The 56,483-nt window shown below is 67.2% G+C and carries 52 protein-coding genes, 1 tRNA gene and 1 riboswitch (2 of these 54 running past the window's edge); of the genes, 30 read left to right on the forward strand and 23 right to left on the reverse strand.

Annotated elements, in window-relative coordinates:
• A protein-coding gene (locus tag C7T96_RS06395; protein WP_106570339.1) for an MBL fold metallo-hydrolase crosses the window boundary here: on the forward strand, window positions 1-907 show its 3' portion. 152 nt of this gene lie to the left of the window's left edge; 907 of the gene's 1,059 nt are visible here — the last part of the coding sequence; the start codon falls outside the window, past its left edge; its stop codon occupies window positions 905-907.
• Window positions 908-1,267: 360 nt separating this feature from the next.
• Here C7T96_RS06395 and C7T96_RS06400 read toward each other — a convergent pair whose 3' ends face one another.
• The 6 genes from C7T96_RS06400 to hrpB form a co-directional block, all read right to left on the reverse strand.
• Window positions 1,268-2,566 (reverse strand): ImmA/IrrE family metallo-endopeptidase, encoded by a 1,299-nt coding sequence (locus C7T96_RS06400; RefSeq protein WP_106570340.1) that lies wholly within the window; start codon window positions 2,564-2,566, stop codon window positions 1,268-1,270.
• A gap of 466 nt (window positions 2,567-3,032) precedes the next feature.
• The gene (locus C7T96_RS06405) at window positions 3,033-5,480 is read right to left on the reverse strand and encodes a DNA gyrase subunit B (RefSeq protein WP_106570341.1); all 2,448 of its coding nucleotides are present in this window, start codon (window positions 5,478-5,480) and stop codon (window positions 3,033-3,035) included.
• A gap of 300 nt (window positions 5,481-5,780) precedes the next feature.
• Window positions 5,781-6,806, reverse strand: coding sequence for a PRC-barrel domain-containing protein (locus C7T96_RS06410; RefSeq protein ID WP_106570526.1), 1,026 nt, complete (start codon window positions 6,804-6,806; stop codon window positions 5,781-5,783).
• 233 nt (window positions 6,807-7,039) lie between these two features.
• Window positions 7,040-7,603: an ActR/PrrA/RegA family redox response regulator transcription factor gene (locus C7T96_RS06415; protein ID WP_275068992.1), complete on the reverse strand. Its 564-nt coding sequence runs from the start codon at window positions 7,601-7,603 to the stop codon at window positions 7,040-7,042.
• 59 nt (window positions 7,604-7,662) lie between these two features.
• The gene (locus C7T96_RS06420; RefSeq protein WP_106570343.1) at window positions 7,663-8,985 is read right to left on the reverse strand and encodes an ActS/PrrB/RegB family redox-sensitive histidine kinase; all 1,323 of its coding nucleotides are present in this window, start codon (window positions 8,983-8,985) and stop codon (window positions 7,663-7,665) included.
• Window positions 8,986-9,084: 99 nt separating this feature from the next.
• Entirely contained in the window at window positions 9,085-11,562 is a 2,478-nt protein-coding gene (gene hrpB, locus C7T96_RS06425) for an ATP-dependent helicase HrpB (protein ID WP_106570344.1), read from the reverse strand.
• Window positions 11,563-11,736: 174 nt separating this feature from the next.
• Window positions 11,737-11,888: riboswitch (FMN riboswitch) on the forward strand.
• 102 nt (window positions 11,889-11,990) lie between these two features.
• On the opposite strand from hrpB, the gene C7T96_RS06430 reads away from it, so the two are divergent.
• Both C7T96_RS06430 and C7T96_RS06435 read left to right on the forward strand, forming a co-directional pair.
• Window positions 11,991-12,881 (forward strand): DMT family transporter, encoded by an 891-nt coding sequence (locus C7T96_RS06430; RefSeq protein WP_245414075.1) that lies wholly within the window; start codon window positions 11,991-11,993, stop codon window positions 12,879-12,881.
• A 131-nt stretch (window positions 12,882-13,012) separates the two neighbouring features.
• Complete coding sequence (locus C7T96_RS06435; protein ID WP_106570345.1) at window positions 13,013-13,234, forward strand: hypothetical protein; 222 nt, start codon at window positions 13,013-13,015, stop codon at window positions 13,232-13,234.
• A gap of 13 nt (window positions 13,235-13,247) precedes the next feature.
• On the opposite strand, the gene phnF is transcribed toward C7T96_RS06435, so the two are convergent.
• Entirely contained in the window at window positions 13,248-13,988 is a 741-nt protein-coding gene (gene phnF, locus C7T96_RS06440; RefSeq protein ID WP_106570528.1) for a phosphonate metabolism transcriptional regulator PhnF, read from the reverse strand.
• A gap of 109 nt (window positions 13,989-14,097) precedes the next feature.
• On the opposite strand from phnF, the gene phnG reads away from it, so the two are divergent.
• The 8 genes from phnG (at window position 14,098) to C7T96_RS06480 (ending at window position 19,970) form a co-directional block, all read left to right on the forward strand.
• Window positions 14,098-14,568 (forward strand): phosphonate C-P lyase system protein PhnG, encoded by a 471-nt coding sequence (gene phnG, locus C7T96_RS06445; RefSeq protein ID WP_106570346.1) that lies wholly within the window; start codon window positions 14,098-14,100, stop codon window positions 14,566-14,568.
• The gene (phnH, locus tag C7T96_RS06450; protein ID WP_106570347.1) at window positions 14,568-15,179 is read left to right on the forward strand and encodes a phosphonate C-P lyase system protein PhnH; all 612 of its coding nucleotides are present in this window, start codon (window positions 14,568-14,570) and stop codon (window positions 15,177-15,179) included. Before phnG ends, phnH begins: the two co-directional genes overlap by 1 nt.
• A gap of 5 nt (window positions 15,180-15,184) precedes the next feature.
• Window positions 15,185-16,294: a carbon-phosphorus lyase complex subunit PhnI gene (locus C7T96_RS06455; protein WP_106570348.1), complete on the forward strand. Its 1,110-nt coding sequence runs from the start codon at window positions 15,185-15,187 to the stop codon at window positions 16,292-16,294.
• A 147-nt stretch (window positions 16,295-16,441) separates the two neighbouring features.
• Window positions 16,442-17,335: an alpha-D-ribose 1-methylphosphonate 5-phosphate C-P-lyase PhnJ gene (locus C7T96_RS06460; RefSeq protein ID WP_106570349.1), complete on the forward strand. Its 894-nt coding sequence runs from the start codon at window positions 16,442-16,444 to the stop codon at window positions 17,333-17,335.
• A gap of 46 nt (window positions 17,336-17,381) precedes the next feature.
• Window positions 17,382-18,158 (forward strand): phosphonate C-P lyase system protein PhnK, encoded by a 777-nt coding sequence (gene phnK / locus C7T96_RS06465; RefSeq protein ID WP_106570529.1) that lies wholly within the window; start codon window positions 17,382-17,384, stop codon window positions 18,156-18,158.
• Window positions 18,159-18,222: 64 nt separating this feature from the next.
• Entirely contained in the window at window positions 18,223-18,927 is a 705-nt protein-coding gene (phnL, locus tag C7T96_RS06470) for a phosphonate C-P lyase system protein PhnL (protein WP_106570350.1), read from the forward strand.
• Window positions 18,924-19,541, forward strand: coding sequence for a DapH/DapD/GlmU-related protein (locus tag C7T96_RS06475; protein WP_106570530.1), 618 nt, complete (start codon window positions 18,924-18,926; stop codon window positions 19,539-19,541). Before phnL ends, C7T96_RS06475 begins: the two co-directional genes overlap by 4 nt.
• A gap of 159 nt (window positions 19,542-19,700) precedes the next feature.
• Window positions 19,701-19,970, forward strand: coding sequence for a GyrI-like domain-containing protein (locus C7T96_RS06480; protein WP_199190421.1), 270 nt, complete (start codon window positions 19,701-19,703; stop codon window positions 19,968-19,970).
• An 86-nt stretch (window positions 19,971-20,056) separates the two neighbouring features.
• On the opposite strand, the gene C7T96_RS06485 is transcribed toward C7T96_RS06480, so the two are convergent.
• Window positions 20,057-21,115, reverse strand: coding sequence for a transporter substrate-binding domain-containing protein (locus C7T96_RS06485; protein ID WP_106570351.1), 1,059 nt, complete (start codon window positions 21,113-21,115; stop codon window positions 20,057-20,059).
• A gap of 320 nt (window positions 21,116-21,435) precedes the next feature.
• On the opposite strand from C7T96_RS06485, the gene phnC reads away from it, so the two are divergent.
• The 7 genes from phnC to phnN all read left to right on the forward strand — a co-directional run bounded on the left by phnC (window position 21,436) and on the right by phnN (window position 28,229).
• Window positions 21,436-22,257, forward strand: coding sequence for a phosphonate ABC transporter ATP-binding protein (gene phnC, locus C7T96_RS06490; protein WP_106570352.1), 822 nt, complete (start codon window positions 21,436-21,438; stop codon window positions 22,255-22,257).
• Between the two features lie 60 nt (window positions 22,258-22,317).
• Window positions 22,318-23,223 carry a phosphonate ABC transporter substrate-binding protein gene (phnD, locus tag C7T96_RS06495; RefSeq protein ID WP_106570353.1) on the forward strand — a complete coding sequence of 302 codons (906 nt, stop codon included), beginning with the start codon at window positions 22,318-22,320 and terminating at the stop codon, window positions 23,221-23,223.
• Window positions 23,224-23,285: 62 nt separating this feature from the next.
• Window positions 23,286-24,143 carry a phosphonate ABC transporter, permease protein PhnE gene (phnE, locus tag C7T96_RS06500; RefSeq protein WP_106570354.1) on the forward strand — a complete coding sequence of 286 codons (858 nt, stop codon included), beginning with the start codon at window positions 23,286-23,288 and terminating at the stop codon, window positions 24,141-24,143.
• Window positions 24,143-25,480 (forward strand): phosphonate ABC transporter, permease protein PhnE, encoded by a 1,338-nt coding sequence (gene phnE, locus C7T96_RS06505; protein ID WP_106570355.1) that lies wholly within the window; start codon window positions 24,143-24,145, stop codon window positions 25,478-25,480. Before phnE (C7T96_RS06500) ends, phnE (C7T96_RS06505) begins: the two co-directional genes overlap by 1 nt.
• 271 nt (window positions 25,481-25,751) lie before the next feature.
• On the forward strand, window positions 25,752-26,459 hold the full coding sequence (locus C7T96_RS06510) for a DUF1045 domain-containing protein (RefSeq protein ID WP_106570356.1): 708 nt from the start codon (window positions 25,752-25,754) through the stop codon (window positions 26,457-26,459).
• A gap of 1 nt (window position 26,460) precedes the next feature.
• Window positions 26,461-27,600 carry an alpha-D-ribose 1-methylphosphonate 5-triphosphate diphosphatase gene (locus C7T96_RS06515; RefSeq protein WP_106570357.1) on the forward strand — a complete coding sequence of 380 codons (1,140 nt, stop codon included), beginning with the start codon at window positions 26,461-26,463 and terminating at the stop codon, window positions 27,598-27,600.
• Window positions 27,597-28,229: a phosphonate metabolism protein/1,5-bisphosphokinase (PRPP-forming) PhnN gene (gene phnN, locus C7T96_RS06520; RefSeq protein ID WP_106570358.1), complete on the forward strand. Its 633-nt coding sequence runs from the start codon at window positions 27,597-27,599 to the stop codon at window positions 28,227-28,229. The genes C7T96_RS06515 and phnN overlap by 4 nt, the downstream gene beginning before the upstream one ends.
• A 43-nt stretch (window positions 28,230-28,272) precedes the next feature.
• Here phnN and C7T96_RS06525 read toward each other — a convergent pair whose 3' ends face one another.
• From C7T96_RS06525 to C7T96_RS06550, 6 genes are all read right to left on the reverse strand, one after another.
• Window positions 28,273-29,367: a DUF1513 domain-containing protein gene (locus tag C7T96_RS06525; protein ID WP_348627224.1), complete on the reverse strand. Its 1,095-nt coding sequence runs from the start codon at window positions 29,365-29,367 to the stop codon at window positions 28,273-28,275.
• Complete coding sequence (locus tag C7T96_RS06530; protein ID WP_245414076.1) at window positions 29,367-30,440, reverse strand: imelysin family protein; 1,074 nt, start codon at window positions 30,438-30,440, stop codon at window positions 29,367-29,369. Before C7T96_RS06530 ends, C7T96_RS06525 begins: the two co-directional genes overlap by 1 nt.
• Window positions 30,440-31,996, reverse strand: coding sequence for a di-heme oxidoredictase family protein (locus C7T96_RS06535; protein WP_106570361.1), 1,557 nt, complete (start codon window positions 31,994-31,996; stop codon window positions 30,440-30,442). Before C7T96_RS06535 ends, C7T96_RS06530 begins: the two co-directional genes overlap by 1 nt.
• Before the next feature lie 12 nt (window positions 31,997-32,008).
• Window positions 32,009-32,494: a bacterioferritin gene (gene bfr, locus C7T96_RS06540; RefSeq protein WP_106570362.1), complete on the reverse strand. Its 486-nt coding sequence runs from the start codon at window positions 32,492-32,494 to the stop codon at window positions 32,009-32,011.
• The gene (locus C7T96_RS06545; protein WP_106570363.1) at window positions 32,460-32,771 is read right to left on the reverse strand and encodes a (2Fe-2S)-binding protein; all 312 of its coding nucleotides are present in this window, start codon (window positions 32,769-32,771) and stop codon (window positions 32,460-32,462) included. The genes bfr and C7T96_RS06545 overlap by 35 nt, the downstream gene beginning before the upstream one ends.
• 69 nt (window positions 32,772-32,840) lie before the next feature.
• Entirely contained in the window at window positions 32,841-34,109 is a 1,269-nt protein-coding gene (locus tag C7T96_RS06550) for an imelysin family protein (protein WP_245414092.1), read from the reverse strand.
• On the opposite strand from C7T96_RS06550, the gene C7T96_RS24325 reads away from it, so the two are divergent.
• Entirely contained in the window at window positions 34,099-34,368 is a 270-nt protein-coding gene (locus C7T96_RS24325; RefSeq protein ID WP_245414077.1) for a hypothetical protein, read from the forward strand. The two genes, C7T96_RS06550 and C7T96_RS24325, sit on opposite strands and share 11 nt — an antisense overlap.
• Before the next feature lie 70 nt (window positions 34,369-34,438).
• On the opposite strand, the gene C7T96_RS06555 is transcribed toward C7T96_RS24325, so the two are convergent.
• From C7T96_RS06555 to C7T96_RS06570, 4 genes are all read right to left on the reverse strand, one after another.
• On the reverse strand, window positions 34,439-34,918 hold the full coding sequence (locus tag C7T96_RS06555) for a MaoC family dehydratase (RefSeq protein WP_106570365.1): 480 nt from the start codon (window positions 34,916-34,918) through the stop codon (window positions 34,439-34,441).
• A 13-nt stretch (window positions 34,919-34,931) separates the two neighbouring features.
• Complete coding sequence (locus tag C7T96_RS06560; RefSeq protein ID WP_199190422.1) at window positions 34,932-36,200, reverse strand: alpha-hydroxy-acid oxidizing protein; 1,269 nt, start codon at window positions 36,198-36,200, stop codon at window positions 34,932-34,934.
• Between the two features lie 73 nt (window positions 36,201-36,273).
• Window positions 36,274-36,705, reverse strand: coding sequence for a TIGR01841 family phasin (gene phaP / locus C7T96_RS06565; protein ID WP_106570367.1), 432 nt, complete (start codon window positions 36,703-36,705; stop codon window positions 36,274-36,276).
• A 72-nt stretch (window positions 36,706-36,777) separates the two neighbouring features.
• Complete coding sequence (locus C7T96_RS06570; RefSeq protein WP_106570531.1) at window positions 36,778-38,073, reverse strand: DUF445 family protein; 1,296 nt, start codon at window positions 38,071-38,073, stop codon at window positions 36,778-36,780.
• A 212-nt stretch (window positions 38,074-38,285) separates the two neighbouring features.
• Between C7T96_RS06570 and C7T96_RS06575 the strand changes: the two genes are divergently transcribed.
• Entirely contained in the window at window positions 38,286-38,756 is a 471-nt protein-coding gene (locus C7T96_RS06575; protein ID WP_158264314.1) for a phasin family protein, read from the forward strand.
• A gap of 359 nt (window positions 38,757-39,115) precedes the next feature.
• Window positions 39,116-39,200 (forward strand) — tRNA-Leu (locus tag C7T96_RS06580).
• A gap of 404 nt (window positions 39,201-39,604) precedes the next feature.
• Here C7T96_RS06580 and C7T96_RS24465 read toward each other — a convergent pair.
• Window positions 39,605-39,739 carry a hypothetical protein gene (locus C7T96_RS24465; protein WP_275068991.1) on the reverse strand — a complete coding sequence of 45 codons (135 nt, stop codon included), beginning with the start codon at window positions 39,737-39,739 and terminating at the stop codon, window positions 39,605-39,607.
• A gap of 732 nt (window positions 39,740-40,471) precedes the next feature.
• Between C7T96_RS24465 and C7T96_RS06585 the strand changes: the two genes are divergently transcribed.
• Entirely contained in the window at window positions 40,472-41,389 is a 918-nt protein-coding gene (locus C7T96_RS06585; RefSeq protein WP_106570369.1) for a mechanosensitive ion channel family protein, read from the forward strand.
• Between the two features lie 82 nt (window positions 41,390-41,471).
• The gene (locus C7T96_RS06590) at window positions 41,472-42,503 is read left to right on the forward strand and encodes a histone deacetylase family protein (RefSeq protein ID WP_106570370.1); all 1,032 of its coding nucleotides are present in this window, start codon (window positions 41,472-41,474) and stop codon (window positions 42,501-42,503) included.
• A 21-nt stretch (window positions 42,504-42,524) separates the two neighbouring features.
• Here the strand turns inward: C7T96_RS06590 and htpG are convergent, their stop codons facing one another.
• The 3 genes from htpG to C7T96_RS06605 all read right to left on the reverse strand — a co-directional run bounded on the left by htpG (window position 42,525) and on the right by C7T96_RS06605 (window position 46,826).
• Window positions 42,525-44,432 carry a molecular chaperone HtpG gene (htpG, locus tag C7T96_RS06595; RefSeq protein ID WP_106570371.1) on the reverse strand — a complete coding sequence of 636 codons (1,908 nt, stop codon included), beginning with the start codon at window positions 44,430-44,432 and terminating at the stop codon, window positions 42,525-42,527.
• Window positions 44,433-44,637: 205 nt separating this feature from the next.
• The gene (locus tag C7T96_RS06600; RefSeq protein ID WP_245414078.1) at window positions 44,638-45,501 is read right to left on the reverse strand and encodes a purine-nucleoside phosphorylase; all 864 of its coding nucleotides are present in this window, start codon (window positions 45,499-45,501) and stop codon (window positions 44,638-44,640) included.
• Window positions 45,498-46,826 carry an amidohydrolase gene (locus tag C7T96_RS06605; protein WP_106570373.1) on the reverse strand — a complete coding sequence of 443 codons (1,329 nt, stop codon included), beginning with the start codon at window positions 46,824-46,826 and terminating at the stop codon, window positions 45,498-45,500. Before C7T96_RS06605 ends, C7T96_RS06600 begins: the two co-directional genes overlap by 4 nt.
• A 249-nt stretch (window positions 46,827-47,075) precedes the next feature.
• Here C7T96_RS06605 and C7T96_RS06610 point away from each other — a divergent pair, with 249 nt between their 5' ends.
• From C7T96_RS06610 to maiA, 7 genes are all read left to right on the forward strand, one after another.
• A complete protein-coding gene (locus C7T96_RS06610; RefSeq protein WP_106570374.1) occupies window positions 47,076-47,456 on the forward strand; it encodes a cupin domain-containing protein in 381 nt (126 codons plus the stop codon).
• A gap of 92 nt (window positions 47,457-47,548) precedes the next feature.
• Window positions 47,549-49,603 carry a bifunctional aldolase/short-chain dehydrogenase gene (locus tag C7T96_RS06615; protein WP_106570375.1) on the forward strand — a complete coding sequence of 685 codons (2,055 nt, stop codon included), beginning with the start codon at window positions 47,549-47,551 and terminating at the stop codon, window positions 49,601-49,603.
• Window positions 49,604-49,774: 171 nt separating this feature from the next.
• Window positions 49,775-50,584 (forward strand): molybdate ABC transporter substrate-binding protein, encoded by an 810-nt coding sequence (gene modA, locus C7T96_RS06620; RefSeq protein WP_106570376.1) that lies wholly within the window; start codon window positions 49,775-49,777, stop codon window positions 50,582-50,584.
• Window positions 50,585-50,601: 17 nt separating this feature from the next.
• On the forward strand, window positions 50,602-51,303 hold the full coding sequence (modB, locus tag C7T96_RS06625; protein ID WP_106570377.1) for a molybdate ABC transporter permease subunit: 702 nt from the start codon (window positions 50,602-50,604) through the stop codon (window positions 51,301-51,303).
• Complete coding sequence (gene modC / locus C7T96_RS06630; protein ID WP_106570378.1) at window positions 51,300-52,400, forward strand: molybdenum ABC transporter ATP-binding protein; 1,101 nt, start codon at window positions 51,300-51,302, stop codon at window positions 52,398-52,400. Before modB ends, modC begins: the two co-directional genes overlap by 4 nt.
• 83 nt (window positions 52,401-52,483) lie before the next feature.
• Window positions 52,484-52,825, forward strand: a complete 342-nt coding sequence (locus C7T96_RS06635) for a LysR family transcriptional regulator (RefSeq protein ID WP_106570379.1) — start codon at window positions 52,484-52,486, stop codon at window positions 52,823-52,825.
• A gap of 95 nt (window positions 52,826-52,920) precedes the next feature.
• Window positions 52,921-53,565 carry a maleylacetoacetate isomerase gene (gene maiA / locus C7T96_RS06640; RefSeq protein ID WP_106570380.1) on the forward strand — a complete coding sequence of 215 codons (645 nt, stop codon included), beginning with the start codon at window positions 52,921-52,923 and terminating at the stop codon, window positions 53,563-53,565.
• A gap of 18 nt (window positions 53,566-53,583) precedes the next feature.
• Here maiA and C7T96_RS06645 read toward each other — a convergent pair whose 3' ends face one another.
• A protein-coding gene (locus C7T96_RS06645) for a caspase family protein (protein WP_158264315.1) crosses the window boundary here: on the reverse strand, window positions 53,584-56,483 show its 3' portion. The gene runs 508 nt beyond the window's last position; 2,900 of the gene's 3,408 nt are visible here — the last part of the coding sequence; its start codon lies off the right edge, out of view; the stop codon is at window positions 53,584-53,586.

Genomic DNA, 56,483 nt, shown 5'->3' on the forward strand with positions numbered 1-56,483 from the left:
CCTGATCGAGGACGGCGACGGCTGGGCCGTGCTCGACACCGGCATCGCCAACGACCAGACCCGTGAAATCTGGCGGGCGCTGGTGGCCGGGCCGCTGGCCGGCCGGCGCCTGACGCGGCTGATCGTCAGCCATTATCACCCCGACCATATCGGGCTGGCCGGCTGGCTGTGCGACCGGTTCGACCTGCCGCTTCTGACCAGCCATTCGGCCTATCTCGGCTGTCTCAACATCTCGCTCAGCCCGGGCGCGCTCGATGCCGAGCCCTATCGCGACCATTACCGCCGCCACGGCATGGCGGACGATGCCGCGCGCCTGGTCAGCACCCAGGGCCACAATTATCTGCGCATGGTGGCGCCGCTGCCGCCGGTTTTTTCGCGGCTGGTGGCCGGCGACACGCTGGCGCTCGGCGGGCGCGATTTCGAGGTGCTGGCCGGCGACGGCCACGCGCCGGAGCAACTGATGCTCTACTGGCGCGACGGCAACGTGTTCTTGGCCGCCGACCAGGTGCTGGCCCGGATCTCGCCCAATATCGGCGTGTGGGCGGTCGAACCGGAGGGCGACCCGCTCGGGCTCTACCTGCGCTCGCTCGCCGCGCTGCGCGCCACCATTCCGGCCGACGCGCTGGTGCTGCCCGGCCACCAGCTTCCCTTCGTCGGGCTGCACCAGCGCTGCCGCGAGCTGGCCGCCCATCACGACGAGCGCTGCGCGGCGATCGCCGAGGCCTGCGGCGCAAAGCCGCGCTCGGTGGCCGATCTGCTGCCCTTCGTGTTTCCCCGCGCGCTCGATCCGCACCAGATGGGTTTCGCCTTCAGCGAGGTCCACGCCCACGTCAACCGCATGAAGCGGCAGGGCACGCTGGTGCGCGACGCAAAAGACGAAGACGTGCACCGCTACCGGCTGGCCTGAGGCCGCAGCCAGCGCCGGACGCGGGCCCGTATCGCCACATATTTCCGAGCGGGACCGTGCCGCCGCGCCCGGCGCGGTCGGCCCGACACGCAGGAAGGCGGAAAGATCGGCGCCGAAGGCGCGATCACGCCCGGAAGGTCGTGGGGCGTTGGCCGGAAGCTGCCATGAAACGGGCCTTCTGGGGGTGGGTTCAGAAGGGCTTTAGGCTCTCTAGTGGCTAGAGGTGCAAGGGGGCATCGAGCCTGTTTCAAACGCGGAGGTCGGCATTGGGGTGGGAAGCGGACTGGCGGGTTTCGGGCTGCTACCATGCGGGAGCTTCCCTAAAGATCGCTGTGCGCGGTAGGTCTTTATCAATACAACTCAATTCTTGCGATTTGACACCATATCGTTGAGAGCATCAAATATCGGAAATGCCCTATTCCTCTTTCTCTGGTCCGTCAGCATTTTCGAGTTCCTCAGTTTCACCTCTATAGCTTGCCTTGAAACCTGAAAGTAGTTTGATAGGCGCGACAGCATTTCATTATAGATAAAAAAGTTGTATGGTTGGTCGTCAACGAAGATGTATCCGTGCCCTCTATCTTTGATACCTAGGTCTCGGCGAAATTGAATCACCTTTTGAAGGAAATGTACATCAGGCAAGATCAATTCAGCAGCAAAGATGTTCGCTTGATACTCCAGGCGATCATAGTTGAAGTCTTTTGATTTATCTTTTGTAACAAATAGGTCCCGCTCTACAATGCTCTCAGAGAGTAGGTATCGTTCATGATCCAAAGCGAAATGGCCAATCTCATGTGCAAGCGTAAAGCGCTCTCGTGTTTGGAGCGAATGTGAGTTTATCACGATCATTTTTTGACCGAAGATTGCGCTCCCCAAGATCGAAGTTCCGTCAATATCAACCACTTTACGATCAGAGAAATGCAAATCAATGGATAGAATTTGGCAAATCTTGATTAGATCTACCGCACCAGACGTGTATCCAGTTGAATTAAGGAGTTTTTCAGCCGTCAATTTTATTTGAGTTAATGATAAAAATGGAACCGCATGATCTACGCATTCTTGATCGAATCGAAGATCATTGGTTACCTCAGGATCAAGACTTGTCACCATATCGCCGATATTCGAATAATATTTTCCTTCGTAGAAACCGGAGAACTTTAGCGACTTCTTTATATTTTCGTTCCAAAACATTTGAGCGCTTAAGAATGCATTTTCTAAGAATTTACTTTTGCGATCCGCTACGATTTCCAAACCATGCTCATCGAATTTTACAATGCCCATCGCTCCATTTCTGGCGACCATCTCAGCCCCAGATTGCAGACGCGAAGTGACAACTATTACTCCTTTGGATGCATAAGGAAATATCCGCCCAATTTTCGATGAGAAGTCGTTGATATGCATCTCGGAAACGTTTGCTTTATGATTCTTGCATTCGAAAATGACGTATAGATGTGGGGTATCGCTGCCAGTTCGGTATATTTCCAAAACGACATCAAACTCAACGTCTGAATGACGTTGCCGACAGTAATACGATTTCCTCTTGTAAATCTTGCAGTTTTTCGCTGCATACACACCGAAAACGAGATCCCCGCGATCTTTTTGTTCAACAAGATAGCGATAGAACGCATCTTCCAGTTTGTCGCCCTTGCTAGTCGAGTTCATAATTTGCCTTGGCTCCAAGCGTTCTGAAAAGCCGCACACATTTTACGTGGTGAGCAGCATTTGGAAAGCAAATTGACTTCTAAAATTTTCGTGTGAATAGGATACTTGGTGATGATAGCAAACTTTATGATTAGAAGCGGTAACCTCTAGTACAAGCAGGCCGATACGAGGGCCGGCTGTGTTGTCGCAATCGCACACAATGAACTGCAGTTCCGGATGGCTAAGGTACTTCCTTGGAACGACCACGACGGAGCCGCAAGCGCCCAGCAAACCGAATACGCGCCTCCATCTCCCCAGCACAATCACGGCAAGCTGTGCCTGCGATCGGGCGTGCGCCCGGCATGAGACGTTTTGCCGGCTGGGCCCGATCGACGAGGCCCGGTCTTTCGCCGCGCGGCGTCGAACACGAGCACCGGCAGGGTCCAGCGAGGCGGCGCGGCTTTTGGCTCGCGCGCCTCAGCCCCCCTCAAATATCGAGGTTCGCCACCGAGAGCGCGTTGTCCTGGATGAATTCGCGCCGCGGCTCGACCTCGTCGCCCATCAGCCGGGCGAACAGCGCGTCGGCGTCGGTGGCGTCGGCGATCTTGACCTGCAGCAGCGAGCGCGCCGCCGGATCGAGCGTCGTTTCCCACAATTGTTCGGCGTTCATCTCGCCCAGCCCCTTGTAGCGCTGCATGGTCAGGCCCTTGCGGCCGACCGCGAACACGCCGTCGAGCAGCTTGAGCGGACCGGAGATGGTTTCGCCCACATCCTTGCGGCGCAGCACCGGCTGGGTGCCGTAGACCTCGTCGAGGCGGCCGGCATAGCGGTGCAGCGCCCGCGCGTCGGCCGAGCCGATCAGCGCCATGTCGAGATGGACGACATCCTTGACGCCGCGCACGGTGCGCTCGAAGATAAAGCCGCCCGGCCCCTCGTTCGAGGTCGCCATGCGCCCTTCCCAGCCGCGCTCGGTTTCTTCCGAGATCAGGTCGAGCCGCTCGGCGATGCGGGCCGCCGTTTCGTTGGCGCGGCCGAGATCGATCACGACTTCGGGATTGAGCGCGCCGGCGATCGCCGCTTGCTCGACCACGGCGCGGTCGTAGCGCGTATGCAGGCCGTTGATCAGCGTGCGCACCGCCAGCGCGTCGTCGATCGCCGCGCGCAGGTCCGGACCGGTGCGGACCTCGCCGCTGGCGAGCTCCAGCGCGCAATCCTCCAGGCCGCCCTCGATCAGATATTCCTCGAAGGCCTGCTCGTCCTTGAGATATTGCACGCTCTTGCCGCGGGTCACCTTGTAGAGCGGCGGCTGCGCGATATAGAGGTGGCCGCGCTCGATCAGCTCCGGCATCTGGCGGAAGAAGAAGGTCAACAGCAGGGTGCGGATATGGGCGCCGTCGACGTCGGCGTCCGTCATGATGATGATCTTGTGGTAGCGCAGCTTCTCGGGATTGAACTCGTCCTTGCCGATGCCGGTGCCGAGCGCGGTGATCAGCGTGCCGATCATATCCGACGACAACATGCGGTCGAAGCGCGCGCGTTCGACGTTGAGGATCTTGCCGCGCAGCGGCAGGATCGCCTGGTTCTGGCGCGAGCGGCCGCCCTTGGCCGAGCCGCCGGCCGAATCGCCCTCGACGATGAACAGTTCCGATTTCGCCGGATCGCGCTCCTGGCAGTCGGCGAGCTTGCCGGGCAGCGAGGTGATGTCGAGCGCGCCCTTGCGGCGCGTCAATTCGCGCGCCCGGCGCGCGGCCTCGCGCGCGGCGGCGGCCTCGACCACCTTGCTGATCAGGATCTTGGCTTCCGCCGGATGTTCCTCGAACCAGGTGCTCAGCGCCTCGTTGACGAGGCTCTCGACCACCGGCCGCACTTCCGAGGAGACCAGCTTGTCCTTGGTCTGTGAGGAAAATTTCGGATCGGGCACCTTGACCGACAGCACCGCCGTCAGCCCCTCGCGGCTGTCGTCGCCGGTGAGCGACACCTTCTCCTTCTTGGCGATGCCGGAGGCCTCGGCATAGCTCGTGACCTGGCGCGTGAGCGCGCCGCGGAAACCGGCCATATGCGTGCCGCCGTCGCGCTGGGGGATGTTGTTGGTGAAGCACAGCACGTTCTCGTGATAGCTGTCGTTCCACCACATCGCCACTTCGACGGTGATGTCGTCGCGCTCGGCGCGGATCGAGATCGGCGCGGGAATGAGCGATTTGCGCGCCCGGTCGAGATAGCGCACGAATTCCTCGAGCCCGCCATCGTAGAGCAGCTCGTTGGTGACTACGTCGGCATGGCGCCGGTCGGCCAGGACGATGCGCACGCCCGAGTTCAGGAAGGCGAGCTCGCGCAGCCGATGCTCGAGCGTGGCGTAGTCGAACTCGGTCATGGTGAAGGTTTCGGGCGAGGGCAGGAAGGTGACCTCGGTGCCCGTTTCGGCGCCGGCATCGCCGGTGACCGCCAGCGGCGCGTCGGCCACGCCGTGGGTGAAGCTCATCTCGTGGATCTTGCCGTTGCGGCGGATCTTGAGCTTCAGCGTGGTCGACAGCGCGTTGACGACCGAGACGCCGACCCCGTGCAGCCCGCCGGACACCTTGTAGGAATTCTGGTCGAACTTGCCGCCGGCGTGGAGCTGGGTCATGATCACTTCGGCGGCGGAAATGCCCTCGCCGTGGTGAATGTCGGTGGGGATGCCGCGGCCATTGTCGGTCACCGTGCACGAGCCGTCCGGGTTGAGCGTCACCGTCACCACGTCGGCATGGCCGGCCAATGCCTCGTCGATGGCGTTGTCGACCACCTCGTAGACCATGTGGTGCAGGCCGGACCCGTCATCGGTATCGCCGATATACATGCCCGGCCGCTTGCGCACGGCGTCGAGGCCCTTCAGGACCTTGATCGATTCCGCGCCGTATTCGGGCGTGCCGCCGGGCTCAATTTCGGACGAGTCGCTCATGAAATACCGCTGTTCTTTTGCCGCTGGAAAGACGCGCTTCCGCCACCCCGAATCACGCGCCGCTGGACAGGTGAGATATAGGGGTTTCGGGCCGAAAAACCAAATCCGGCGCCGGGCTTCGGGCCGCTGGACGGCGTCCCGGCCGGCGTGGGATTTCGCCCTGCGATCGCAGCGGACGAACGGCGGCGCCGCGTGTCCGCCCGCCCCGGCCCCGCCAGGCCGGAACCCGGCCGCCCCGGCACATGAAAAAGGCCCGCGCCGCATGGCGGCACGGGCCCTTTTTGCGAGGATCAAGCCCGATTACTGGGGCACGATCATGCGCATCTCGTCGCGACGCTCGGCATAGGCCGCTTCCTCATAGGCCGGCTGGGCTTCCAGCTCTTCCTGGGTGAAGGCGGTGTAGAGATAGCGGTTGCCGTCGCCGTCGCTCATGAACTCGAGATTGTCCATGCCGATGGCGACTTCCTTTTCGCCGATCCCGAGGAACCCGCCGACATCGACGATGATCGCGTCGACACCGCCATCCTGCGACAGCACGACGTCGCCGATCTCGCCGATATTTTCGTCATCGACGCCGTAGACCGTGGTGCCGATCAGTTCCTCGGCCCTGATCTGGTCGCTGGCGAGCGGCTGCAGGCTCGAGCGGTCGATCGCCGCGGTTTCGGTCCGGTCGGTCGCGTCGGCCGGAGCCTCGAGCGGCGAAGCGGCGGTGTTCTCGCCATCGGTGACCCGATCCTCGGTCTTGGCCGTCTCGTCCTTCGGCGCCATAGCCATGTCCTGGTCGGCCGGAGCCTCCGCGGCCTTGTCCTCGACGGGCATCGCCTCGGCGGGCTCGGCGGTGTCGGCCGTGGCCAGGTCGTCGGCGGTGGCGGGCTTGGTTTCCGCTACCTCGGCATCGGCCGGAACAGGCTGATAGGCCATGCGGTCGAATTCGGGCTGCGCCTTCAGCGCCTCGGCGGTCGTTTCGACCACGAGCCAGCGATCGCCATCGCGCTCGGCCCATTCCACCAGATCGTATTCGATCGCCACGTGTTTTTCGCCGAGGCCGAGAAAGCCGCCGACGCCGATCACCACGGCCTCGATATTGCCGTCGGCATCGAAGACGATGTCGTTCACGTCGCCGATATTTTCGGCCTCGTCGCCGGCGCCGTTATAGACCGACTCGCCGATAATGTTGCTGGCGAGCTGGCCGTCGGCCTTGACGACCATGGGAACCTCGGCGGTCTGCTGGGCCGGGTCCGCGGGGACGGTGGTGCTGGTCTGGGCGATCGCGCCGCTCGATACCAGCAAGGCAAGGGCGGATGTCGCCATAAGCTTGCGGATCATGATAAAACCTCCTTGTGCATCATTCGTATGCACGGCCGCGCCTTTTCCGATCGTGGCAGAGAGGCAGGGGCGCGGCCGCTCGACATGCACAAAACGCGGCATGTGCGCACTTGTTCCCGCACGCGGACGATCAAAGCCGATTTCGTTGGAGATTGCGCGCGATCCCGCCACCGGCCCGCCGCATGGCGCGGCCCGGCGTCTGCTGCGTTGGACGGCTGCGGAAGCGGGCGGCGCTAACGCGGCGCGCGCTTGGCCAGAATGCGCTGCAGGGTGCGGCGGTGCATGTTGAGCCGGCGCGCGGTTTCGGAGACATTGCGGTCGCACATCTCGTAGACCCGCTGGATATGTTCCCAACGCACCCGGTCGGCCGACATCGGATTTTCCGGCGGCGCGACCTTCTCCCCCGTCGTGCTCGTCAGCGCCGCGTAGACGTCGTCGGCGTCGGCGGGCTTGGCGAGATAGTCGATCGCGCCGAGCTTGACCGCGGTCACCGCGGTGGCGATGTTGCCGTAGCCGGTGAGAATGACGGCGCGCGCCTCCGCGCGTTTCTCGCGGATCGCCGACACCACGTCGAGGCCGTTGCCGTCGCCGAGCCGCATGTCGACCACCGCGTAGGCGGGCGGCGCACCCCTGGCCTTGGCCAGCGCTTCCTCCACGCTCTCCGCCGTCTCGACCACGAAGCCGCGCAATTCCATCGCCCGTGCCAGGCGGGTCAGGAACGGGCGGTCGTCGTCGACGATGAGCAGCGAGCGATCCTCGCCGAGCGTATCTTGATTTTCGGTGGTCATGAATTCGATTCCGAACGCTATCCGGCCCCTATTTATTCAAAAAAGCCGCCAAGTCCAATTTCGCCGGCTCAGCCGATCGCATGTTCGCTGACCGGATCGCGCAGGAACAGCTCGCGCGGCCAGCTCACCCGGGCGATCGCGCCCTGTCCGGGGGCGCTGGCATTGCCGAACGAAACCACCGCGCCGGAGCGCTCGAGCAGGGTCTTGGCGATGAACAGTCCGAGCCCCAACCCGCCGCCGCCCTCGGTCTGCCGGCCCGAGCGCGTGGTCATGTAGGGTTCGCCGATCCGGTCGATCACTTCCGGCGGAAACCCCGACCCGTCATCGGTGACCTGGATCGAGACATGGTCGGCGTCCCAGCTCCAGCGCACGGTGACGCTTTCGCGCGCGAAGTCGACGGCGTTTTCGACCAGATTGCCGAGCCCGTAAATGACGCCGGGATTGCGCCGTCCCGCCGGTTCGCGGCCTTCGAGCGTGCCCGGTTCGAGATGGATGTCGATGCCGAAATCGCGATGCGGCGCGATCACGTCCTCGATCATCGCCGTCAGCGTCATCCGCGCCATGTGCTCCTCGCCCTGCGAGGACAGGCTGGTCAGCCGCTGCAGGATCTCCTTGCAGCGCTCGCTCTGCGACCTGAGCAGCGTGACGTCCTCGCGAAAGCGCGGTTCGCCCTCCAGGGCCCGCTCCATCTCGCGCGCCACCAGGGCGATGGTGGCGAGCGGCGTGCCGAGTTCGTGGGCGGCCGCCGCCGCCAACCCGTCGAGGGCCGACAGATGTTGTTCGCGCTGTAAGACCAGCTCGGTGGCGGCGAGCGCGGTGGCGAGCTGGCGCGCTTCCTCGGCGACCCGCCAGGCGTAGATCGCGGTAAAGGCGGTGGTCGACAGGATCGCCATCCACATGCCGATGACGTAGAGGAACGGCATCGCCAGATTGCTGCCGCCATACCAGGGCAGCGGCAGGTGGAAACTCACCAGCAACGAGGCGGTGACGGCGACCACCAGGCCGAGCACGGCGGTCAGCGCCAGCGGCAGCGATGTCGCCGAGACCACCACCGGAACCGACATCAGGATCGCGAAGGGATTGGTCAGTCCGCCGGTCAGGTAAAGCAATCCGGCGAGTTGCAGGACGTCGAGGAACAAGACGCAGAAGGCGGCGCCCGGCGTCAGCCTGTGGGTGGCGGGGTAGCGGAAGGCCAGAAACAGGTTCACCCAGGCCGAACAGGCGATCAGCGCGAAGCAAAGCCCGACCGGCAGCGGAAACATGAACCAATAGGCCACGACCAGAACCGCCGCGCTCTGGCCGATGATGGCCAGCCAGCGCAGACGGATGAGCGTGTTGAGCCGCAATTGCCGGCTCTGTTGATGGTCGGGCGTGCGAAGGTCCTGCAGCATCGCCCTCCTATAGGCCGGACGGCCGATCGCGCCAAAGGGAATCTGTCGTCCGCTGCGCCGCTCTCCTGGCCATCGCGCGCGGCGCCGGCATGCGCCGGCTCAGTGGCCGCGCGGCTTGGCGCGCGCCGTCGGCGTGGCCCGCAGCGGCTCCTCCGGCCAGGGATGTTTGGGATAGCGCCCGCGCATGGCCGCGCGCACCTCGGCCCACGAGCCGCGCCAGAAGCCGGGCAGATCGCGCGTGGTCTGGATCGGGCGCTGCGCCGGCGACAGCAATTCGAGCGTCAGCGGCACGGTGCCCGCCGCGATGGCGGGATGACGGTCGAGGCCGAACAGTTCCTGCACGCGCACCGCCAGTACCGGCGCGTCGTCGCGATAGTCGATCGGGATGCGGTTGCCCGACGGCGCGTCGAAATGGGTCGGGGCCAGCGCCGCCACCCGCCTCTGGTCTTCGTGGCCGACCCGCGCCAGCAGGGCTTCGGCCAGCGTGGAGTCTGAAATATCGGCGATCGCCGCGCTGCCGGTCAGAAACGGTGCCAGCCAGTCCTGGACAGTATCGCGCAGCGCCGCATCGTCCATTTCGGGCCAAGGCTCGCCGAGCCCGCGCCGCAGCCAGGCGAGCCTGCGCCTGAGGCCGGCGGCCTTTTTGCCCCAGGGCAGGATCGCCACGCCATGGACGTGCACGGCCTCCAGGAGGGCGCGGTCGGCCTCGGCTCCGCTCGGCGCCGGCAGCGGACGCTCGGCGAGGGTGATCGCGCCCAGGCGGCTTCGTTCGCGTGCCCGCACCGTTCCGCTGTCGCGGTCGAACCCGGTTTCGGTGCCGGTCTCGATGCGGTCGGCGAGCACGGCGCGCAGATCGCTTTCCGCGACCGGCGCGGCAGCGACGATGCGGGCATTGCGCGCCTTGCCCTGCAGGTCGGCGACGACCAGAAAATCGTGCGCGGCCAGCGGATCGGCCGGATCGATCTCGCCGCCGCGCCCATTGGCCAGGACGTAGCGGCCCGGCCCGCCGCGCGCCATCGCCACCCGGTCGGGCCAGGCATGCAAAAGCAGCCGGCCCGCGCCGGTCGCCCCTGTTTCCGGTCGTGCCGCCGCTGCCCTGCGAAGGCCGGCGCCGGCGGCTGCGGCGAGCCGTTTGGCCAGCGCCCGTGCGTTGCCGGCCCGCGCACCGCGATCGCGGCGAAACCGCGCGAGCCGCGCGTCGAGGTCGATCTGCTGGCCGCCAAGGCCGCGCTCGGTCAAAAGCACGGCCAGGTCGGCGGCCTGCAGCGCGGCGCCGTCCTGCGCGGCCCTGGCGACCATATGAGCGAGGCGCGCCGGCAGGGCGAGACGGCGCATCGCCACGCCGTCGGCCGTCAGGCGCCCGGTTTCGTCGATCGCCTCGAGGTCGCGCAGCAGCGCGCGCGCCGCGGCGAGCGCGCCGGCAGGCGGCGGATCGAGGAAGGCGAGACGCGTCGGATCGACGACCCCGAAAGCGGCGCAGTCGAGCACCAGGCCGGCGAGGTCCGCTTCCACGATCTCCGGCGGCGTGAAGGCGGGCAAAGACGCAGTCTGTTCGGCGCGCCACAGCCGGATCGCCACGCCCGGCGCCGTGCGCCCGGCGCGTCCGGCGCGCTGCTCGGCCGAGGCGCGCGACACCCGCACGGTTTCGAGCCGGGTCAGCCCGGTCGCCGGCTCGAATTTCGGCAGGCGCTGATAGCCTGAATCGATCGCCACCCGAACGCCGTCGATGGTGATCGAGGTTTCCGCGATCGCGGTGGCCAGCACGATCTTGCGGCGGCCATCCGGCGCCGGGCGGATCGCCGCGTCCTGGGCCTTGCCGTCCATGGCGCCGAAAAGCGCGATCAGATCCGCATTCGCCGGCAGCCGGCCGGCAAGCCGTTCGGCCGTGCGCTCGATTTCGCGCTGGCCGGGCAGGAAGGCGAGGATGCCGCCGTCCTCCTCGGCAAGCGCGGCACGCACGGCGGCCGCCACGGCGTCCTCGAGCGTTTCGCCGCCGGTGCGTTCGCGGTGGCGGATGTCGACCGGAAAGCTTCGGCCATGGCTTTCGATCACCGGCGCGTCACCGAGCAGCCGGGCGACCCGCGCACCGTCCAGGGTTGCCGACATCACCACCAGCCGCAGATCGGGCCGCAGCCCCTGCTTGACGTCGAGCGCCAGCGCCAGGCCGAAATCGCCGTCGAGCGAGCGCTCGTGGAACTCGTCGAAAACGACACACGCAATGCCGGCAAGTTCCGGATCGTCGAGGATCATGCGCGCCAGCACGCCTTCGGTGACGACGAGAATGCGGGTTGCCGCCGAGACCTGCCTGTCCATGCGCATGGCGTAGCCGACCGTGGCGCCGACCTCTTCGCCGAGGAGGGCGGCCATGCGCCGCGCGGCGGCGCGCGCGGCCAGCCGGCGTGGTTCCAGAAGCAGGATCGTGCCGCCGCCGCGCCAGTCCTCGCCTAGAAGCGCGAGCGGCACCAGCGTGGTCTTGCCGGCGCCGGGGGGCGCGACCAGGACGGCGTGTCCCGGGCCGGCGAGCGCGGCGCGCAGGTCGGGCAGGATCCGGGTGACGGGAAGGTCGGGCAGGGTCATGACGGGCTAGCCGATACGTTTGGACCGGGCCGCGACGGCATATCAGCGCCGACGCCGCGCTGGCAATCCGCAAAGCCTCCGGCCGGCGACCGGCGTGCCGGAAAGGCGCGCCATTGCCGGCTTGATCCCACCGCCGCGGGTGCTAGGTTGCGTCCGGCGGCGTCAAAATGCCGTCGACGTTCTCAGGGCGGGGTGAAAGTCCCCACCGGCGGTAAGGGGATCTCCCCAAGCCCGCGAGCGCCGGGGCGGCGACAGGCCGGTCCGGGTCAGCAGATTCGGTGCGAATCCGAAGCCGACGGTTACAGTCCGGATGGAAGAGAACGGGTCAGATCGCCGAGCGTGTCCTTTGGCTCTTCGCCCGAGGCTGCGCGCGGTGTCCGATCCCGCATCCCTGAGGTCTCTGGGTCAATGCGAAAGGATCGGACCGAATGAGCCAGATAGCCTCGATCGAAACCACCCCGGCCGCGCTGCGCGGCGCCGCGATCATGGTGGCGGCCGGCCTCGCCTTTGCCGGCCTCAACGTCGCCGTGCAATGGGCGAGTGTCAATGCCGGCGCCTCCGCGCCCGCGATCGCATTCTGGCAATATGCCATCGCGCTGGCGCTCGCCGCGCCCCTGGTCTGGCGCGGCGGCATACACATCCTGCACACGCGGCATGTCTTCCTGCATCTGGCGCGGGTGCTTCTGGCCGCGGCCGGCATCCAGCTTTGGGTCTACGGCCTGTCGGTCGTACCGATCTGGCAGGCAATCGCGCTCGCTATGACCTCGCCGTTCTTCGTCATGGCGGGGGCGGGCCTGGTTCTGCGCGAGCGGGTCGATTTCGCCCGCATCGCGGCCACGGCGGGCGGTTTCGCCGGCGCCATGATCATCATCGCGCCCTGGTCGGAAAGCTTCACCTATCACGCTTTCCTGCCGGTGCTGGCGGCGGCGTGCTGGGCCGGCACGTCGCTGATCACCAAATATCTGACGCGGCTGGAGCCCACGGCCGGCATCACCGTCTATCTGCTTTTGCTACTGACCCCGATCAATGCCGCGATCTGGCTCGGCTCGGGTTTCGAGATCCCGCCGCAGGCCGCCTGGTGGGCGCTGTTTGCCGCCGGTGCCCTGACCGGGCTCGCGCAATATCTTTTGACCTGGGCCTATGCCAGCGCCGATGCCGCCTATCTGCAGCCGTTCGACGATCTGAAGCTGCCGTTCAACATCGTCGCCGGCTGGGTGGTGTTCGGTGCTGCGCCGACGCCGGGCTTCTGGCCGGGCGCGGCGCTGATCGTTGCGGCCTCGCTATATTTGATGCGGCGCGAACGAACCCTCCCGGCTTGAGCCTGGCATCGTGTCCGCAGCGCGCATCGCTGCTTGATCGCGGGCCGGGATGATGCATTTTCGGGGCGAAACGGGAGATCGGCAATGGGTCTGATTGCGCGGGATGTTTTCCTCCGGCCGGAGCGGGCGGCATGAGCGGACAGTCCGGTTCGGTGTTCGATCCCCTGTGGCGGCGGCTGGCGATCATCGCCGCATGCGCCGGCTGGGCGGCGCTGGAATGGCTGAACGGCCAGACCGGCTGGGCGCTGCTTGCCGCCGCGGCCACCGCTTACGGGGTCTGGAGCCTGCTCATCGCCTGGGCGCCGCCCCAAGGGCCCGCCGGCCCGGACGGACGGGACGGGGAGAGCGACTAGCCGCGCGGCCTCGTCAGGCCGTGACCGACAACTCGACCCTGTCGGCGGCGAAACGCGTTTCGGCGAATTGGATCGGCCGACCCTCAGTGTCGATATTGACGGCCACCGCCACCAGCACGATCGCGCCCGCCGACAGGCGCAGATCGTCGAGGTCGCCGTCGTCGGCATGGCGGGCCGACACCAGCGTCGACGCCCGGAAATAGTCGGCGACGCCGTAACGCTGGAACGCCAGCGTGATCGAACCGAGTTCGCGATAGGCCTCGGCGAAGCCGGCGAAACGGTCGGCATCGAACCAGCTCGTCGCGCGCGACACCGGGCGGCCGTCGGCTTCCGACACCGTGTCCATGCGAATCACCCGCGCATCGGGCGCCAGAGCGAGCGCCTCGGCCGTACGCTGGTCGGCGGCCTCCAGGCGATGGTCGAGCAGATGGCCGCGCCTGTCGCGGGCCTGGTCGCGCAGTCCCTCGGAAAACCGGGTGCGCACGCCGATCGGATAGGTCAGGCGCCGGCGCCGTTCGACAAAGGTGCCGCGCCCCTGCTCGGCGCGCAAGACGCCCTCCTCGACCAGCGCGGCGATCGCGCTGCGTAGGGTGTGGCGGTTGACGCCGAAATGCGCCGCGAGCGCGGTCTCGGGCGGCAGGCGCCCGTTCGCGCCCAACCGGTTCTGGCCGATATCGCGCCTGATCTGGTCGGCGATCTGGCGCCACAGCGATATGCCGCTGCGCCGTTCCATGGTCTTGTCGGTTTTTTTCATCGCCATTTCGCCCTGTCACGCGAACGTCATGGACACGCGCTAGAACAAGGTATAATTTGTATGCTTGTCTATATCAATAGACAAATAATCACAGCAACGGTCGAATCGGATGACAAAGCAAGACAGGCAGGACGAGGCAGGCCGGCCAGCGCGTCGGGACGCCATGGCCGTGGTCGCGCGGGCCGGCGGCGATACGCTGCGCCGGCTCTGGGCAGAGGCCAATTTCGACGAAGGCGCCGAACTGGTGCGCGGCCCCGAGACCGGGCTGGTGATGCTGCGGGGGCGCATGGGCGGCGGCGGCGCGGCCTTCAATCTCGGCGAGGCGACGGTGACGCGCGCCACGGTGCGGCTGGCGACCGGCGAGGTCGGTCATGCCTACGCGCTCGGTCGCGATCGCGACAAGGTGCGGATCGCGGCGACGGTCGACGCGCTGTGGCAGCGCCCGCAAAGCCGTGCATGGGTCGAGGACAGGATCGTCGCGCCGCTGCGCGCCGCCGGGGCGGCTGCCGACAGCGAGCGCCGACGCGAGACGGCGGCCACCAAGGTCGACTTTTTCACCATGGTGCGCGGAGAGGATTGATGGCGTTTTCCACCCGATCGATCGATGGCGGCTTCGCCGAACCGGTGATTGCCGCGCAAGGCGTCTTCCGCGCGCTGATGGAGGCCATGGCCCGGCCGGGCACCGCCCAGGCCCTGCCGCCGCTGGCTGCTCCGCCCGCGCCGCTGACCGCCGAGGCCGGTGCCGTGGCGCTGACCTTGTGCGACCACGACACGCCGGTCTGGCTCGATCCCGAGCTGCAGGGCTCCGGCGAAATCCGCGACTGGCTCGGCTTCCACACCGGCGCGCCGTTCGCCTTCACGCCGGCCGAGGCTCATTTCGCCCTGGTCTCGCGGCCGGGCGAGCTGATGGCGCTGGAAAATTTCGCCCAGGGCTCGCAGGACTACCCGGATCGTTCGGCCACCATCATCCTTCAGCTCGACACCCTGACGGCCGGTGAGACGCTGGTTCTGGAAGGGCCGGGCATCGAGAGCCGCGCGCGGCTGGCGCCGGCGCCGCTGCCGCGTCATCTGGCCGCGCAGTGGCGGCAGAACAACGGGCGTTTCCCGCGCGGCGTCGACCTCGTCCTGACGGCGCCCGGTGCGCTCGCCTGTCTGCCGCGCACCACCCGCATCGTCGAAACGGAGGGCTAGAAGCCATGTATGTTGCCGTGAAGGGCGGCGAGGCCGCCATCGACAACGCGCACCGCCTGCTCGCCGATCGGCGCCGCGGCGACCGCGACGTGCCGGCGCTCGGCCTCGACCAGATCGTCGAACAGCTCGCCCTCGCCGTCGACCGGGTGATGGCCGAAGGCTCGCTTTACGACCGGGAACTCGCCGCGCTCGCCATCCGCCAGGCGCGCGGCGACATGATCGAGGCGATCTTTCTGGTGCGCGCCTACCGCACCACCCTGCCGCGGTTCGGCTATGCGAGGCCGGCCGACACCGGCGCGATGCTGATCGAACGCCGGGTATCGGCCACCTACAAGGATCTGCCGGGCGGCCAGCTTCTGGGCCCGACCTTCGACTACACCCACCGGCTGCTCGATCCCGAACTGGCCGGCGATGCGCCCGTCGCCGCGCCGGCCACGCGCGACGCGGACACCGAGGCCATGCCGCGCGTTTCGCAGATCCTGGCCCGCGACGGGCTGATCGAGGGCGACGGGGCACTGCCCGACGACCGCGAACCCGGCGACATCACCCGCGAACCGCCGGAATTTCCGATGGAGCGCGACCTGCGCCTGCAGGCGCTGGCGCGCGGCGACGAGGGTTTTCTGCTTGCGCTCGCCTATTCGACCCAGCGCGGATACGCCCGCTCGCACCCCTTCGTCGGCGAGATCAGGATCGGCGAACTCGACATCGAGCTCGAGGTGCCCGAGCTCCCGTTTCCAGTGCCGCTCGGCCGCATCCAGGTCACCGAATGCCAGATGGTCAACCAGTTCCAGGGTTCGGCCAAGGCGCCGCCACAATTCACCCGCGGCTACGGCCTGGTCTTCGGCCAGTCCGAGCGCAAGGCGATGGCGATGGCGCTGTGCGACCGGGCATTGCGCGCCGGCGAGTTCGGGGAAGACGTCACCGCCCCGGCCCAGGACGAGGAATTCGTGATCGCGCATTCCGACAATGTCCAGGCGACCGGATTCGTCGAGCATCTGAAGCTGCCGCATTATGTCGACTTCCAGGCCGAGCTCGACCTGGTCCGCCGCCTGCGCGCGGAAGCCGAGGCGCGCATGAATGCCGCCGTCGAGGCGCCGGGAAAGGCTGCCGAATGAGCCGGCTAATTCTCCTGGTCGGGGGTTCGCCGGCCCCGGGCCCTCGCCCGGTAGCCGCGATGGATGAGATAGGCGGTCAGCACAAGCGCCAGAATGATCGGCAGGATGAGAAGGTCCATGTCGGTCTCCTTTCGAAGGAAACGCGTCATGTCCGATAGTGTTGCAGAAACGCTTCCCCAAGCGCCGTCCTACAATTTCGCCTATCTGGACGAGCAGACCAAGCGCATGATCCGGCGCGCGATCCTCAAGGGCATCGCCATTCCCGGCTACCAGGTGCCGTTCGCCAGCCGCGAGATGCCGATGCCGTATGGCTGGGGCACGGGCGGCGTGCAGGTGACGGCGTCGGTGATCGGTCCCGACGACGTCCTGAAGGTCATCGACCAGGGCGCCGACGACACCACCAATGCGGTGTCGATCCGCGCCTTCTTCCAGAAGGTGGCGCGCGTCGCTGTGACGACGGAAACGGCGCGCGCGACCATCATCCAGACCCGCCACCGCATTCCCGAGCACCCGCTGGCCGAGGGCCAGGTGCTGGTCTACCAGGTGCCGATCCCCGAGCCGTTGCGCTTTCTCGAGCCGCGCGAGACCGAGACCCGCAAGATGCATGCGCTCGAGGAATACGGCCTCATGCATGTCAAGCTCTACGAGGACATCGCCCGGCACGGCCATATCGCCACCACCTACGCCTATCCGGTCAAGGTCGAGGGACGCTATGTGATGGACCCCTCGCCGACGCCGAAATTCGACAATCCGAAGATGCACCGCTCGCCGGCCCTGCAATTGTTCGGCGCCGGGCGCGAGAAGCGCATCTACGCCATTCCGCCCTATTGCGACGTGGTCAGCCTCGATTTCGAGGATCACCCGTTCAAGGTGCAGGAATTCGACAAGCCGTGCGCGCTGTGCGGGGCCGAGAACGTCTATCTCGACGAGGTGATCCTGGACGATCGCGGCGGCCACATGTTCGTCTGCTCCGACACCGATTTCTGCGAAAAGCGGCGCGCGGCCGGCCATGTCGGCGAGATGGCGCAGGCCGCCGAATGACCCGCCGCGTTCCGTTACGAAAGGTGTCGCCATGACCAGCCAGACCATGTCCGCCGAGCCCCTGCTGCGTGTCGCGGGCCTGTCCAAATCCTATGGCGCGCGCATCGGCTGCGACGATGTCTCGTTCGATTTGTGGCCGGGCGAGGTGCTGGCCGTCGTCGGCGAGTCGGGCTCGGGCAAGACCACTTTGCTCAACTGCGTGTCGACCCGGCTGTTGCCGACCTCCGGTACGGTCAGCTACCGCATGCGCGACGACAGCTGGCGCGAGCTCTACCGCATGGGCGAGGCCGAGCGCCGTTTCCTGATGCGTACCGATTGGGGGTTCGTCCATCAGAACCCGGCCGACGGTCTCAGGATGACGGTCTCGGCCGGCGCCAATGTCGGGGAGCGCCTGATGGCGGTCGGTGATCGCCACTACGGCAATATTCGCGCCACCGCCGTCGACTGGCTGGGCCGCGTCGAGATCGCCGAGGACCGCGTCGACGACCAGCCGCGCGCCTTTTCGGGCGGCATGCGCCAACGCCTGCAGATCGCGCGCAACCTCGTCACCCATCCGCGGCTGATCTTCATGGACGAACCGACCGGCGGGCTCGACGTGTCGGTGCAGGCGCGCCTGCTCGATCTTGTGCGCGGCCTCGTCAGCGAGCTCGGCCTGGCCGCCATCGTCGTCACGCACGACCTCGCCGTCGCCCGGCTTCTGTCGCATCGCATGATGGTGATGAAGGACGGTCACGTCGTCGAGCACGGCCTGACCGACCGGGTGCTCGACGACCCGCAGGCGCCCTACACCCAGCTTCTCGTCTCCTCGATCCTGCAGGTGTGAGGACATGAGCGCGAACCCCGGGAGCCGAGGCTCGGACACGACCGTGCGAAAGGGAGAAAACCGAATGGCAACGCCGCTTGTCGTTTCCGAGCTCTGCAAGAGCTTCACCATGCATCTGCGCGACGGCATCCGCTTGCCGGTGGTCGACAATGCGCGCTTTGCGCTCCAGGCCGGCGAATGTGCCGTGCTCGGCGGGCCGTCCGGTGCCGGCAAGAGCTCGATCTTGAAGATGCTCTACGGCAACTACGCCGTCGATTCCGGCCAGATCATCATCGATCATCACGGCACGCTGACCGACATGGCCGCGGCCAGTCCCCGCGAGGTGCTGGCGATCCGCCGCGACACGCTCGGTTATGTCAGCCAGTTCCTGCGCGTCGTGCCGCGCGTGTCGGCGCTCGACATCGTCGCAGAGCCGCTTCTGGCGCGCGGCCGCGACAGAACCGAAGCCCTGGCGCGCAGCCGCGATCTGTTGAGCCGGCTTAATCTGCCTGAACGATTGTGGGATCTGCCGCCGGCGACCTTTTCCGGCGGCGAGCAGCAGCGCGTCAATATCGCGCGCGGCTTCATCACCCGCCATCCGATCCTCTTGCTCGACGAGCCGACCGCCTCGCTCGACGCCACCAATCGCGCCGTGGTGATCGACATGATCGCCGAGAAGAAGGCGGCCGGCGTCGCCCTGCTCGGCATTTTTCACGATCAGGACGTGCGCGAAGCGGTCGCCGACCAGATCATCGACGTGACCGATTTCGCTCCCGCAAAGGCCGCCTGATGCCGAAACTTTCCGAAACCCCGTTCATTCATCCGACCGCCGAGGCAAGCGGCTCGACGCTCGGCCGCTATACCGAAATCGCCGAGCGGACCCATTTCCAGGATTCGGTCCTGGGCGACTATTCCTACGTGATGCAGGATTGCGGCGTCTGGTGCGCCGAAATCGGCAAATTCGCCAATATCGCCGCCGCCGTGCGCATCAACGCCACCAACCACCCGACCTGGCGGCCGACGCTGCACCATTTCACCTATCGCGCGTCCGACTATTGGGAGGATGCCGAGCACGAGGAGGCGTTTTTCGACTGGCGCCGCCAGAACAAGGTCACGATCGGTCACGATACCTGGTTCGGCCACGGCTCGACCGTCCTGCCCGGGGTCAGCATCGGCGACGGCGCCGTCATCGGGGCCGGCGCGGTGGTGTCCAAGGATGTCGCGCCCTACACGATCGTCGGCGGCGTTCCGGCGAAACCGATCCGCGAGCGTTTCGATCGCGCGACCGCGGCGCGGTTTCAGGAACTGGCCTGGTGGGACTGGGATCACCGGCGCCTGCGCGGCGCGCTCGACGATTTCCGCACCCTCGACGCCGCCGCCTTCCTGGAAAAATACCAGGGCTGATCCGAAGCCTGCCCGGCGAAGCGCTGTGCCACGGTCACGAGCTCGGGCGGTCGATCGAGGAGCGGGGGTTGCGCGAGGGGACCGAAATCGGTTTCTCGTCGATCTACTGCCTGCTCGACAAGCTGCTAAAGTCCGGGCCGGTCGAGCCGCTTGCCGGACATGGCGCCGGACTTCGTCGACGAGGGCCTGTTCGACGGCGCGGTCGCCAAGGCGTCGCGAAAATTGGACGCGCCCCTCCAACACCTTAGTCTGGCGCCCTTGGAAGAGGGGCCTTGCCCGCAGACGATGCATATCGGCTCTCACGATGACGAAGGGCCGGCGCTGGCCTGGTTTGACGGCGAGCTGATGCCGTCGCGCGGCTACGAATTTTCCGGTCCGCACCACCAGATCTATCTCGGCGATCCGCGAAGGTCGAACCGTCGAAGTTGAAGACGATCCTACGTCAGCCGGTACGGCGGGCCTGACGCGTTCCCGCCGCCTGCTTTAGGAGAGTTCCCGGAACCGCTGCGGACCGACTATTGCGCCGCGCCGAAATATTGTTCGCGCAATGCCTCGACCCGACCGTTTTCATGCATGCCGAGAAGTTGGATGGTTACCGGGCGCGTCAACGCGCTGCCATGGGCGAGCCCGAAACCGTATTTGTCCGGTTCGAAGATTGGCCCCACCACCTCGAAAGTCTCCTTCGGGTGGCTATGCGTGAAATATTCAAGCACCGGTGCGTCGCCGACGATAGCGGCGACCCGGTCGCCTCGCAAAGCTTCCGCGGCGGCGTCCAAATCGTCGAACGAACTGTGAGCGATCGCGGTTTCGCGCACGAATTCCTCGGCCACGCTGCCGGTGAAAACACCGACGCGCTTGCCGGGAAGATCCTCAAGACTGTTGATCTGGCTGGTGAGTGAAAGCGTGGTCATCACGCTTGTCACCGAGGAGGTGACATAAGCAAGCACCGCAATGCCGCAGACCAGCCACAGCGCCTGCCACATGCGGCCGATCCAACCGAACAGGTTCTTGCGTGACGGCATTTTCCCCGACGTTGCCACCGACATGACCGAGTAGAAGCTTTCGGCCAGACCGTCGCGCCACCGGCGCGGAAAGTTCGCGTCGAAGCGCCGGTCGAAAAACGTCAGAAGGATGGTGGCCGCCACGATGACCAGCGCCAACCATCCATAGGCGCGCAGATGGCCCGAATTGTGCAGCCCGGCGACCACGTCGCCGAATCCGGCGCTTCGGTTTTCGGCGACCATGATCCGCAGTCCGGCGTCGAACCATGGATGGGTGAAGTCTATGCGCTCGGCGCGCTTGCGCGTGATGGTGAGGTTGGTGACCGCCACATCGACCGACCCGTCCGCGATCGCGTCGACGAGGGTACGAAGGGACGGGTAGGGTTTGTAGCTGAAGTCCAATTCGAGCTGTTCGGCGATCTCTTCCCACAGATCTATCGCCATGCCTTCGTAACCGTTCTCCGCGGCGATGACGAACGGCGGGCTGGCATAGACCCCGACACTGAGCCGGTCCGCCGGCGTGTTCCCCTCCTGCACGGACGCTGTCGTGACCGTGCCAAGCAGAAGCAGCATGGCAAGTGTGCCACGCGCGAGAAGTACGCGAAGGATCGTGGTTTTACGTCTCGCCGCGTATCTGCGGCAGGGTTGTGATGTCGACAGGAGAGCCATGGCGCGGTGCAATAAACGAACCGTATCGGCATCTCAACTCTTTCGTCATCGAACAGCCAGTCGGCGAAAATTTTCTCGGACCGACGATGGCAACAAGCAACGACGGGGAGCCGCCCATCCGTGTGCGGCGTTACAGAACTGTCATCATCCTGACATTCCACTTTCACGCGGCTTCGGTAGCGCAAGTCCCAAGACAGGCGAAAAACCGCCGTGGGAAAGCAAGCATGCTGAAAATCCAGAAGGTCACGCGACGTTTCGGCAACAAGACCGCTGTCGACGCTGTCGACGTGGAGATCGGCGACGGCCAGATGGTCGGCATCATCGGCCGCTCCGGGGCGGGGAAATCGACCCTGTTGCGCATGATCAACCGGCTGGTCGACCCCTCGGAAGGGGCGATCTCGTTCGCCGATCGCGAAGTCTCCGCCTTGCGCGGCGTCGCCCTGCGGGCCTGGCAGCGCGACTGCGCGATGATCTTCCAGCAGTTCAATCTCGTGCCCAGGCTCGACGTGGTTTCCAACGTGCTGCACGGCGTGCTCAATCGCCGCTCGACGCTGGCGACGGTGTTCAGTCTCTATCCGACCAAGGATATTCACACCGCGATCGACATTCTCGACCGGCTCGGCATCGCCGATCACGCGGCCAAGCGCGTCGAGGCGCTCTCAGGCGGCCAGCAGCAGCGCGTGGCGATCGCGCGGGCCCTGATGCAGGACCCGAAGGTCATCCTCGCCGACGAGCCGATCGCCTCGCTCGATCCGATGAACGCCCAGATCGTCATGGATACGCTGCGCCGGATCCACGACGAGGACGGCCGCATGATCGTGTGCAATCTGCACACGCTCGACACGGCCCGCCGCTATTGCGACCGGGTCATCGGCATGCGCGACGGAGCGGTGGTTTTCGACGGCGCTCCGGACGAGCTGACGACCTCGGTCGCGCGCCAGATCTACGGCGCGGATGAAAGCTTCTCGGAAGCGTCCACCTCGACGTCGATCGAAGCCCTCGAGCCGGAACGTCTGCCGGTCCGCGAGCCGGCTTACGCCGTCTGATCCGAATCGTCTGCGCGAAAACCCAGGCTGATTTCCACCCCACATCAAGGAGTAACGAGCATGAAAAAATTGATCGCAGCCCTGCTTACCTCGGCCGCGCTTGCAGCGCCGGCGCTTGCCCAGGACCAGGTCACCGAATTCCGCATCGGCATTCTCGGCGGTGAAAATGCCCAGGACCGCATGACGTCGAACGAATGCGTCCGTGCCTATGTCGAGGAACTCCTCGGCGTCGAGACCAAGCTGTTCACCCCGGCCGACTATGACGGCGTCATTCAGGGCCTGCTCGGCGGCACGATCGATATGGCCTGGCTCGGTGCGTCGGGCTACGCCAAGACCTATCTGACCGACCCCGAGGCGGTCGAGCCGGTGCTGGTGAAGACCAATCTCGACGGTTCGTTCTCCTATCACTCCGTGGGTTTTGCGCGGAAGGATTCCGGCATCACCTCGCTCGCCGACATGAAGGGCAAGAAGTTCGGCTTCGGCGATCCGAACTCGACCTCCGGCTATCTGATCCCGTCGATCGAAATTCCCGAAGAGATCGGCGCGACGATGGAAGACGGCGTCTATTTCGACGAGGTGGTGTTCACGGGCGGTCATGAGCAGACGATCGTCGCGGTCGTCAACGGCGACGTCGATGCGGGCGTGACCTGGGCCGACGGCCAGGGCGCCTGGGAAGACGGCTACAATTCGGGCGCTTTGCGCAAGGCTGCCGATTCCGGCATCGTCGACATGAACGACATCGTGGAAATCTGGAAGTCGAAGCCGATCCCGGAAGGCCCGATCGTGCTGCGCAAGGCCCTGCCGGCCGACGTCAAGGAGAAGGTGACGGCGTTCCTGAACGGCCTCCACGCCAAGGACGAACAATGCGCCTACAACATGGCTGCGGGCGAAACCGCCGGTTTCGAGCCCATCGGGCATGACGCCTACGAATCGATCATCGCCGTGCGCCGCGCCAAGACAAATTGATTATCCAAGGTTTGAGGGCGGGCCCTGTCGGGGCCCGTCCGCTTTTTTGAAAGATTGCAGTGATGACCGACATCGCGCTCCGCGGCGTTGACGGCCTCAAGGTGGACTATCTGGCGCTGGTGCGCCGCCGCCGCTTGTATTCCGCTCTTCTGCTCGTCTTATTCGTTGCGCTGCTTGCCGGCGGCTTCGATCTCGCCGACAGCCGCAACGCCGGCGGCTTCTGGAGCGGCCTGTCGCAGATTTTCGACTTTCCCGTCGAACTGGTGCGGGAGGCGATAAACAAGGGCGCCGCGCTGCCGGGCAATCTGTTGCGTTACCTGCCGGCGATGATCGAGACGATCAACATCGCCGCGGTTTCGACCCTGCTTGGCGCTGTTCTGGCGGTTTTTCTTTCCCTGCTTTCGACACGCGGCCTGGCGCGCTGGCCGCGGCTCATGCCGCTGTTCCGGCGGGTGATGGACACGATGCGCGCCATTCCCGAAATCGTGATTGCCCTGGTGCTGATCTTCGTTCTGGGCGGCGGCCCGGTGCCGGCCATGATCGCCATCGCCTTCCACACCGCCGGCGCGCTCGGCAAGCTGTTTTCGGAAGTCAACGAGAACGCCGACCTCAAGCCGATCGAAGGCCTGTCGTCGGTCGGCGCGTCGTGGTTTCAGCGCATGTGGCTCGGTGTTCTGCCGCAGGTCATGCCCAACTATCTCTCCTATGCGCTGTTGCGGTTCGAGATAAACGTGCGTGCTTCCGCCATTCTCGGCTTCGTCGGCGCCGGCGGCATCGGCGCCGAGCTGCGCGTGGCGATATCCTGGGGCACCGGCCGCTACGACGCGGCCGCGGCGATCTTCCTGCTCCTGTTTCTGACCATCGTCGCCATCGACCAGCTCTCGAGCCATGTCCGCAACCGTCTCGTCGGGGGGCACTGATGACCACGCTGGATGCCGGTTTCGATCTGGCTGCCGCCAAGCGCGACGCGGAGCGACGCGCCTTCCGCAAGCGCATGCTCACCTTCGGGATTCCCGCGGCGGTGCTCGCCTATCTCGTCTATGTCGCCATTGCCTTCGACATTGCCGGGCTGGCGGCGCGTGCGCGCATGGACAATGCCCGTATTCTGCTCGCCGACATGGTCAGTCACAAGGTCCACGTGACGCGCGACAATCGTTTCGACAAGACGACGGTGGCCATCGAGGGCGAGAACAAGGGAACCTATGCCGACGATCAATGGCCGGCCTGGGTCGTGCGCGAGGGGGCGTCGACCGTCGTCGCGCTGGAAGCCGGCAATGTGGTTCGTTTCGACCCGGACGCGGTCCGCTTCGACATCCCGGATTACGGCGTTCTGGAGATCGTCCAGAACCGGAGCGGCATCACGATGACGATGCCTGCGGGCGCGACCCCCGAATGGATCAACGCCTCGTCCTCGCGCGTGACCGTTACGCGACCCGAGGGGCGCCTGACCGTCACCAAGACGCGGGCGGAAGTGTTCCGCTATTTCGGCGGTTGGGAGCTGTTCTTCTTCACCTTGGACAGCCCGTTTCACGGCAAGGACTGGGCACAACTCGCCGCGCTCGCCGTGTCCGGTGAGCGGGTGCGCGCGGGCGAATCGAACCTTGCCGCGATGGCGTCCGACGTCTGGAACAACGCGATGTGGCGCCACAAGGACGTCGCCTGGGCGATTTTCGAGACCGTGCTTATGGCTTTTCTGGGCACGATGGGCGCGGCGATCCTGGCGGTACCGCTTGCCTTCGCCGCCGCGAAGAACTTTGCCCCCGCTTTTCCGGTTCGCTTCGGCATGCGGCGTGTTTTCGACTTTCTGCGAGGCGTCGACGGGTTGATCTGGACGATCATCCTGTCGCGCGCTTTCGGGCCCGGACCGCTGACGGGATCGCTGGCGATCCTGTTTACCGATACCGGAACGTTCGGAAAGCTTTTCTCCGAGGCGCTCGAAAACGTGGACAGAAAGCAGATCGACGGCTTGCGCTCGACGGGCGCCAACGTGGTGCAACGCAACCGGTTTGGCGTCATCCCGCAGCTTGCCCCGGTGATCGTCAGCCAGGTGCTCTATTATCTGGAGTCCAATATGCGCAGCGCCACGGTGATCGGGGCTATCGTTGGCGGCGGCATCGGATTGTTGTTGACCCAGGCGATCCAGACGCAGAAGGACTGGGAAGAGGTCACCTATTATATCGTGCTCACCCTTATGATGGTTTCGGCAACCGACATGCTGTCGGGCTGGCTTCGCTCGAAGCTGATCGGGGGACGTTGACGTATTTCCAGGCGAAGCGGGAGCCGGTTCGCCGGCCGGAACGCGGTGTCGGAGCCGATCCGCGATCCGGCGCCATGCAAAACCGCCGCAGAGCCGCGGGCTCGTCCGGTTGTCGGCCGATGCATTCGCGCATCGACACTTGATCGCGTCCGACGCGGCGGGCTAGGGTTCCGGCCGACGGCGGCCGCGTTCCCGCGTCGCGGACAAACCGGCCCTTCGTCAAACTGTCACGCAAATCACCTATTGGATCGCGCCTGGCAAGGATTCATGCATGCGTTACGCTGTTTATTTCACGCCCCCGCAGGACGCGGCGCTGACCCGCGCGGCGTCGTCCTGGCTCGGACGTGACGCCTTTTCCGGCGCGCCGGTCGCCCCGGCGCGTGCCGGCGCGCTGTCGGCGGCCGAACTCGCCTTTCACACCGCCTCGGCGCGGCGTTACGGTTTCCATGCAACGCTGAAGGCGCCGTTCGTGCTCGCTCCCGGCAAAACCGAGGCCGAACTTGTCGACGCCGCTGCCGCCTTTGCCGGCGAATGCGCGCCGGTGCGGTTGCCGCGTCTGGTCGCGCGCCAGTTCGACGGGTTCTTCGCCCTCGTGCCGGCCGAACGTCACCCGCCGCTCGACGCGCTGGCCGGCGCCGTCGTGCGCGCCTTCGAGCCGTTCCGCGCGCCCTTGGCCGACGGGGATATCGCCAGGCGCAATCCGGCCGCCATGACGCCGGCCCAGGTCAAGAACCTGCACCAGTGGGGGTATCCTTATGTGTTCGAGGAATTTCGCTTCCACATGACGCTGACCGGCCGGGCCACGGGACGCGAGGCCGAGCGCCTGGCATCGGCGATCGACGACCATTTTGCGCCGTTTTTGTCCGCGCCCCTCGAAATCGCCTCGATTGCGCTGTTTGTCGAGCCCGAGCCCGGCGCGCCCTTCACCGTGCGCGCCTTCCACCCCATAGGCCGCCACGACCAAAGAAAGACCGCCTGAGATGAGTGCCGAAACCATTCTGTCCAATGCCCGCATCGTTCTGGCCGACGAGATCGTCCACGGCGCAGTGGCGATTCGCGACGGCAAGATCGCCGACATCCGCACCGGCGGCACGGCGCACGGCGAGGATTTCGGCGGCGACTATCTCATCCCCGGGCTGGTCGAGCTGCACACCGACCATCTCGAGGGCCACTACGCGCCGCGGCCGAAAGTGCGCTGGAACCCGCTCGCCGCCGTGCTGGCGCACGACGCCCAGGTCGCGACCTCGGGCATCACCACGGTCTTCGACGCGTTGCGGATCGGGCTCGACGAGGATTCCGACATCGCCGCCAAGGACATGCGCAAGCTGGCCGACGCGATCGAGGACGGCGTGCGCGGCGACCGGCTGCGCGCCGACCATTTCATTCATCTGCGCTGCGAGGTCTCCTCGGACGATTGCGTCGACAGTTTCGGTCTTTATGACGGCGACGACCGCGTGCGGCTGGTGTCGCTGATGGACCACGCGCCGGGCCAGCGCCAGTTCGTCGACCTGGAGACCTATGCCAATTATTACAAACGCAAGCTCAATCTGTCCGATGAGGCGTTCCGCGAATTCTGCGAGAAACGCATGGAGCAGTCGCAGCGCAATTCGCGCCGTCAGCGCGAGGCGATCGCCGCCGCCTGCCGCGACCGCGGCATCGTGCTTGCCAGCCACGACGACGCCACCGAGGCCCATGTCGGCGAGGCCGTCGAGCAGGGCATCCGCGTCGCCGAGTTTCCGACCACGATGACGGCGGCCGCTGCGTCGAAAAAGGCCGGAATGGGTGTGTTGATGGGCGCGCCCAACGTCGTGCGCGGCGGCTCGCATTCGGGCAACGTATCGGCGCGCCAGCTGGCCGAGAACGACTGCCTCGACATCCTGTCGTCCGATTACATCCCGTTCAGCCTGATCCAGTCGGCCTTTTTCCTCGGCGAGGTCGTCGACGGCATCTCGCTGCCGCGCGCCGTCGCCATGGTGTCGAAAAATCCGGCCGATGCCACGGGTCTGACCGACCGCGGCGAGATCGCCGTCGGCAAACGCGCCGATCTGGTGCGCGTGCGCGTCGACGAGCACATTCCCGTCGTCCGCTCGGTGTGGCGCGAAGGCCGCCGCGTGGCATGACCGACGCCTCGACAGTACTTCGTGCCCGTCTCGATCCGCGCGCGCGTCAGGGTGCCTTCGTTGCCGTGGTCGGACCCAGCGGCGCCGGCAAGGACACGCTGATGTCTTATGCGCGCGGCCGTTTGTCCGGCGAGGACGGGCATGCGGTCCATTTCGTGCGCCGGGTGATCACCCGCGCGCCGGACGGCGGCACGGAGGACCACGACGTGCTGTCCGTAGAGGCCTTTGTGGAGGCCGAGGCCAACGGCGCCTTCGCCCTGTCCTGGAGCGCCCATGGCCTGCATTACGGCCTGCCGGCCGTCGTCGACGACAAGATCGCCGCCGGCGCCACGGTCGTCGCCAATCTGTCGCGCAACGCGATTCCGGCGCTCAGGGCGCGTTATCGCAACGTCAGCGTCGTTTTCGTCACCGCCGCGCCCGCGACCCGCGCCGCCAGGCTCGCCGCGCGGGGCCGCGAGACGCAGGAAGAAATCCTGGCGCGTCTGGCCCGCGCGGCGGCCGGCGAGGACGAAATCCCCGCGCCGGTGACCGTCATTCAAAACGACGACACGCTCGAGGCCGGCGGCGCGGCGCTTATGGCGGCGATCCGCATGGCCGGCGAGCTGGCGCGCGCGCCGCTGGATTTGTAGCCGCCATTTGCGGTCGCACGGCGGCGCCGGCCTTTGCGAAAACTCAGCCGTCGAGACGAAGGACGTGATTGTCCCAGACGAGATCGGCATGTTCCGGCTTGCCGTTTGCCGGGCGGATGGCGCCGGTGCCGGTGGTGGCGAAAAACCCGTCCGCCTGCGCGGCGAGCCCGCACACTTCCTCGAGGCGCTGCCGCCTCACGAGCCGGCCGCTGGCGGCATCGAATGTCGCCAGCAGATTGCCGCGCGGCGAGGTGACGGCGACGCGGTCGGCGGTCGGGTTGCAGGCGACCGAGCCGACATAATTGCCGAACCCCGCCCAGGCCTCGCCTGGAAGATCGAGCAGCCTGATCGCATCGCCCGGCCTGGCGAGGCCGACCAGCGGCGGCACGTCGCCGCGCGGGCCCTCATACTGGCAGCCGAACCAGCACCGCCCGCTACCGTCGACCGCCATGTGGCGGATTGAAAGCTGGTACAGATCGGCGGCAAGGCGATGGGTTTCGACCAGCGTGCCGTGAAGCCGGTCGAGGAAGACCAGCGAAGGCCGCATGGTCGCCAGATTGAGCTTGGCGCGGCCGAAATCGGGATGGGTCTCGATGCCGCCATTGGCGACCGCCAGCGTGCGCCCGTCCGGCATCAGGAGCAGTTCGTGCGGATCCATGCCGTGCGTGTCGAATTCGCCGACGCGACGGAAGCCGTCGGTCGCATCGTAGACGCCGATCAGACCGCGCGCGGCCTCGAAATCGTTCTCGGTCGCGTAAAGAAGCCTTCCGTCCGGGGAAAAGACGCCATGGCCGAAAAAATGTCGCCCGGGCGCGGCCTGGAGGGTCACCGCTTCGGCGCGGCGGTCGAGGTCGAACACGACGGCGAAGTACCCCGGCCGCCGCGCGAAGGCGACCGCGCGCCGCGCCGCCCTGTCGCAGGCGATGTCGTGGCCGCGATCGGGCAGGGCGATGCGCGCGTGAATCGCGCCGTCGCCGGCAATGAGCGCGATCCCGAACCGGCCGTCGCGGTCCTTGTAGGCCGCCGCGAAGGCGGCCTTTCGGCCCGGCCCGGCAAGCGCGCGCGGCGCGCCGATCCAGGCCAGGAGCCCGGTGCCGGCCGCCGCCAGCAGGGCGCGGCGGTTGAGCAGGGCCGCCATCAATCGCCGTCGAGCGAGGAAAACCCGGCCGTCAGCCCGTAGGCGGCGGCCAGATGCTCGCCAACGAGTTGCGACAGGCTGGAGGAAACGACGCGCACGAAGGCGAGCTTCTCGCGGGCTTGCGGATCGGCCAGCGTATCGGCGATGCGCGGCGGCAGGGCCGAGAGGGCGTCGTCGGCCTGCGCGAACTCGAACCGGATCGAGGCGGCGATCCAGCGATCCTCTTCCGCCAGATGATCGGCGAACCCGGCCTTGTCGAACAGATCTCGAAGCCCGTCGAGATTGGCCTTGATGGTGGCGACCGTCAGCCCGGCGCGCCACAGCAGCGCCCGCTTCGGCCGATCCTTGTCGGGCGTCTCGCCCAAAAACCCGTTCAGGCGCACCGCGCGCAGCTGTTCCAGGCCGTGGATCAGAATGTCGGTGACCTCGCCCAGCGCCTCGTCCTGGTCGCGAAACAGCGCGTTGTCGGGCCCGGGTCGGGCGAGTTGGCCGGCAATGCCGTCATCGCCGGCCCAGGCGGCAGCGATCCGGGCGGCGATTTTTGCCAGGTTCGTGCCGATCGCCGCGCCGTAGCGGCAGCGAAACGCGTCGGCCTCGGCAAGCGTTGCGGCGCCGGTTCCGAAAAGCACGTACTCGAGCGCGCCGAGCCCCTGCACGGCCACGCTCTTTTGCGCCAGCGTGGCGGTGTCGGTCGCCGTGTCGTCTTCGGTCGCCAGGATCGCCTGAACCTGTTTGAGGCCGATACCGCGCCGGTCGGGCCAGAACAGGATGCGCTCCAGCCGGTTTTGCGCCCGCACCGGACCGAAGCCGACGATTTCGATCGATGCCCAGGCGAGCGCGGTGTCGCGAAAGGCCGCGCGCGCCGTTTCCAGTTGCGCCGGACCGGGGGCCTCGCACAACGCGCGCACGTCTTTTTCCAGCGTTTCGGCCGCCGCCCGGAAGCGCGCGTAGCCCGGACGGATCACCGCGTCGATCGCCGCGCGGGTGATCGCGGCCGCCGGTGCGGGCTCGGCGTGGCCGCTGGCCGGCAGGGACAGGCCGAGACAGAGCGCGAGGGCGAGAAGGCGCATCATCACAGCGATTCCAGAAACCGCATCAACGCGGCGCGGTCGTCGGCGTCAAGGGCGGCGAAGCCGCCGCGGGCGGTTTCGCCCTCGCCGCCATGCCACAGGATCGCCTCGGTCAGGTTTCGGGCGCGCCCGTCATGCAAAAAGAAGGTGTGGCCGTTGACGGTTTCCGTCAGCCCGATCCCCCACAGCGGCGGGGTGCGCCATTCGCCGCCGCGCGCGTCGCCGACGACCTGCCAGTCCGCCATGCGCGGTCCCATGTCGTGCAGCAGGAAATCCGAATAGGGCCAGATCAGCTGGAAGGCGTGCGTCTTATTGGGTGCGTCGCGCCGGGTGACGAATTTCGGCCGGTGGCAGGAGGCGCAGCCGAGGTCGTAGAAGATCCGCTTGCCGTTCAGCACCTGCGGGTCGTCGACGTCGCGGCGGGCCGGCACGGCGAGGTTCTGCGAATAAAACGTCACCAGGTCGAGCACCGGATCGGGCGCCTCGCTGTCGCCGAGGCGCGGCTGAACGCCGGTCGCGGCCGCCAGGCAGTCGGCCTGGCTGGGGGTGCAGTCGCCCCAATGGTTGGGCAGGTCGGGCGAGGAAATGCCGATATCGCCGGCAAACGCTTCCGCCGACTGGCGGCGGATCGAGTGTGTCTGCGCCTTCCAGCCGAAGCGGCCGAGCACAAGCGCGCCGCTTGCCGGGTCGCGCACGATATTGGGTTTTCCCGAAATCCCGTCGCCGTCGGCATCGTCCGGATCGGCAAGGCCGAGAATGTCGGCCGGATGGATCTGCTCGATCAGGCCGAGGCCGATCATCGGCGGCGTCACCCGCGGCGACAAGGTGGTGCTGACATCCATCGGCCCGTAGGCGAGATCGCTGACCGCGTAGTCGGGCCGGCGCATCGCGACCTCGGTGCCGTCGCCAAGCGTGACGGTAAACTCCTCATAGGTGACGACCATGCGGCCCTCGCCTTTCAGGCCCGGTACGGCCAGGTCCTGGAGCTGGCCGCCATAGACCGGGTCGGGCAGGTTGAGCAGGGTTTTATCCTTCAAGAGCGCCTGCTCGTCGGGCGTGCGCGGCGCACGCGACAGGCGCAGGAACATCGAGGTCGCGTCGCGGTCGCCCTCCGGCGGATGGCCGCGCCCGTCCTTCAGATGACAGCTCTGGCAGGCGCGGGCGTTGAACAGCGGCCCGAGGCCGTCGGAGGCCTGGGTGGAGGAGGGCGAGGACACCCACAATTTGCGAAACAGCGCGTTGCCGAGCTTGAACGTGCCCTCTTCCTCGAAGCTGAGATTGGCCGAGGGGTGGGAAAACGCGTCCTGATTGACGCGCTTGCGCGAGGTCGCGGCCCCGCCGGGCAGCGCCTCGTATGTCTCGGCCGCGGAAAAATCCGTCGTCGGCCGGGTGACGGCCTCGACGCGCTCGCGGTCGGCTGCGGTGAGGTCGTCGCGGCTCGTGGCCGGGCCGGTCTCGTCGGCCGCGAGGCCCGGCAGAACCAGAGCGCCGAGCGCGGCAACAAGGAGCGCCGGTCGGATCGGACGCATGCGACGGGACAGAAGGGTCAGCGGTCGCATGCGTCCATGATCCTATTCCTCCTTGTCGGCGGACGCCGCGTTGAGCAGCCCGTAATTCTTCTCGCCGATCGTGTTCAGCAGTTCGAGCTGGGTTTCGAGGAAGTCGATATGGCCTTCCTCGTCGGCAAGCAGTTCCTCAAACAGCGCCATCGACACGTAGTCGCCGTGCTCGTGGCAGATGTCGCGCGACTTCTTGTAGGAGCTGCGCGCCTCGTGTTCGCCGGCCAGGTCGGCTTCCAGAACTTCCTTGACGTTCTGGCCGATCTTGAGCGGTGCCACCGACTGCAGGTTGGGATGGCCCTCGAGGAAAATGATGCGCTCGACCAGCTTGTCGGCGTGGTGCATTTCCTCGATCGATTCCTCGCGCTCCTTCTGCGCGAGCTTGGCGTAGCCCCAATCCTGGAGCAGCCGGTAGTGCAGCCAGTACTGGTTGACTGCGCCGAGTTCCAGAAACAGCGCCTCGTTAAGCCGCTCGATGACTTGTTTTTCGCCCTTCATGGCGCCTGCTCCCAAACTGACCACGCAGTCCGCGGACGCGGTCGAGATGTGAAAGGATATCCGGCTCGGCCGCGGCCGAACGGGCGTGATACGCCTCGGTGACCCGGATGATCGTTTCCACCACATTTGGGAAGCAGCCGCAACAGCGTCCGCGTTTGGCCATGGCGTGATAGACTTTCGCCGGCACGATGAGCTGCCAGGGATCGGCATCCAGCAGGCCGGCAATCGTGTCCTCGATTTCCCTCTGCGTGATCAAATTGCAGTGACAAACCAGCATCGTCGTTCTTCCAGGCTCGCGGCGCTGTGGCCGCTGGCTTACTCTAGCACATTCGGCGTCCCGTGCCGCTCACTGAAACACCGCCTCGGGATCGTCGAGACTGTCGGAGCCCTCGAACCCGATCGCGTCGAGTTCGAGCCCGGCGACGACCCGTTCGATGGATCGTGTCTGGTCGATCAGCGCATCGATCGCCGCCTGCACGAGGGCGTTGCCGGCGCTGTTGGCCTCGCCGATCATCTGGTCGTAGGCCTCGCCGGCCTGCGCCTTGTCCGCGATCGCCTGCATGGCGGCAACCGTGGCGTCGAGCTTGGCCGTCAGCTCCGCGTCCAGGGCCGCGTCGCTCTCGCGCACCAGCGCCGATAGCGATGGACCGTCCACCACCGAGCCGTCGATCCGCTCGTAGCGGCCGGCATAGACGTTGCGAATGCCGACGGCGTCGTAAAGATGCGAGATGTGGGTGTTGTCGGAAAAGCAGTCATGCTCCTCCTCGGGGTCGTGCAACAGCAGTCCGAGCTTCATGCGCTCGCCGGCCAGTTCGCCGTAGGATAGCGAGCCGATGCCGGTCAGCATCGCAGCCAGCCCGGCTTCCGCCGAGCCTTCGGCCAGCGCCCGGCGCGCCGCGCCGTTCTCGGCCCAGTTGGCGACCATTTCCTCCAGGTCGAGAACCAGCAGATCGGTGGCGGCGGCCAGATAAAGCGCCCGGCGCTCGCAATTGCCGCCGGTGCAGTTTTGCGGGTCGTAATCCGTGTGGGCGCGCGCGCCGGCGCCCGGCCCGGTGCCGTTCAGATCCTGCCCCCACAGCAGGAACTCGATCGCGTGATAGCCGGTGGCGACATTGGCCTCGATCTCGCCGGCCTCGTGCAGCGTGTCGGCCAGAAATCTTGGCGTGATCTCGGACGCGTCGACTTCGCTGCCATTGATCATCAGGGTCGTGTTGGCAACCACGTTGGCGGTGTAGAGCCCGTTATCGTCGGACTCCACGCCGTAGCGCGCGTCGACGTAATCGATCAGCCCCTCATCGAGCGGCCAGGCGTTCACCCGGCCCTCCCATTCATCGACGATCGGGTTGCCGAACCGGTAGGCTTCGCTTTGCTGGTAGGGAATGCGCGCGGCCAGCCAGGCCGCTTTCGCCGCCGCCATGGTTTCGGCCGAGGGCGCGGCAATCAGCGCGTCGACGGCCTCGTCGAGGCGCATGGCGGTCGACAGCGCGTCCTCGTAGGTGGCGTGCGCGATGTCGGCATAGGTGCTCAGCACGGCCCGCGTATCGGTCGAGGCAAGCGCCTGACCCGTCAGGGTCGTTGCGATCAGCGCCGTCGTGGCGGCTGCGGTGAAAAAAATCTTCGGCAAGGCTTTGTCCTTCGGCTCGAACTGCAGCGCAAAACCGCATGGGTCCGGTTGGAGCCTGGCTGTCGGAGACGGGCGCGGCCCGGTCGGCAAGGGCGCGCTGGCCATTGCGGCGGGTCCGATCCTCTCCAAACGGCCGGGTTCAAGGCCCGACAGTCGAAAGTCGCTTCAGCTTTCAGCCGAAGACATGACTCCCAGAAATCCGGATGTCAAACGGATTCACATTAAAAAGGATGAAAAATCAATAGTTTAGAATAATTCTAAACTGACTTGACAGTTATAGTCATGTTTTCCGTCACAGCGCGCCGGTCGATCCGCACGCATCACGCGGCGTCCGGCGCGGCCACCAGCAGCGCCAGCGTGTCGGCGACCAGCGCGGCCTGTTCCTCGCCCTCGATCTCGACCACGTTGTGGCATTTCATCAGATAGCGTCGTTCGCCCTTGTTTTCGAACGAGATCAGCTTGGAGCGCATGCGAATGTTCGCGCCGGCCCGTACCGGCGCCAGGAAGCGCACCCTGTCGAGCCCGTAATTGACCGCCGCCACCGTGCCGTCCGGCGCGGCACCGATCTCGTAGCTCATCGCGGCGACCAGCGAGAGCGTCAGGTAGCCATGCGCGACCGGCGCCTTGTACGGGCTTTCGCGCTGTGCCCGTTCGACATCGATATGGATCCATTGCCGGTCGCGCGTGGTCTCGGCGAACTGGTCGATCATGGATTGGTCGACGCAAATCCACGACGACACGCCGAGCTCGGTGCCGGCCATGCGCGTCAACTCGTCGAAGCTCGGCTTTCGTCCCGCCATCACGCCCCTGTCCTCATGCCTGATCCTCTCCTCCGTCATATCGGTTCGGGGCCGCCGTCGGCGCGTCCGCGGCAAGACAGCCGGGTCCGAGGGCCGCGATGTTGTCGAGGCCGCACAGCGCCAGCGTCAGGTCGAGCTCGGCCAGGATGTTGCCGATCACCTCGCGAACCCCGGTCTCGCCCGCAAGCGCCAGGCCGTAGACATAGGGCCGACCCAAAAGCACCGCCCGCGCGCCGAGCGCGAGCGCCTTGGCGACGTCGGCGCCGGTGCGGATGCCCGAATCGAGCAGCACCGGCAGGTCTCCCGCCGCCGCCGCCACCCCGGGCAGGGCGTCGAGCGTCGCCGTCTCGCCATCGACCTGCCGGCCGCCATGATTGGACACCACGATGCCGTCGACGCCGTGTTCGCGCGCCAGCCTGGCATCGTCGGCGTGGCGAACGCCTTTCAGGACGATCGGCAGGTTGGTCATGGCGCGCAGGCGCGCAATGTCGGCCCAGTTGAGGTCGGGCCTGGAATAGGTCGCGGTGAAATAGGCTGCTGCGGCGCGCATCCCGGTCATCGAAAGCCCGAACTGGCGTCCCTTGCGGTGCAGGCCGTAGGCGGTGGCGAGCAGTTTCGCACCGCGCGGCCTAATGCCGGTATCGGGCGGACTGGCGGGAATATTGGCGCGGAAGACGGGATCGGACAGATATTGCGCCAGCCCCATGCCGCGCAGAAACGGCAGGTAGCCGAGATCGAGATCCCGCGGCCGCCAGCCGAGAAGCGTGGTGTCGAGCGTGACCACGATCGCCTCGCAGCCGGCCTTTTCGGCGCGGGCCAGCAGCGAGCGCACGAACGCGTCGTCGCGCGACCAGTAAAGCTGGAACCATCGCGGCGCGGTCCCCATCGCGGCGGCACAGTCCTCCATGGCAACCGAGGCCTGGTTGGAAAACACCATGCCGATCTGCGTGGCAGCGGCCGCGCGCGCCACGGCGAGGTCGGCTTGGCGATGAACGAGCTCCAGAACGCCGATCGGCGCCAGAAGCAATGGCGCGCGGTGACGGCGCCCGAAAAGATCGACACCGAGATCGCGCACCGAGACGTCGCGCAGCACGCGGGGCACGAAACGATGGCGCCCGAAAGCGGCGCGATTGGCCGCCATCGAGGCCTCGAGCCCGGCGCCGCCGATCACGTAGGCGGCGGCCTGCCGCGTCATGGCCCGCGCGGCCCGCGCCTCCAGAAGCGTTGCGGAAACCGGAACGGTCGGGCGCGCGCCGCCGGCGCCGGTGACGTAAACCTCCATCTGGCGCCGACGCCCGGGAGCCGCAGCGCCGGTGTCTTGCGTCATGGGCGTTGGCGCGCCGGCGCCGCTGCGATCATGTCCGCGACCCGCTGTCGTTGCGCATGTCGGCCATCGCCTCGCGAATCCGCTCGCGCAGGATCTCGACCGACTCGCTGGAGGATTTGCGCATCACCTCGCCGATCTCGCTGGCATTGCGGACGGCGGCCTCGAAGGAGCGCCGGGCGAAATCGGCCTGTTTGGCGAGCAGGTCCTGCGGGTTTCCCGGCGCCTGGAAGCCGCGCGCCATCTCGCTGGCCTCGCGCAGGGTCTCCTCCAGGGCGGCGCGCTGCTTGCCGAAAACGTCACCGGCGCCGGCGGCTGCCGTTTTTGTCGCCTTCTCGAACGCCTCGAGGTTCTTGCGATGGTGCTCGATGATCCGTTCGATATCCATGTTCGGCATTTTCAGATCCTCGCCGAATTTCGCGAACAGGTCGATGATCGAATCCGAGTGCGGTTTCTTCGCCATGAATTCCTCCCATCTCCAACAGGGGCGACGGCGTTTCCGTCGGCTTTCAGATTAGGCGATGTGCTCGCGCCGTCAATTGCCGAACACCAGCACCTCGCCGAGATGCAGCGCCAGGCCGGCCAGGCCGCCGACGATCATGCCGTTGAAACGGATATATTGCAGGTCGCGGCCGATATTGAGTTCGACCAGCCGTGTGAGCTGGGCAAGGTCCCAGCGCTTGACCTGGTCGGCGATGAAGGCCGAAACGCCGCTCTTCTGCGTCTCGACGAATCCGGCCAGCATGGTCACGAACCCCTGGTTCATGTCGGCGCGGATGGCGTCGTCCTGGGCGAGCTGGCGCCCGATATCGGTCAAAAGCCGGGTCAAATGCCGGCGGGTGGCGGAATCGTCCGCGCCGGCATCCGCAAGCAGGAAGCGACGCAGGCCGGCCCACAGATCGGCGACAAGGTTGCGCAGCTCGGGTCGCGCCAGCACTTCGCGCTTCAGCCGCTCCGCCTGGGCGGCATAGGCCGGCGACGTGGCGAGCTGGGCGACGAAATCGGCGGCGAAACGGTCGAATTCGTGCCGCAGTCCGTGGTCGGGATCGGCGCGGACCTCATCGAGCAGCGTGCCGGCGGCGGCGACGATCTTGTGCAGCAGATAGGCGTCGGCGCGGAAATAGCGGGCCAGCGTCGGCAGTTCGGCGCGGATCTTGTCGCGCAGCGCGGCGAGCGCGGCCTCGTCGTTCAAGAACCGGCCGAGCGCGGCGATCAGTTCGTCGAAGAGTTTCTGATGGCGCCTGTCGGCGACGAAGGCCGACAGCAGCCCGGCCGCCAGCGGCGCGACCTCGACCGTTTCGATCCGTGCGCGCGCCCGGCTGGCGAGAAAGCGCGGCAGGCCGGATTCCTCCAGCGCGTCCAGCGTCTGCGGCACCATGCGGGTCATGAACCGTGCCAGCCCGTCCGCCCGCCTGCGGTCGGAGAGCCAGTCGGCCACATGCGCGGCGAAGTCGATCGCGCCGAGCTTGGCGCGCACCGGCGCCGGCGCCAAAAAATTCGCCTCGATGAAGCCGCCGAGATTGTCGGCGATGCGGGTCTGGTTGGCCGGAATGATCGCGGTGTGCGGGATCGGCAGGCCGAGCGGACGGCGAAACAGCGCCACCACCGCATACCAGTCGGCAATGCCGCCGATCGCGGCGGCTTCCGCGAAGGCGGCAAGCCAGACCAGACCCGGCGCGTGCGGCTCAAGCAGGCGCGCACCGACAAAAAGTGCGATGCACATCAACAAGGTAAGGGTTGCCGCGCGCTTGATGCGTTTCAGCGCGCGTTCCTTCTCGGCGTCCTGGTCCTGCGCTGCGGCGGCGGGCTGGGGGGAGCGGCTCTCGGCCATCGGCTGTCCTTCGGCGGCATGGGCGGCCCTCTCAATATCGGTTTTCGTCATGTGCATTGCCACCGCCGCCGGGACGGCTCCGGGCCGTCGAACGGACTATTGTGCAATGCACAAAATATGTTGCAATGCACAATATGCGGACCTATATGAAGACCACGCCCCGGGCCTGAGAGACGGGGCGCCCATGGCTTTTGCAAAGAATGGAGACGAAAATGACCCGCAAGACCAACACCGCCCACACCGAGACCGCCGCCTATTTCGATCAGTTCCGCCAGGCTTTCGAAGGCCTTTACGGCAAGATGGACGTTCCGGCCGCCGCGCGCGATTTCGCGCAGCGCGGCGCGGTTTCGGCCAGGGAGCGCGCCGAGCAGGCGCATCTCGGCGTCCGCGATGCCGTCGCCTCGGCCGAGAAGCTGACCGAGACCGTTGTCGGCCATTCCGTCAGTGCCGCCCGTGACGTCGTCGAAGCCGGCTTCGCCAATCTTCGGCACGCGCTGACCACGGCCGAGAAACTGGCCGGCGCCAACAGCGTCGGCGAAACGTTCGAAATCCAGGCCGAGTTCCTGCGCGAAAACGCCAAGGCCAATGTCGAGCGCGTCCGCGCCGCCGGTGAAGCGGCCGGCAAGGCGGCCGCCGACAGCGCCGCCGAGCTTCGCGCCGGCATGGCAAAATTTGCCGCCTGACGCCTGGCCTTCCGGTCCGCGGGCCGGAAGATGGCAGCGCCGTCCAGGCGGCTCGAAAACCGCCGACAAGCCCCGACAAGCCCCGCCGATCTCCGGCGGGGCTTTTGCGTTCGCGGGCGTGCGGCGGGTCATGTTGTGGCGCGGCCGGCCGGGCGGGAATAGCGGCCCCACGCACGCCACGCCCCTTCCCTGAGGCTCCCGCGTGCGGCCGCCTTCCGCTGCGCGGTTCCGGACGGGTTTTGCTCGCGCCGGGCCAGTGCGGGGTGCGGCGCCTTCCGGCCGCGACAAAAACCCCGCCATGACGCGCCGATATCCGATTGACACGGCACGGCGGCCCGCATAAACGGGGCCGCACACCTGCCCAGGTGGCGGAATTGGTAGACGCGCACGGTTCAGGTCCGTGTGCCGCAAGGCGTGGAGGTTCGAGTCCTCTCCTGGGCACCATGGCTCTCTTGAGCCGTGGTTTGATCGCCGCATCGGCGACGTCGCGAACCTGGCCGCCCCACCCTTCGTCGATCAAGTAAGCAATTCACCAGGATCCCCCGCCTGGACGGTGTTTTCGGCCGTCGTTCGGGCGACGGGACACACAATCGGCCCCCCTGATCGACATCCCGGCCGGCCCGGGCCGCCGTCGACCGTCCTTGGCGGGCAGCGCATTTCGGTTGTTCGAGCAGCGTCGGTCGCGGGGCGTGCGGCGGCAACGTGCCGGGAAAATTGTCATCCGCACCCTTTAGGAACCCATCGGCGGGATCGTACCGACGTCACACGAGCGGGCGCGTCGTGACGGTCGATGCGCGCAGGGTGATCCAGGCCCGCGTGGCGTGGGCGCGGGCCTGGAGCCGGCGCGGCTATTTGCCGGCCTGCCTCTTGCCGGGCTGACGCGCCCTGCCCAGTTCGGCCACCGAGGACGCGGCCTCCGGCGCCTGTTTGGGTTGTTTGGGTTTTCTGGCTTCCCGGTTGCCCTTGCGGTTCTTCTTCGACATGTGCGGTTCCTTTGCACGGCATGCCGTATCCGCCTGGCGCGGCGTGCAGCGCACGCCGAGGCCCGACGGACGGACAGGTCTGATTCGAGGTCGAGTGCCCGAGGCGCCGCCGTTGCGGTCTGGCCTGAGGGGCGCGAAGATCACCCTGGTTCGGTCGCGAAGGCTCCTGGCGAGCCTTGGACGCGTGGCGAACCAGGGCTAGCGGCGTGAGAGCCGGTAGGCGGTGCCGAAGACCCCGGCAGGAAGGACGATGCCAATCATGATCGGGCCAGCATCGGCCGCGCCGCCGGGAAAGTCAAACCGGACCGGCCGGCGGCGCGCGTCCTTGTATTTGCCCCAATTGGTAGCCATCTAGAAACCATGTGCACGCGAACCCGCCATCTCCAACCTAGGCCATTCCGCAAGACGCCTGTCTTTGCCCGGAATGGGGTCGCGGCGGCCTAACCAACATCGCGATCGCTCCCGTTCCGGGTCCTCCACGCTAACCTTCATGACCATGTTGGCGCGCGCAGGACGCGCGCATAGGAGTTCGACCGTGACCACGCGTTTCGGGACGTTGTTCTGCGATCATTGCAATCGTGCCGCGCCGCGTGCGGCCATTCGCTGCACCTGGTGTTTCAGACCCCTCAATACCCCTGCCGGCACCGATCGGGCGGGCGGGCAATCCGCATCTCTCAACCTTGGCGGCGCGGCCGCGCATGTGCGCCGCGGCAGCCGGCGCGCGGACCCGGCATGAGCGCTGTCGGCGGCGCGCGGCGTACGCTCTGGCCGACACTCGCCCTGATCGTCAGCGTGGCGGTCTATCTCGTGCATCGGCGCGTGATCGATGCCGCGCGGCTGGAGATCGACGCCACCGCGCTCGGCCTGATTGCCGGGGCCGCCAGCTATTTCGCGGCGGCCTGGCTTGGCGGCCGTCTGGTGGGCCTGGCGCTGGAACGTGTCGGCGCGCGCCGGCGCCGCGTACCCAAGCTGTTGGTCGAACTGGTTTCGGTCGCGCTTTTCATCGCGGCCACGGTCGCCACGATCATCCTGGTCTTCGGCCAGTCGTTGAGCGGGGCACTGGCGGGATCGGGCCTGGTTCTCGCGGTTCTCGGCTTCGCCATCCGCAACGTGCTGGCCGATGTCCTGTCGGGCATCGCGCTCGGCCTGGAAGCGCCGTACCGGATCGGCGACTGGGTCGAGATCGACAATGCCGTGCGCGGGCGCATCGTCGAGATCGGCTGGCGCACGACGCGGCTTCTGACCCGCGACGACACCTACACCATCCTGCCCAACAGCCGGATCGCGCGCCAGCGCGTGACCAATTACAGCGCCCCGCGCCGGCACTACCGGACACATGTGCAGATCCTGCTCGACCACGAGGTTCCGGTCGCGCTCGCCAGAACCATCCTCGCCCAGGCGGCGGCGAAGCCGACGATCATCCAGAGAACGCCCGAGCCCGATGTGCGCGTCGTCTCCTACGAAGCCGAGGGCATTCGCTATGCCGTGCGGTTCTGGGTGCCCAGTTTCGCCGAGGACATCGATTGTCGCGACGCGGTGCTTTCCACGATCGATGTCGCTGTCCGGGAATACGGCTTGCGTCCGCCGCAGACCCGCCTGCGGGTGAGCGCCGATAGCCGGCTCCCGAACGCTGCGCCCGCGCCGCACTGACGGGCCGGTCTTGCGCGGCCGCCGGCTTCCGTGATCAAGTCGGCGCAAACGGCGCCGATGCCGGCGCGTTTGCGGAGGGCTCATGAAAACCGTCTTTTCGCCGCGCCATGCCGGCCATGCCGGTCAGACCGAACTGGTCGGCGGCGCGATCGTGCCCGGCTTCGAAAACCCGATGCGCGCCAGGCATATCCGCGAGCGCATCGAGGCGGTCGCGCTCGGGCCGGTGCTTGAGCCCGCCCCGCACGACATCGAGGCCGCCAAGCGCGTGCACGCCGCCGCCTATGTCGATTTCCTGCCGCGGGTCTGGCCGATGTGGCGCGACGCCGGCCACGACACGCCGGCAATGCCGTTCGTGTGGCCGGTGCGCGGCCTGCGCGCCGACGTGCCGCCGAAGACGGTCGAGGCGCTGCTCGGTTATTATTCCTTCGACGGCGGTGCGAGTTTCGTGGCGGGAAGCTGGGAGGCGATCAAATCCTCCTTCGACACCGCGCTGACGGCGGCCGGTCTTGTCGCCGCCGGCGAGCGGGCCGCCTTCGCGCTTTGCCGCCCGCCCGGCCATCACGCCGGGACCGCCTTCATGGGCGGCTATTGCTATCTCAACAACGCCGCCATCGCCGCGCAATGGTTCCGCGACCGCGGCGCGGGGCGCGTCACCATCCTCGACATCGACTATCATCACGGCAACGGCACGCAGGAGATCTTTTATGCCCGCGCCGACGTGCAGGTGGTCAATCTGCACGGTGATCCGCTGACCGAATATCCGCATTTCCTGGGCCATCGCGACGAGCGCGGCGCGGGGCCGGGCGAGGGCTTCAACCTCAACTACCCGCTGCCGGCCGGCACCGACTGGGCCGGCTGGAGTGCCGCGCTCGACGACGCACTGGCCCGGATCGCCGCCTACGCGCCCGACATACTGGTCGTCTCGCTCGGCGTCGACACGTTCGAAAAGGACCCGATCAGCGCCTTCCGGCTGCGCTCGCACGACTATCCGCACATCGGCGCGCGCATCGCCGGGCTCGACCTGCCGACCTTGTTCGTGATGGAGGGCGGTTATGCGGTCGCCGAGATCGGCGTCAACGCCGTCGGCGTTCTGACCGGTTTCGAGGGCGCATAGGCGGCGGGCGCCCGGCCGCGCCTAGGCTCCGCCGAGCGCCTGGTGCAACACGCGCGCCAGCCGTTCGGAGAAGCCGCGCGCGTCGCCGACCCGTTCGCCGTCGAGGATCAGCGCCTCGTCGTAAAGCAGCCGGACGGCGTCCTCGCGCAGCGCCGCGTCGGCCGATGCGGCCGCAAGCGCCTTCACCAGGGCGTGGCGCGGATTGATTTCCAGCACCGGCTTGGCCGCCTCGCCGGCCTGGCCCGCACCCTTGAGGATACGCTCGAGCTGGCGGTCGGGACCGCCTTCCGGTGCGACCAGGCAGACCGCGCTTTCGGTCAGGCGCTCGGAGGCGCGCACGTCGCAGACCGCGTCCTCCAGCACCGTCTTGGCAAAGGCGATCAGCGTCGCGGTGGCGGGGTCCGCCTCCGGTGCCGCGTCTTGGTCCTTGTCGGCGTCGAGACGCGGGATGTCGGCCAGGTCCGCCGCGCCCTGGGTGACGGAGCGGAACGGCTTGCCCTCGAACCCCTGCGCGGTGGCGGCCCAGAAACTGTCGACCGGATCCGACAGCAACAGCACCTCCAGCCCGCGGGCGCGGAACCCTTCGAGCTGCGGCGAGGTCCTGAGCCGCTCCAGATCGTCGCCGGCGAGGAAATAGATCGCCTGCTGGGTGTCCTTCATGGCCGCGACATAGTCCTTCAGCGCGCGCCACTCGGCGCCCGTTTCGGTCGTGCGGAACCGCGCCAGGCCGAGCAATTGCTCCTGGCGTTCGAAATCCTCGTAGATGCCTTCCTTCAGGACGCCGCCGAAATCGCGCCACACGGCGGCGAATGTGTCCGGCTCGCTCTCGGCCAGCTTTTCCAGCGCGGTCAGGATGCGGTTGGTCAGGCCCTTGCGGATCGCGGCCAGGATCGGGCTTTCCTGGATCATCTCGCGCGAGACGTTGAGCGGCAGGTCGGCCGTGTCGACCAGCCCGCGCACGAAGCGCAGATAGCGCGGCAGGAGCTCGGCATCGTCGGTGATGAAGACGCGCTTGACGTAGAGCTTGACGCGGCCCTTGCGGTCGGGATCGAACAGGTCGAACGGGCGCGCGCCCGGCACGAAGGCGAGCGCCGAATATTCGTGCCGGCCCTCGGCGCGGAAATGCACCGTCAGTGCCGGCTCGTCATATTGGCCCGACAGACCGCGATAGAAATCGGCATAGTCCTCCGGCGTGATCTCCGTTTTCTGCTTCGCCCACAGCGCCGAGCCGTCGGTCACCGGTTCCGCCTCCGCGCCGGGCTTTTCGGCGATCAGGATCGGCACCGGCACGTGGCCGGACTGGGCCTTGACGATCCGTTCCACCGTGGCGCGCTCGGCGAAGCTTTTGGCGTCGTCCTTGAGAGTCAGCACGACACGCGTGCCGCGTGCGGGCGCGTCTTCGAGCGCGGCCGGCGCGATCTCGTAGCTGCCGCTGCCGTCCGACGACCAGCGCCAGGCCTCTTCGGAGCCGGCGCGACGCGAAAACACGTCGACCCTACCCGCGACCATGAAGGCGGAGTAGAAGCCGATGCCGAACTGGCCGATCAGCCGATCGCCGTCGAGGCCGTTGTCGCCGCCTTGCGCCGCGACGCGCTCCAGGAACGCCTTGGTGCCGGAGCGGGCGATGGTGCCGAGCGCCTCGGTCAGCTCGTTGCGGCTCATGCCGATGCCGTTATCGACAACGCTGAGCGTGCCGCCTTCGGGGTCGGCGATAAGCGTGATCTGCGCCTGCGGGTCGTCGCCGAGCAAGGCCGGCTCCGCAATCGCCTCGTAACGCAGCTTCTCGCAGGCATCGGCCGCGTTGGAAATCAGCTCGCGCAGGAACACGTCGCGCTCGGAATAGACCGAATGCACCATCAGCGTGAGCAGGCGCGCGACATCGGCCTCGAAGACATGGTTTTCGGCGGGTGCGGAAGAAGTGTCGGTCATGGGCTTGTCCGTCAGGTCGTATGGTTGAGGGCTGCGCGAACGCCACGCGGCGAGGGCGCGCCGCGCGCGGGCAGTCCGGCAGCGAACCGCTCTAGCATTGTCGTGGATCGCCGGCCAAAGGGTTTTTGCGGCCGCGCGAAGGGTGCCAGCCTGCAATGCGGGTATCACCAAGCCGGACGGACGCCCATGCCGCCATCGCCGGCGCTCAATCGCCAAGGCCGGGCAGCAGGACGGCAAGCAGCGCCGCGATCTTTTTGCCGGCTATCCGTGCATGGGCGAGCACGTCCTCGATCGTGTCCGGCTGCTGGTCGGGCCCTCCGGTCGCCTTGTTGGTGATCGCCGAAAGTCCGATCGTCTTCAGGCCGACATGAGCGGCGGCGATGACCTCGTGCACGGTCGACATGCCAACCGCGTCGGCGCCGGCCGAGCGCAAAAATCGTCGCTCGGCCGAGGTTTCCAGCGACGGCCCGGCAATGCCGGCATAGATGCCGGCATGGGCCGCGACCCCGGCGCGTGCGGCCGCGGCGAGCGCGGCGGCGGCAAGGTCGGGGTCGTAGGCGCGCGACAGGTCGGGAAAGCGCGGCCCGATCGTTTCGTCGTTCGGGCCCGTCAGCGGGTTGAGCCCGGTGAAGTTGAGATGGTCTTTGATCACCATCATGTCGCCTGGCCGATAGGCGGGGTCGAGCGCGCCGGCGGCGTTGGTGACGATCAGCCGGCGCGCCCCGAGCCGGTGCAGCAGATAGACGGCGAGCGCGATGTCGCGCGGTGCCCAGCCTTCGTAGAGGTGGAAGCGTCCTTGCATCAGCACCGCCTGTCGCCCGAACAGCGTGCCGAACACCAGCCGGCCGCGATGGCTCGGCGCCGTGGACACCGGAAACCCGTCGATACGCCGATAGGCGACGGCGACCGGATCGACCACCTTGTCGGCCAGCTCGCCGAGGCCGGAGCCGAGAATGATGGCCGTGTCGCAGGGCCGCCCGGTCAGCGCGCGCACGGCGGCAAGTGCCGCATCGAGCCTGTCGCGCTGGGCGGCAGCCATGCCGTCCCTGTCCTTTTGGCGGGCGCTCACGCGATGCTCGCCGCGATTGTCGGGGTCAGCGCCCGGACCGCAGCCAGCGTTTCGCCGAGATCGAGGCGGACAAGCCGCCCGTCGGCCACGACCTGCTCGCCGGCCAGGAAGACGTGGCGCACATCCGATTTGCCGGCGGAATAGACCAGATGGGTGACCGGGTCGAACATCGGCACGGCGTGTGGCCGGCTGGCGTCGAGCAAAACCATGTCGGCGAACTTGCCCGTTTCCAGACTTCCGATCTTTTCTCCCGCGCCGAGCGCGTCGGCGGCCTCGCGCGTCAGCATGTCGAGCGCCTGGTGCGTGGCGACGGCGTCGGCCTTTTCGTTGGCGCCCTTGTGCAGCATGGCCGCCAGCCGCAGCGCCAGCCACATGTCGAGATCGTTGCCGCTGATGGCGCCGTCGGTGCCCAGCGTGACCCGCACGCCGGCCGCCAGCATGTCGGGGATGCGGGCGATGCCCGAACCGAGCTTCAGGTTGGAGACTGGATTGTGGGAGACGACGGCGCGGGTTCGTGCCAGGATGGCGATCTCCTCGTCGTCGAGATGGACGCAATGCGCCAGCACGGTGCGCTCGTCGAGCAGCCCGTGCGCGTCGAGATGGCGGATGACGGAGCGCCCGTAGCGCGTCTGAATGTCGGCCTGCTCGGCCCGGGTTTCGGCCGCATGGATGGAATAGAGCCCGCCATGGCTGTCGGCGATCTGGCGCGCGCGCTTGAGACTTTCGGGCGAAACCGTGTAGGCGCCGTGCGGCATCGCCGCCGCGAACACGTCGTCGGCAGCGGAGAAATCGGCGAAGAACCGTTCGGCTTCCGCAATCCGCCTGTCCGGCGTGTGGCCGTTGACGCCGGGCGGGTCGAAGAAGATCCCGCCGGTCGACACCCGCATGCCGAGCGTGCGTGCCGCGCGCACCGTCTCGTGCGGAAACCAGAACATGTCCATCACCGTGGTCACGCCGGTCAAGAGCTGTTCGGCAAAGCCCAGCACCGTGCCCAGATAGGATGTCTCTGCATTGAGGATCGCGCCCTCGGCCTTCCACACCGTCTGCAGCCAGGCCTCCAGCGGCAGATCCTCGACCAGGCCGCGAAACAGGCTGTCGCCGGCATGGCAATGGGTGTTGATCAGGCCGGGCATCAAGATCATGCCGGAGGCGTCGATCACCCGCGCCGCACCGGCTTGCCATGGCGCCAGCTCGGCAGCGGTGCCCACGGCGACGATCCGGCCTTGCGATACCGCCACGCCGCCATCCGCAATCACGCGGCGATCCTGGTCTGCGGTGACCACGGTTGCGTTTCGGATCACCAGATCCGAGGCGTCCTTGTTCATCCGATCCCCCTTGATCCGTCTCGTCCTGTCGTAGCGGGCACTCGCGGCAATCGCTCCAATCAAGAGCCGGCTGCGGCCGGTCCTGTCAACCGCCGCCAAGAACGTGTCTGCGCCGGTTGCGGTTCGCCGGCATCCTGCGGCGCGGCTTTGATCCGTGCGGCGCGATTTCTGACAAAAAGCAATCAAATTGACAATTGTCAAAGACATGCTAGACAGCGGGCGGGAGCGGCAACGGTGCGAGGATACGGCATGCGGCCGGAATGGTTCATCGCGGGCGAGACGGGATCGGAAATCTTCACCGGCGAGCGTTGCTTCATCACCGAATTGCTGAACTCGGAAAAATCGCCCGAAGTCTCGCTGGCGCTCGCCCGCGTGGCGCCGGGCGTGACGACGCAGCTTCACCGGCTCGACGGGGTGGCGGAGCGCTATGTCGTGCGCAAGGGACGGGCCACGGTCGAGATCGACGGCCGCCGCCAGCCGCTCGGCCCGGGCGACCAGGTGCTGATCGCCGCCGGCGCCGCGCAACGCATCGCCAATGACGGGCCCGACGACCTGGAATTTTATTGCCTGTGCACGCCGCGCTTCACGCCGGCCTGCTATGTCGATCTGGAAGACGGCGGTGAAGGCTGACACGATGGCCGCATCGACCGCGCCGTACTCGACCCACTCCTTTCCGAATGGTGCCCGCCGTGCCGCGCGCGCCGAGCAGACCGAGGTTAGTCATGCATAGCCGCTGGAACGACGCCGACGCCGCCAAGATCGTCGCCGACTATGCCGCCAAAGGGGTGGAGGAGGAGATGGCGCTGCGCGTCTACACCACCCGGCTGCTGGGCAACGATCCCAGCCTTGTGCTGCATGGCGGCGGCAACACGTCCTACAAGACCCGCCGCACCGACCTGATCGGCGACACGCACGAGGTGCTGTGCGTGAAGGGCTCGGGCTGGGACATGGCGGTGATCGAGCCAGCCGGCCTGCCGGCGGTGAAACTCGCGCCGCTTCTGCGCGCCCGCGCCCTCGACGCGCTCGCCGACGAGGACATGGTGGCGCTGCAGCGCCTCAACCTGCTCGACCCGAAATCGCCCAATCCCTCCGTCGAGACGCTGCTGCATGCTTTTCTGCCGCATCGTTTCGTCGACCACACCCATTCAACCGCTATCCTGGCGCTGGTCGACCAGGACCAGAGCCGCGCGATCTGCGACACCGTGTTCGGCAAAAAGCTCGGCTTCGTGCCCTATATCATGCCGGGGTTCGATCTCGCCAAGGTCGCGGCGGAGGTCTACGAGGCCGATCCGTCGGTCGAGGGCCTGATCCTCGACAAGCACGGCATCTTCACCTTCGGCGACACGGCCAGGCAGGCCTATGAGCGCATGATCCACTTCGTCAGCCTCGCCGAGGCGCATGTCGAGGCAAACGCAAAAGAGGTTTTTGCGCCGGCTAAACTGCCGAGCGAAATCGCCGGGGTCGAGGAGATCGCCCCGATCCTGCGCGGCGCGGTCGCCCAGGCGCTGGGCGAAGGCCGCTTCACCCGCTTCGTCGCCGATTTCCGGGGCTCGCATGCCGTGCGCGCCTTCGTCGACGGCGCCGATCTGGAAGATTACGGCACGCGCGGCGTCTCGACGCCCGATCTCACCATCCGCATCAAGAACCGGCCCGTGATCCTGCCGGCCCCGGATCCTGCCGATCTCGACGGTTGGGCGCGCAGGGCTCGTGAACGCGTCGCCGATTTCGTCGGGTATTATTCGGCCTATTTCGCCCGGTGCGACGCGCTCGACGACGTCGCGCGCACCATGCTCGACCCGATGCCGCGTCTGGCGCTGGTGCCGGGTCTCGGCCTGTTCGGCTTCGGCCGCACCGCCAAGGACGCGCGCATTTCGGCCGATGTCGGCGAAATCTGGATCGAGGCCGTCACCGGGGCCGAGCGGCTCGGCCGTTTTACCCCGCTGCCGGAGGACGAGTTGTTTCGGCTCGAATATTGGTCGCTGGAGCAGGCCAAGCTCGCTGGCGCGACATATTTGCCGCTGACCGGCCAGGTGGCGGTCATCACAGGGGGCGGCGGTGCCATCGGCGCGGCGACCGCCAGGCTCTTCGCCGAAAACGGCGCCCATGTCGTGGTCGCCGATCTCGATCCGGCCCGCGCCGGGAGCGCGGCCAAGGCGGCCGGCAACGCCGCGATCGGCCATGCCTGCGACGTGACCGACGCCGACAGCGTGGCGGCGCTGTTCAGGACGGCGGTGGAACGTTTCGGCGGCATCGACATTCTCGTTTCAAATGCCGGGGCGGCAACGGAGGGCGAGATCGGCACGGTGTCGGAAAAGGCGCTGCGCGACAGTTTCGAACTCAATTTCTTCGCCCATCAACGCGTCGCCCAACAGGCGGTCCGGGTGATGAAACAGCAGCAGACCGGCGGCGTGCTTTTGTTCAACGTGTCCAAACAGGCGGTGAATCCGGGCGCCAGATTCGGCGCCTACGGCCTGCCGAAGGCGGCGACGCTGTTTTTGTCGCGCCAATACGCGCTCGAATGTGGCGCGATCGGCATCCGTTCCAACGCGGTCAATGCCGACCGCATCCGCTCCGGCCTGCTGACCGACCAGATGATCGCCAGTCGCGCGCAGGCGCGCCAGCTTTCGGAAAAGGATTATCTGTCGGGCAATCTGCTCGGCCAGGAGGTCACCGCCCGCGACGTCGCCCGGGCCTTTCTCGACCAGGCGCTCGCCGACCGCACCACCGCCGGCGTAACCACGGTCGATGGCGGCAACATCGCCGCCGCGCTGCGTTAGCGCTTGTCGGCGGTCGGGGCGGGACACCGGCCCGTCGCGCTCCGGCCATCGCTCGAGCCCCGCGCGATCACAAAATCCTTGACGGGCCATTCGTTATATTCAATGAAATATATCGAATGGCGGGCGCCGGACGGTCGTTCCGCGCGTCCCGGTGATCGCTGGAGGGAATTCATGTCGCATCCGTCTCGCTTTTATGTTGCCGTCAGTGCCGTGCTCCTTCTGGCATTTGCGAGCCTGTCGGCGCTTCCGGCGCCGGCCCGGGCTGCCGACAGGGTGCTGGTCTTCGCCGCTGCCAGCCTGCGTGACGCCCTCGACGAAATCGGCGCGGCCTGGGCTGACAAGACCGGCGCGACGGTGGCGGTCTCCTATGCCGGCAGCTCGGCGCTGGCGCGCCAGATCGAGCAGGGCGCGCCGGCCGACCTGTTCGTGTCGGCCAATCTCGACTGGATGGATTATCTGTCAGAGCGTGGGTTGACCGACGCGGCGAGCGAACGACGGCTCCTGTCGAACCGGCTGGTGCTGATCGCGCCGAAGGGCAGCACGGCCGAGCTTGCCATCGAACCGGGCCTCGACCTTCGCACAGCCCTTGGCGAGGACGGCCGCCTTGCCATGGCCAATACCGACGCGGTTCCGGCCGGCCGCTACGGCAAGGCGGCGCTGCGGTCGCTCGGAGCCTGGGACGCCGCTGCGCCGCGCGTCGCGCAGGCCGAAAACGTGCGCGCCGCGCTGGCCCTTGTCTCGACCGGCGAGGCGCCGCTCGGCATCGTCTACCAGACCGACGCCGCCGCCGATGCCGACGTGCGCGTGGTTGGTCTTTTCCCGGAAGAGACCCACCCGCCGATCGTCTACGCCGCCGCGTTGATGGCCGGGATCGACAAGGACGCGGCGCGCGCCTTCCTGGCCTTCCTGGAATCGCCAGCGGCCGCGGCGATCTTTGCCGAGCAGGGCTTCGTGCCGCTCGCCGGCACGACGACCAACTGAACGCCGCCGCGACGATAATGGACTGGCTCGGCCTCGGCCCGCAGGAATGGACGGCGGTGCGCCTCTCGCTCAAGGTGGCGCTGTGGGCCGTGGCGGTCAGCCTGCCGTTCGGCGTCGCGGTGGCGCTGCTTCTGGCGCGCGGCCGCTTCTGGGGCAAGGCGCTGCTCAACGGCGCGGTGCATCTGCCGCTGATCCTGCCGCCGGTCGTCACCGGCTACGCGCTTCTGCTGGGTTTCGGCCGACAGGGTCCGCTCGGCTCCTTTCTCGCCGAGCAGTTCGGCATCGTCTTCGCGTTTCGCTGGACGGGCGCGGCGCTGGCCGCTGCGGTGATGGGGTTTCCGTTGATGGTCAGGGCCATCCGCCTGTCGATCGAGGCCGTCGACCGACGGCTCGAGCAGGCGGCCGGGACGCTGGGCGCCAACCCGCTGCAGGTGTTTTTGACCGTGACCCTGCCGCTGATTTTGCCGGGCATCCTTGCCGGCACGGTGCTCGCCTTCGCCAAGGCAATGGGCGAATTCGGCGCCACCATCACCTTCGTCTCCAACATTCCCGGCGAGACCCAGACGCTGCCGTCGGCGATCTACACCTTCCTGCAGGTGCCGGGCGGCGAGGGCGGCGCGCTGCGGCTCACCGCGGTGTCGGTGGCGATCGCCATGGCGGCGCTGGTCGTCTCCGAATTCCTGGCCCGGCGGGCCGGGCGAGGCGCGGGTGCGGGGTGATGTTCTCGCTCGACGTCACCCATCGCCAGGGCGCCTTCACGCTCGATTGCCGCTTCGAGAGCGCCGGGCGCCTGACGGCGCTGTTCGGCCCGTCCGGATCCGGCAAGACGACGCTGGTCAACATCGTCGCCGGGCTGGTCCGTCCCGATCGCGGCCGCGTCGCGGTCGGCGAGCGCGTGCTTGTCGATACTGCGCGCCGCCTCGCCCTGCCCGTTCACCGCCGCCGCATCGGCTACGTGTTCCAGGACGCGCGATTGTTTCCGCATATGAGCGTCGCCCAGAATCTGCGTTACGGCGAGCGCCACATCCCGCATGCCGAACGCTATGCGCGGTTCGACCACGTCGTCGAGCTGCTGGGCATCGGCGCGCTTTTGGCGCGGCAGCCGGACGCGTTGTCGGGCGGCGAAAGACAGCGCGTGGCGATCGGCCGGGCGCTGCTGGCCAGCCCCCGGCTGTTGCTGATGGACGAACCGCTGGCCGCGCTCGACGAGGCGCGCAAGGCCGAGATCCTGCCCTATGTCGAGCGGCTGCGCGACGAGGCGGCGGTGCCGATCCTCTATGTCAGCCACGCGCTGGCGGAAGTGTCGCGCCTGGCGACCGACATGGTGGTGCTGGCCGGCGGCGCGGTGCGCGCGGCCGGTCCCACCGACGCCATCATGCAGCGCCTCGACCTGTTGCCGGAAGACGAGCAGGGCGAAGGCGGCGCCGTGCTCGACGGCGTGGTGGCCAGCCATGACGAGACGTTCGAATTGACGGTCATCGACACGGGCGCCGGCGCGCTGCGCCTGCCGCGCCTCGATGCCGAGCCGGGCAAGCGCGTCAGGATCCGCATTCGCGCCCGCGACGTGATGGTGGCGACCGAACGGCCGCGCGGTCTGTCGGCGCTCAACGTGATCGAGGGCACGATCAGGACGCTGGAGCCGCGCGCCGGCGCCGCCGTCGACGCCTTTATAGATTGCGGCGGCCACACGCTGGTGGCGCGCATCACGCGCCAGTCCGAACGCCTGCTCGCACTGTCGCCCGGCCGTCCGGTCTTCGCCGTCGTCAAGTCGGTCAGCTTCGATCGCGGCGGCCTGGCGACGTTTCGCACGACCTGAGAGGCCTCGGCGCAAGACGCATGGATTGCCCCGCCCGGCTCCATGGATTAGGACCGGGGCAACGCCGGTTTCGCGAGGCCCCCATGCCGACCCTGAGTTTGCGGATCGACCTCGACCCCGACGGCCGCATCGGCCCGGGCAAGATCGCGCTCCTGGAACACATCGCCGCTTCCGGCTCGATCTCGGCCGCCGCGCGCGACATGGCGATGTCCTACAAGCGCGCCTGGGATCTGGTCGAGGAGATGAACCGCATCTTCGGCAAGCCCCTGGTCGCCGCCCGCACCGGCGGCAAGCGCGGCGGCGGCGCCGAGCTGACCCCGGTCGGACTGGCGGTGGTCAAACGGTTTCGCGCCATCGAAGAAGCCGCCAGCAGCGCCGCCGCCGGCCATATCAGCGCGTTGCAGGCCGAAATCGACGCGGCGTGACGCCGTCCGGCCCGCCGGGCGGTTTCGAAGGCTTGACCTCGGCGCGGAAATGACCGACCCAGATCGCAGCGTCGTGCCTCGGGGATCGTCCGGCCGTGAAACTCTACACCTATTTCCGTTCCTCCGCCGCCTACCGGGTGCGGATCGCGCTCGCGCTGAAGGGGCTGGCGTTCGAGCCGGCCTATGTCCATCTCGCCAGGAATGGCGGCGAACACCGTTCCTCGGCCTATCGCGCCGTCAATCCGCAGGGCCTGGTGCCCGCGCTCGAGGACGACGGCAGCGTCATCACCCAATCGATCGCGATCTGCGAATATCTCGAGGAAAAATATCCCGAACCGGCCCTGCTGCCCGAAGCGCCCGTGCATCGTGCCTATGTGCGCGCGCTGATGGCGGCGGTCGCCTGCGACATCCATCCGCTCAACAATCTGCGTGTCCTCAACCACCTGACCGGCGCGCTGCAGCTTGGCGACGACGTCCGGCTCGACTGGTATCGGCACTGGATCGCCGTCGGCTTCGAGGCGCTCGAAGCCCAACTGGTCGCCTCGGGGCTGGCCGGACGCTTCGCCTTCGCCGACACGCCGACACTGGCCGACGCCTTCCTCGTGCCGCAGGTCTACAATGCCAGTCGTTTCGAGTGCCCGCTCGACGCCTATCCCACCATCACGCGCATCGCCGATGCCTGCGATGCGCTCGACGCCTTCCGTGCCGCCCGCCCGGAGGCGCAGGGCGACGCCGGCTGACGGTCTCTCCGCCAAAGCTCACAAAAGCGGCGCCTTGCCGACGCTTTGCGAACGGGCGATCCACGGCGTCTGGCGTCCGCCCGTGGCCTCGACCACGCGGCGCTTGAGCGCGAGATAAAGCTCGTCGAGTTCCAGTTCGCCCGAGCCGTCGCGGTCAATCCCGGGATCGCCGCGCGCCGCCATCACCGCCGCCAGCGCCTGGGTGTAATAGCCGCCGCCGGCGGCGGGGCTCTCGATGCTGAACTGCCGGCCCTTCGACGCGGCGATCACCGTGATCGAGCTCCCGCCCGCCTCCAGCAGGGCGTCGGCGGCGCCGTCATTGGTGGCCTGGCTGGCGCTACCCGAATGGCAGGCGTCGAGAAACACGAAAACGCGCGAGCGGATCGCGGCGAGCCGGTCGGCGATTTGCGACCAGGCCAGTCCGGTTTCGGCGAGCGCGTCGACCCGCGTCGCCGGCCCGGCCAGATAGAACCGTCCCTGTGCATCGCGCAGTCCGTGGCCGGCAAAGAACACAAAGACCGTATCGCCGGCGCTGGCGCGTGTGGCCAGATCGGCCAGCGCCGCATCCAGCGTGCGCGGCAATGTGGCGTCGTCGAGCAGCGGACCGACGATCTCGACCGTCTCGTAGCGGCTGCCGGCCGCCTGTCGTGCCGCTTCCGTAAAGCGCCGGGCGTCGGCGACGGCGTAGCCGAGCTGGGACAGGCCGCGCGTGTCTTCGTAACGGTCCGTTCCCACCGCGAGCACGAACAGGCGGCCGCGTGCGGCTTGGTCGACCGCGGGCAGTGAGATCGAGCGCGGCGCGCTTTCGAACCCGCGCGCATCGACGGCGACGACGCTGATCCAGCGCGTTTCGGGCGCTGTCGGCACCGCGACGCGACCGTCGTAGGCGGTGCCCTCGAGCGGCAGGGTCTCGATCAGCGCGCCGTCGCGGTAGATGCGCAGCGCCTTCAGACCGGTGGCCGAACGCGCGTCGACCGCCACATTGACCGTGCCCGCCTGCGCCGGCTCATCGGCGACGGCGGCGCCAAGACGCGGCGGCGCGGCGAGGTCGAGAGCAGCCGCCGACCCGGCCTCGGCGCGAAGCGCCTGACGCACCGCGTCCGGCTGCTCCAGCACCGCTGCCATCTGCGACAGGCTGTAGAGCGCGGGGCGGCCGACGAAGCGCATCTGGACGTAGCGTCCTCCTTCCGGTGTCGCGGTATAGCGGCCCTGGGCATCCCAGATCACGATCTCGTCGTCGACATAGCGCCCCTGCAGCACGGATGCTCCGGTTGCCAGCCGGTGTACGGCGAAGGCGCCGTCGGCGTTGACCTGCATGAAATGGGTGCGGTTCTGTGCCAGCGAAAAGCGCGCCCCGCGCGCATTGCCGGCGAGCGCCAGCGGCCCGGAGAGGCTCTCCCGCGCGAGGTCGACGACATACATTTGCCGGCCGACCGGCAAAAGCAGATGGCGGTCGCCGAGCATGGCCGGCTCGAGGCTGTCGAACTCGATCAGCTGGTGGAAGTCCTGGCTCATCTTGCCGCCGAGCGTGTCGCCGGGCGCCGGATCGCCTGCCGCGGCGAGCCTGCCGTAGCGCGTTTCCCGAGCCGATATGTCCAGGCCCGTTTCGAGATCGGCCTCGACGATCTCGCAATTCACGCCATTGCCGGCACAGTAGAAGCGGCGGTCGAACAGCAGATTGTAGTGGCGGCTGCCGCGGTCGTCGCGGACGAACAGGTCGACCTGGCTGAGCGCCAGATTGCCGACAGTGCCGATGCCCTGGCAGCTCGCTTGGGTCAGCCACGCCACGCGGCCGGCCTGCTCGAAGCGCCACAGGCCGGCGAGATGCTCGCCGTAGGGCACGCCGCCGGAAGGCCAGCAGCCGAGCATCTGGGTGATGACCGTTTCGGCCTCCGGCATTTCCCGCAGCAATTGCTGCACGCGCGGCGCGACCTCCCGCGCCTCGACCGCGCCGAGCCGCGCGCGCTTTTCGTCGTCGGTCAGGGGCAGCCCGTCGATCCGCGTGATCGCCGCGCGCACCGCATCGAGCGGATTTTTGACCGGGGTCTGGGTCGTGAACGGCATGTCGAGACGTTCCGCCACCAACTCCTCGATGCTGCGTCCGGCGGTGCGGTCGAAGGAAAGCGGCGTCGCCCCGCGCAGCAGCGATGCGGTCAGCAACGGATCGTCGCCGACATCGGGCGTGCTTTCGACGGCGATCTCGGCATGCGCGACGGCGCGTGCGGTGAGCGCGTCGACATTGTCGACGATGTCGCCGAACACCGCTTCGGGATCGTCGATATAACGGAGATGCGACGGCAGGACCGCCGCGTCCGCCGCCAGCGGCCTGGCGGCAAGGCGCCGCCCGCTGCGCCGGCGGATTTCCGCCGTCAGCGCCTCGACATGGGGTTCGGCGTCAGCGCGCCCATCCGCGCTTGCGCCGACGGGCCCCGCCGTGGCCAGCCCGTAGACTGCCTGGATCGCTTCGGGGTCGTCCGTGCCGGCCTGCGTGCGCAGGAGATAGCCATTGGCGATATCGAGGCCGACGGCATCGGTGTCCTGCAGTTCGATCAGCTTGACGGGAAGCCCGCCCCCGGGTCCGTCGCGCAGCAGGCTGATCACGTGGCCGGGCGGCTGCAGCATCTTCCACCATTTCGGCGGCACCACAAGCAGGGCGTCGCCATGGGCCCACAAAGCCGGTGGATCGGGCTCGGCCACAAGCTCGCCCGACACCAGGTCGACGACTTCGAATTTGGGTTTGTTCTTGCCTGCCGTGAAGAAGTGGCACGGTTCTCCCGGCGCCCCGCCGAGCGCGGCGACGAAGCGGGCGGTCGGCGAGAAATCGGGGCAATTGCCGCGCCGATCGACGATCTTGCCGCCGCTTTTGCGGTCGAACACCTGATAGTGGCCGTCGAAGACCCGCAATTCGTAGCGTCCGT

It is taken from the genome of Nitratireductor sp. StC3 (assembly GCF_003015025.1).
GTDB lineage: Bacteria > Pseudomonadota > Alphaproteobacteria > Rhizobiales > Rhizobiaceae > Mangrovimarina > Mangrovimarina alexandrii.

Coding starts and splice junctions, on each gene's coding strand:
- phnE (WP_106570355.1), top strand. CDS start 24,143: ATGACCACGCTGGATGCCGGTTTCGATCTGGCTGCCGCCAAGCGCGAC.
- C7T96_RS06515 (WP_106570357.1), top strand. CDS start 26,461: ATGAGTGCCGAAACCATTCTGTCCAATGCCCGCATCGTTCTGGCCGAC.
- C7T96_RS06460 (WP_106570349.1), top strand. CDS start 16,442: ATGTCCGATAGTGTTGCAGAAACGCTTCCCCAAGCGCCGTCCTACAAT.
- C7T96_RS06480 (WP_199190421.1), top strand. CDS start 19,701: ATGGCGCCGGACTTCGTCGACGAGGGCCTGTTCGACGGCGCGGTCGCC.
- C7T96_RS06610 (WP_106570374.1), top strand. CDS start 47,076: ATGCGGCCGGAATGGTTCATCGCGGGCGAGACGGGATCGGAAATCTTC.
- C7T96_RS06510 (WP_106570356.1), top strand. CDS start 25,752: ATGCGTTACGCTGTTTATTTCACGCCCCCGCAGGACGCGGCGCTGACC.
- phnE (WP_106570354.1), top strand. CDS start 23,286: ATGACCGACATCGCGCTCCGCGGCGTTGACGGCCTCAAGGTGGACTAT.
- C7T96_RS06435 (WP_106570345.1), top strand. CDS start 13,013: ATGAGCGGACAGTCCGGTTCGGTGTTCGATCCCCTGTGGCGGCGGCTG.
- C7T96_RS06585 (WP_106570369.1), top strand. CDS start 40,472: ATGAGCGCTGTCGGCGGCGCGCGGCGTACGCTCTGGCCGACACTCGCC.
- phnG (WP_106570346.1), top strand. CDS start 14,098: ATGACAAAGCAAGACAGGCAGGACGAGGCAGGCCGGCCAGCGCGTCGG.
- C7T96_RS06635 (WP_106570379.1), top strand. CDS start 52,484: ATGCCGACCCTGAGTTTGCGGATCGACCTCGACCCCGACGGCCGCATC.
- C7T96_RS06485 (WP_106570351.1), bottom strand. CDS start 21,115: ATGCTGCTTCTGCTTGGCACGGTCACGACAGCGTCCGTGCAGGAGGGG.
- phnL (WP_106570350.1), top strand. CDS start 18,223: ATGGCAACGCCGCTTGTCGTTTCCGAGCTCTGCAAGAGCTTCACCATG.
- hrpB (WP_106570344.1), bottom strand. CDS start 11,562: ATGACCCTGCCCGACCTTCCCGTCACCCGGATCCTGCCCGACCTGCGC.
- C7T96_RS24465 (WP_275068991.1), bottom strand. CDS start 39,739: ATGTCGAAGAAGAACCGCAAGGGCAACCGGGAAGCCAGAAAACCCAAA.
- C7T96_RS06590 (WP_106570370.1), top strand. CDS start 41,472: ATGAAAACCGTCTTTTCGCCGCGCCATGCCGGCCATGCCGGTCAGACC.
- phnC (WP_106570352.1), top strand. CDS start 21,436: ATGCTGAAAATCCAGAAGGTCACGCGACGTTTCGGCAACAAGACCGCT.
- phnN (WP_106570358.1), top strand. CDS start 27,597: ATGACCGACGCCTCGACAGTACTTCGTGCCCGTCTCGATCCGCGCGCG.
- C7T96_RS06545 (WP_106570363.1), bottom strand. CDS start 32,771: ATGCTGGTTTGTCACTGCAATTTGATCACGCAGAGGGAAATCGAGGAC.
- modB (WP_106570377.1), top strand. CDS start 50,602: ATGGACTGGCTCGGCCTCGGCCCGCAGGAATGGACGGCGGTGCGCCTC.
- modA (WP_106570376.1), top strand. CDS start 49,775: ATGTCGCATCCGTCTCGCTTTTATGTTGCCGTCAGTGCCGTGCTCCTT.
- C7T96_RS06430 (WP_245414075.1), top strand. CDS start 11,991: ATGAGCCAGATAGCCTCGATCGAAACCACCCCGGCCGCGCTGCGCGGC.
- C7T96_RS06615 (WP_106570375.1), top strand. CDS start 47,549: ATGCATAGCCGCTGGAACGACGCCGACGCCGCCAAGATCGTCGCCGAC.
- C7T96_RS06570 (WP_106570531.1), bottom strand. CDS start 38,073: ATGGCCGAGAGCCGCTCCCCCCAGCCCGCCGCCGCAGCGCAGGACCAG.
- C7T96_RS06420 (WP_106570343.1), bottom strand. CDS start 8,985: ATGCTGCAGGACCTTCGCACGCCCGACCATCAACAGAGCCGGCAATTG.
- C7T96_RS06535 (WP_106570361.1), bottom strand. CDS start 31,996: ATGCGACCGCTGACCCTTCTGTCCCGTCGCATGCGTCCGATCCGACCG.
- C7T96_RS06410 (WP_106570526.1), bottom strand. CDS start 6,806: ATGATCCGCAAGCTTATGGCGACATCCGCCCTTGCCTTGCTGGTATCG.
- phnK (WP_106570529.1), top strand. CDS start 17,382: ATGTCCGCCGAGCCCCTGCTGCGTGTCGCGGGCCTGTCCAAATCCTAT.
- htpG (WP_106570371.1), bottom strand. CDS start 44,432: ATGACCGACACTTCTTCCGCACCCGCCGAAAACCATGTCTTCGAGGCC.
- phnD (WP_106570353.1), top strand. CDS start 22,318: ATGAAAAAATTGATCGCAGCCCTGCTTACCTCGGCCGCGCTTGCAGCG.
- C7T96_RS06455 (WP_106570348.1), top strand. CDS start 15,185: ATGTATGTTGCCGTGAAGGGCGGCGAGGCCGCCATCGACAACGCGCAC.
- C7T96_RS06400 (WP_106570340.1), bottom strand. CDS start 2,566: ATGAACTCGACTAGCAAGGGCGACAAACTGGAAGATGCGTTCTATCGC.
- C7T96_RS06525 (WP_348627224.1), bottom strand. CDS start 29,367: ATGGCGGCCCTGCTCAACCGCCGCGCCCTGCTGGCGGCGGCCGGCACC.
- C7T96_RS06560 (WP_199190422.1), bottom strand. CDS start 36,200: ATGGAGGTTTACGTCACCGGCGCCGGCGGCGCGCGCCCGACCGTTCCG.
- C7T96_RS06405 (WP_106570341.1), bottom strand. CDS start 5,480: ATGAGCGACTCGTCCGAAATTGAGCCCGGCGGCACGCCCGAATACGGC.
- C7T96_RS06575 (WP_158264314.1), top strand. CDS start 38,286: ATGACCCGCAAGACCAACACCGCCCACACCGAGACCGCCGCCTATTTC.
- C7T96_RS06555 (WP_106570365.1), bottom strand. CDS start 34,918: ATGGCGGGACGAAAGCCGAGCTTCGACGAGTTGACGCGCATGGCCGGC.
- phnF (WP_106570528.1), bottom strand. CDS start 13,988: ATGAAAAAAACCGACAAGACCATGGAACGGCGCAGCGGCATATCGCTG.
- bfr (WP_106570362.1), bottom strand. CDS start 32,494: ATGAAGGGCGAAAAACAAGTCATCGAGCGGCTTAACGAGGCGCTGTTT.
- C7T96_RS06605 (WP_106570373.1), bottom strand. CDS start 46,826: ATGAACAAGGACGCCTCGGATCTGGTGATCCGAAACGCAACCGTGGTC.
- phaP (WP_106570367.1), bottom strand. CDS start 36,705: ATGGCGAAGAAACCGCACTCGGATTCGATCATCGACCTGTTCGCGAAA.
- phnH (WP_106570347.1), top strand. CDS start 14,568: ATGGCGTTTTCCACCCGATCGATCGATGGCGGCTTCGCCGAACCGGTG.
- C7T96_RS06530 (WP_245414076.1), bottom strand. CDS start 30,440: ATGATGCGCCTTCTCGCCCTCGCGCTCTGTCTCGGCCTGTCCCTGCCG.